This is a genomic window from Mesorhizobium sp. M0208 (assembly GCF_040322015.1).
Lineage (GTDB): Bacteria > Pseudomonadota > Alphaproteobacteria > Rhizobiales > Rhizobiaceae > Mesorhizobium.
This window is the reverse complement of the sequence record NZ_JAMYSP010000018.1, coordinates 57,672-113,373: the sequence shown is the minus strand read 5'-3', so window position 1 is coordinate 113,373 and position 55,702 is coordinate 57,672. Positions and strand designations below refer to the sequence as shown.

Here is a 55,702-nt window from a genome sequence, read left to right as displayed (position 1 = left end):
AAGCCCGCCAGACGAGAAGTTAAAGCGGAAAGGTCCCGCACTAATCGATTTTCGAACGTAGAATCCCATCCCCATAATTCCCACCAAAGGCCCTGTGAGCGACCCCAAGGGCAGTCAACGTCACAATTTCGGGACCGGAGCCGGCCCAATATCTTTCTCTCGAGATCGCTGCCTCACCCTGATCTCAATTCGCCTCCTCGCCTTGACGTCGCCAGCTTGTGCACCGTCGGTTAGCCGGTCGCCAGGCAATATCAACTGGCCGCCGGACATGGGCAGGATGGTGAAGCCTTTCAGTTCAGGCATGTCGCGCAGTATGCTTGTGACGGAGATCGCTCGCGCCAATCCAAGACCGGCGTTGTCGGCGGGATGGAGTGTGCCAATGTCCATCTTGCGCGCCAGTACGGGCTGAAGGCCTCTGTCCATATTCGATGAGTCGCCGGCCATCGCCTGCTCGTCCGTGTGGCCAATGACCTCAATGACATCCACGCCGTAGGAAGTGGCAATGCCCGCAATGGTTTTCGACATCTGCCGCAGTTTCGTTTTGAAGCCATCGGAAAGCTCAGCGCTTCCAGTATCGAAGTTATATCCATCGAGTTCGCTAAGGCTGATGATCGGCGGCCAATCGTGCGGCTTGTCCTCTGGGGCTGGTTCCTCTGCTTTCTTCAGTGCGTCAGCGAGATCCTTGGACGTTTTGGCAGTGCCAACGTAGCCGAGCTCGCGCAGGACCTTCATCTTTTCGATCATGGCCTTGGCCTGATCAACGTCGACGTTGTTTTCGGCGAGGATTTTGGAGGCCGGCGTGTTTTTCACCACTTCCTCAAGCGTTAGCCCAGCTTTTTTGATTGCCTCTGCGGCCTCTTTGGCCAAGACCAATTCACGCCATTCCTGGTCTGGTACGCTGCGTCCGGATGCAGGCTTGACCATGGCGTTCAACTGAGCCAGCAACCGCTTGTTTTCCTCGTCAAGCTTGCGAGCTTCGTCATTGAGGGACTGCGCAATTTTCTGCGCCGCCGCAGTCTCTTTCTTTGTCTTGGCGATGATTGCGCCTGCGGCGAGCAAAAGACAGAAGACGAGAAGCAGCATCGTCTCAGCCATCGTCAGGCCTAGTATCAGGCCGCGGCCATAGCCCTTGCGTTCAAACGTGATGGCTGTTCCGCCGACCTCACTCACCTGCCCCACCAACTCGCTCTCTTCGGCGGTTCACCCTTCTCCACCTCAGCCGGGCTGCTCAATGACTGGAAGGTGTCGCCTTCCGTCTCATCCGATACCTTGATTGATGTCGTCTCATCGGCAACAACGATTGAAGGTGCCGCCATGCGCTCGACATCGTTTGCTATTGTGCTGCTCACAGGCTGGGGCATGCGCGCAGCGGAGGGGCTGCGCGTAAGAGTTGCGACGAGATCGCGCGTTTCATTGCTGTGTTTTTGCATCACAGCCACGAACGCCTCAGTCGAACGCTGTTGCGCTTGGACCGTTTCTGCAGTCTTTTCTGCTGCGGCTGCCGCTCTCTCCACTCCAGCTGCCACCTTGATCACTGCGTCGGCGAGACTGGCCATCCGCGTTTGTTGCTCTTGCGAGGCTGTCTCGGTTTTTATGGCATATTGTGCGACAGCATTGCTTAGGAGCTTGACCATCGGAGCTAGATCGTTCTTCAGCACCTCGTCAGGGACAACTACCTTCTCCAACTTGGCAGCCACATTGTCGGCTTCATAACCGAGCTTTCCGACAGAGGTGGACATTGAGCTGTTGGCTTTATCCAGCAATTCCGCGGCAACTCCAACGCGGTTCGCTATCGAAGCAAACTGGGTTTCGACTTGCCCGAAATTGCTCTGCAACGCGTCGCTGAACTTGGCTGACGCCTCTTGGACAGGCTTGATAGATTCCATGGCGATCTTGTCCAGGGCGGATCTTATGTGCTCCCCATTGCGCGACGCCTGCTCGGCAATCTCGGCAAAGCCTTCTTCGAGCATTTGGTGACTGACACGACGAAAGTCGGCGAACTCCCGGGTTACGCTTTCCATCTCGGCCCTCACGCGTCGTGTCATGTCGGCAAGTTCGTGCCTGGCCGTTCGCTCGATATCCGCGGGATCGCGCCGCATCTGATTGTAGAAAACCCTCAGCGCAATACCGGTGATCGTCGACGTGATCGCGATACCAAAATTTTGGACGATAGTGTCGGTTGAGCCTTCCGTTCCAAACTGAAACAGCGAGACCCCAAGGCTCGTCAGGGTGAACAGGAAGCCCATATAGTAAAGGTTATCGCCGGTCTGCTCGTCGTGCAGTTGTAGCTTTCCAGCAAAGATCGAAACCCCGAGATAGAAAAACATCAGGCAGGCCGGTGCTGCCGCCGCGACGATCGGATTTACGCCTGAGAGTTTTGCAATGGCGATGAATACACACCCGCCGAGTGTCAATGCCGCGAAAACCACGACCGGCAGGCGTGGATGATCCAGCAAAGGTTTGTCGCGCGTTCTCGCCATCAGTTTAACCCATCCAAGCCAACCAGCTTTTCGAACTCGCCGTGATGGTTCTGGACCCATTGTGTCCAAAACTCCGCGTGATCCAGGGTCTGAAATGGCTTCTTTGCCCGATCGATATAAAGAATTATGATGCCCACCCCGTCCAGCGACGTTCCATATGTGCGGTCGGCGGCACTGTTGAGGTATTTTTGGTAATCCAGCCCCGATCGGTACTGGGAGTAAATCGTCGTATGCTCGATCATGTCAGAGGCGACCACCAATCGCTTGGGACTGCCCTGTTTGGCCAAGCTGCTATCGAAGAGCGACAGTTTGATCTTCTGGATCCCAGCCATGATCGGAGACTGGCTCGCTGACGCCGCATTCGGGATTTCATCAGGAAGCTTATTCAAAGGATCGCCGAATGCGTTTTCCCACTTCTTTTGACGCCGCGCAGGATTGTTGGTCCAACTGTCGACGGTCGACCCGTCACCGGGATTGCATCCATCAAACATCATCGTCAGCTCGCCAGGCGCCGGACTCAGTGTGTAAATCCTCACATACCCGCCCGGCTCGACCCGCCCAATGGTCTTGCGAAACTCGTTCTTGAGATCGGCCATCGTCGTTGCCGAAATTGGATCGGTGGCGTCGATGATGACTGCCGTCAGGCTGGAGGGTCCATCCAAGGGGCAATTCGTGTTGGCGTCGATCTGGCCATTGCCAGACCTTGTCCACATCCAGCCGAAGCCGGCCAACATTGCAACGGATAGCACGCCAAGGCCAATGGCCGCGGCAATCGTACCCGCATTGCCTTTCTTGCGCCTGCGGGTTCGCCTAGACATTCACGCTGTCCGGGTGAAGCTTATCAAGATCTCGGTACTGCTCAATTCCCCGCTCGCATTCTTGACCAATCAGACGAACCTGCTCGTTGAGTTCCTCCTGCGCCTGGCGGATTGATGCGCCAACATCTCCCTCATCCCACTCCCGCTCGCCGGTGACGTATGGTTTGATGTGATCGAGTTTGTAAGGCGTCCCGAAATGCTTGGGTGCCGGCTCGGTCCTCGCCTGGATGTTGGCTTCCCTATACATCGACAAAAGCTGATTGCAGGCTCGCTCCAATTGGTCCTGATGCTGCGCAAAAAGAGCTAGAAGCCTCGATCGATGATCGATAATCGCGCGGTGCTCGCGCCGGCGACTACCAAGCTGCTTGACGATTTCCTCCACTTTTTCGTTGTGGTCGTCGCGCACATCCTGCAGCTCTTCGATCAGTTCCTTCTTTCGATCGATGTAGTCATCGCGCCGTCGAACGAGCCGGTTTTCAACGCCAGTGTAGCCCGGGTAAGGGTCGAGCACGAACCAGCCGTCGATAAAAGCGAAAAGCGAAAACATCAGGCCGATCGCAAACAGCAACCACGACTTGATGTCCGTTAGACCCGCTGGATTGGCGAGCATATTTCGGATGACCTCAGCGCCGGCACCGTCAGCGAGCGAGCCGCTCACCTCACGGTAGTGCGCTAGCGCCAAGTTTGTCGTAATCGCCAAGCCGATATAGAAAAGGATTGAAATGATCCCAACGAGTTTTACGAAAAACGACCGATGGGTGACGAGACGAGCGCAGAAAACCGCCAGGAGCAAAGCCGCTCCGATGTTGATGAAAGAGAATGCCGCAGCCTCAAGGATGCCACCAAAAAATCCCTGCTCATTGCCCTTGGCCAGGAAGTTGCCGTTCATCGCTGTCTCGATCAGAAACAGAAATAGCAGAAGCGATAGCCGGAAAATGTGAGCGGCACCGTGCTGCACACGCGCGGCACGAACGAGACCGTGCTTCTCCTTAAACCATGCATGCTCTTTTTCGGCGTCGTTCAAGGCCCTTCTCAGGCCGTGAAGTTCATCGAGACCCACGGCGACCGAGGCTTTGAAGTCCGAAACGCTGGCGGCATTCGTCTGACGAATTAGACCGAATTGTTCCTCGAAATCGAGGCCGGCAAGACGACCTCCAAGGAGTTGCAGGTTGTCCTCAAGAGTGTGGTGCGCAGCCTTCTTCTCATCCTCAACGCGTTCCACGATGGCATGTTCGACATCGTCGAGATTCTTTGCCGTTTTCGGGGGTTGGTTCACCTCGCCGCGCTGCTTTCCGCGGTTAATGACATCCAGGTCGCCGTCGATCTTGGCAGGGTTCAGGCTGTTGAATAGCTGAGTGCTCGCCCGAAAATCGTGGTTGGATTCTCGCAGTGAGTCACGCAACTTATTTAGTTTTTCGAATTTAGAGCCCACGCACTCACAACCCCAACTTTATGCCCCCCCGGCAGAGTGGTTTCTATGGATAGTAGAGCTAAAGGGCAACCGCACATTCACTTCTATCCACTTGCTAGTGCGGATCAGGCTCAATTGAGTTCCAACAAATGATCAACTGGTTGATCGGCCGCGACTACGAGCTTAATCGCGCACCTTTGACATGGCGATCCAGGCCGATCGCAGCTGACCTGCCACTGAACTGTCATCCATTGGCGATTAGAGCCGCGACCATTCTGTTACGTCGTTTGGTGGGGGTAAAGCAACCGGCGGAGGCGCGGAGCCTTCGATCGGCGCAGCGTCGGAGCCGGTTGCGGTGATGACCTCGGCATAGGCTGCCGGGGTTTGGTAGCCGAGCGAGGAATGTGGCCTGGCGGTGTTGAAGTCCTCCCGCCACTCGGCGATGGCGCCGCGAGCGTGGTCGAGGCCGAAGAACAGGCTCTCGTTCAACAGCTCGTCGCGCATCCGGCCATTGAAACTCTCGACGTAACCGTTCTGCATCGGTGCAAACGCGACCAACGGCTCGACGCTGCCGATCTCCGCTTTCGGGCAAGACCGAGATGGCTTCGAATGACCGGCATGAGGCGCTTTGTTGCCATCGCAATGAAGATTGCCAATGGGTCATAGAGCAGCCCGCGGCCGTTCTCGTTTTCAGCTTTCACGCATCCCCTCTTGGCGGCTATTCAAGCTCGATCCAGGCCGGCGCATGGTCGCTTGGCTTCTCCCATCCGCGCACATCGACATCCACCCCGGCACCGCGGAGCCGGGGTGACAGCGAAGGACTAACGAGCAGATGGTCCATTCGCAGGCCCGAGCTCTTGTCGTAGCCGCCCCGGTGGGAGAAATTCCAATAAGTGTAGATGCCCTTCTCCGGATGGGTGCGCCGAACGGCATCGATCCACCCACCTTCGAGCATTTCGGCATAAGCCTGCCGGCTCTCTGGGAAATAGACCGCATCGCCTAGCCATCGTCGCGGCACCACGGCGTCAATCGCGGTTGGAACGACATTGTAGTCTCCGCACAGCACGGTCGGCGCTCCCTCTTCGAGAAGGACTTGGCCATAGCTGATCAAACGGTCGAACCACCGCAGCTTGTAGTCGAACTTTGGGCCGGGCGCCGGATTTCCATTCGGGAGGTAGAGGCAGCCGACGACGAGCCCGTCCACGTCGGCCTCGATGTAGCGGCTATGGGTATCGTCGGGATCGCCCGGCAGGCCGCGCCGGCGTTCGACCGGACTCGCGCCTCGAGATAGAATGGCCACACCGTTGTAGGATTTCTGGCCGTGCCAGATCGCGCTGTACCCCGCCGCGCGGATCGCCTGGGCCGGAAACTTCTCGTCGGACGTTTTCAGTTCCTGAAGGCAGACGATGTCGTACTTGGTGGCCGTGAGCCACTCGAGGAGCACCGGCAGCCGACCATTGACGCCGTTTACGTTGAAGGTGGCGATGCGAACCATGTGCCCCTGCGACCGAGGCTCACTTTTTGCCCAACTTGTCCTCGACTTTCTTGCGGCTGTTGCCGACAGACTTCACGGCCGACTTGACCTCGGCCTTCCCGGCCCCGGTCTTGCCCGCCTCATACTTCACTTCATGATCCTGCCCACCGGCGACCTTTGCGCGGTCCTGGTTGCGCCCACGAGTTGTTTGCGTAGGAGCCATTTCTTCCTCCAAGGATTGCGTTCCAGTTCCCAATAACGCGGCTGCACTCTTCCGGTTCAATCCGTTGCGCCCGAGTGTGGAACTGATTCCCGGGTAGAGAATTGAATCGGGCCATGTATTCGAGTTTCGCGTGTCGGCCATAGAGACCGCCCTCAGCAAAAAGCGCCCACGGCGCCGGGACTCGGAATCTACCCCTACATATCCCCTGCCCAGGTTTCGTCCCTTCCAACTCTGCACGCTCACCGACGACATTCCGGTGGGGGGCAACTGGCTCTTCGAGATGAAGTTCGATGGGTATCGGGCCCAGGTCGCCATATCCGGCTCGAAGGTTGTGGTCTACACTCGCAACGGCCACGACTGGACCCGCCAGTTCAAGGTGGTCCTGCCGCCGCTTCAGGCCCTCACTAGCGGCTCGGCGCTGATAGACGGCGAGATCGTGGCCATCGACAGCCAGGGCCGCACCAATTTTTCCATGCTGAAAACCGGTATTGCCGCGGGCATGCCGCTCAAGTTCTACGCCTTCGACCTGTTGGAACTAAACGGGGACGATCTGTCCAGCCAACCCCTGCTCGAGCGCAAGGAACGGCTTGCGACCGTCTTAGGCGAGCGGGATTCAGACGACATTCTACAGTTTTCCAGCCACATCGCCGACAATGGCAAGAAGGTCTTTGACACCATGTGCGCCGGCGGCCACGAGGGCATTATCGCCAAGCGCGCCGACAGTCGCTATGTCGGCGACCGCACAACCAGTTGGCTCAAGATCAAGTGCACGAAACGACAGGAATTCGTGGTCGGCGGCTACCGCCCAAGTGATACTGGCCGCGGTATGGCATCGCTGATCCTTGGTACCTATGAGAACGGAAAGCTGATCTACCGCGGCCGCGTAGGCACCGGGTTCACCGAGGCGATGCGCAAATCCATTCTCGCACAATTGGAGAAGCGGCCTCTGGACAAACCTGCCTTTGTCTCCGTGCCGCGCGACATTGCGCGCCGCGCCCGCTGGGTAAAGCCCGAACTCGTTGCCGAGGTCACCTATTCCGAGGTGACACCGGACGGCAGCCTGCGGCATCCAAGTTTTCAAGGTATGCGCGAAGACAAGCGAGCCGACCAGGTGGTGATGGAACTGCCGAATACGCCAGCGACGCCTGGCTCTACCGATCTCGATCCCGCGATCGGCAAGGAGATCTCGGCTGCGATCGGCGTCAAGCTGACCCATCCAGACAAGGTCATGTATCCCGGCACTAAGGTGACAAAGGCAACGCTAGCCGCCTATTACGCCGTGGTCGGCGAGAGGATGTTGCCGCACATCCAGGATCGGCCCCTTTCGCTGGTGCGCGACACCAACGGCGACCTGCAACACACCTTTTTTCAGAAACACAAGCTGCCAGGCATGCCCAAGGCCATCCACGACGGCCAGTTGGAGAAGATGTCTGGCAAGGAAAGCCGCATCCTCTGGCTCGATGACCTGGCGGGGCTGATCGCCGGCGTCCAAATGAACGTGCTCGAATTCCACGTCTGGGGAAGCCTGCGCCAGCAGCCGAGCCTGCCGCACCGGATAATCTTCGACATCGACCCCGACGAGGGCCTGGGCTTTGGCGACGTCAAGCAGGCCGTCCTCGACATCCGCGGCGTTCTGCAGGCACTCGGCCTCCAATCATGGCCTCTGCTATCCGGAGGCAAGGGCGTTCACGTCGTCGTCCCGCTCGTCCCCAAAGCCAACTGGGAAGAGGTCAAAGGCTTCTGTCAGAACTTCGCTGAGTTGCTCGCCCGCACTGATCCGTCGCGCTTCGTCGCCAATATGAGCAAGGCGAAGCGCAAGGGTCGGATGTTCCTCGACTATCTCCGCAACGGCCAGGGCGCCACCGCAATATGCCCCTGGTCGACCCGGGCGCGTTCCGGTGCGTCGTGCGCCGTGCCGGTTACTTGGGATGAGTTGCCGACCGTCAAAAGTGCCAGCGCCTTTGACGTTTTCGCGGCTGCTGCGCGGGCTCAGCAGCCCGACGCCTGGGAAGGCTATTTCGACGTCGAGCAAATCCTCACAGCCCGCATCCGAAAAGCAGTCCGATAGCGACCTGGCAGTCCTAGATGGTTAGTGACAGCTGCCGATCTGCCTCGGATCGCGTTCCACTCAAATTCGAGAGTGTCACCCCGAGCAGCCGTATCCCCTTGCTGACAGGAAATACCTGATCGAGGAGCGTGCCGCTGACCGTCGCCAAATCTTCCTCGGCCTCGATGGCGCCGGCGATCGTGCGGCTGCGCGTGATCTGCTGGAAGTCGGCAAACTTCACCTTCAATGTCACCGTGCGACCCTGGATCGATCTTTCCTCGCAATAGCGCCACACCTTACCGACCAATGGCGCCAGCTCCTTGCGAGCACTTTTGAGGTCAAACAAATCGCTCGCAAAGGTGTCTTCGGCCCCCACGGACTTGCGCTCGCGGTCGGCCCGCACGGGGCGTTCGTCGATACCGCGAGCGATCCAGTAATAGTACGGACCCGCCTTCCCGAACTTCTCCTCGAGAACCGCCAGGCTCTGTGCCCGCAGGTCGGCGCCGGTCTCGATGCCGAGCCGAGCCATTTTGTCGGCAGTCGCAGGGCCGACACCATGAAATTTCCGCACGGGCAAGGCCTCGACAAAGGCCGGACCAAGCTTCGGGGTGATGACGAACAGCCCATCTGGCTTGTTCTGGCCGGAGGCGAGCTTGGCCAGGAATTTGTTGTAGCTGACGCCGGCCGAAGCCGTCAGTCCGGTCTCAGACATGATCTTCGCGCGGATCATTTCCGCGATCGTGGTGGCGACCGGAATGCCCTGCAGATTATCGGTGACGTCGAGATAGGCCTCGTCGAGCGCGAGCGGTTCGATGAGTGGCGTATGCTCGGCGAAGATTGCATGGATCTGCTGGGAGACGGCCCGGTAGGCGTCAAAGCGCGGCGGCACGAAGATCAACTCGGGGCATTTGCGTTTTGCGGTGATCGAGGGCATGGCTGACCGCACCCCGACCTTTCTGGCCTCGTAGCTCGCAGCGGCCACCACACCGCGCGCCGCCGAGCCGCCGACTGCCACCGGCTTGCCGCGCAGGTCCGGGTTGTCGCGCTGTTCGACCGAGGCGAAGAAGGCATCCATGTCGACATGGATGATCTTCCGAAGGATGGCCGTCCCTTCCCCCGGCGCATCAGCTTCCTGGCCCCTGTCGCTTCGCTCGCCCACTTCGCCTCCTGCATCACCTGCGGCATATCAAGATAAACCGCGCCTCAATCAAGGGCAGTCTGGGATCAACTCTCGCCGCGGCGCAACGAGTCCGATTGACTCTCGGGCACCAAGAGAACAAATAAGGAACATATTGGCCCCTTAATCCATTGGGAAGACAGTTTGAGAGTGTTTTGTTCATGGGTCAGCCGGCCGCCAGACCTGCTATCGCCGCGCTTCGCGAGCGAATCGCGCGCCTCGAAGGCGGGCCGGTGCGCAACCGTGCGACACTTCCCTTCGGCGTTCCCGCTATCGACAGGGTCTTGCCGGGAGGCGGGCTCGCGCTCGGGGCGCTGCACGAGGTTGCCGGTGGCCGCAACGGGGCGATTGATGGCGCCGCGGCAGCGCTCTTCGCCGCCGGGATTACTGCGCGCGCCAAGGGCAAGGTGCTCTGGTGCGTCACCCGGCAGGATCTCTTCGCCCCTGCCCTCGCCCAGGCCGGCCTGCTGCCCGGCCGCGTCGTCTATGTCGAGGCGGGCGACGAAGCTTCCGTGCTCGCCTGCTTCGAAGAAGGGCTTCGCCATGGCGGGCTAGGCGCCGTCGTTGCCGAACTCGCCCGTCTCTCCATGACCGCCTCCCGTCGATTGCAACTGGCCGCCGAAGCCTCCGGCGCCATCGGCATCGCCATCCGCCGCTGGCGCCGGCAAACGGAAGCGACCGATTTTGGACAACCGACCGCCGCGGTCACCCGCTGGCGCGTCACCGCGCTCCCCTCCCGCCCCCTCCCGGTTCCCGGTATCGGCCGCGCTCGCTGGCGGCTCGAACTGATCCGCGCACGGGCAGGAGAATGCGCTGACTTTGAAGTGGAAGCTTGCGATGACAAGGGTCGTCTCGCTCTATTTTCCGACCTGGCCGACCGATCGCCTGCGGCGCGCGATGGGACCGTCCGCGCCATCGGCTGAAACCCCGATCGTCATGCTCGGCCGGCAGGGAAACCGGCGGCTTGTGCTGGCCGCCGATGCGGCGGCACGCGCGGCCGGGCTGCGCGTGGGCGTACCGGCGAGCAAGGCTCAGGTACTGGTGCCCAACCTGCAGAGCTTCGACCTGGATGCAGCCGCCGATGCCGAGGCCCTCGATAGAATGGCGCTCTGGTCGCTCCGCTATGCCCCGATCGTCGCGGCCGATCCGCCCGACGGGCTCATCATCGACACCACGGGCACCGACCATCTGCATGGCGGGGAGGAGACGATGCTCACGGGGCTGGTGTCGCGCATGGCAGCCTCTGGCATCGAGGCACGTGCCGCCGTCGCGGACACCTGGGGGACCGCTCATGCCTGCGCGCGCATCCTCGCCGGGCCGACCTTCGTCGCTCCAGTGGGGCAAGCCCCGGCGATTATGCGCGCCCTTCCGATCGGTGCCCTGCGACTTCCCCACGATATCGTAGAAGGCATGCTCACGCTCGGCTTCGAGCGGGTGGGCGAAGTCGAGGCGGCGCCGCGCGCCTCTCTCACCCTGCGCTTCGGGCCCGAACTCGGCCGTCGCCTGGACCAGGCCATGGGGCGGCGCAGCGAACCCTTCGAGCCCGCCCGCTCTCCCGAACTCATCGAGGTTCGCCGGGCCTTCGGCGAGCCGATCGGCGCCGCCGAGACCATAGCCCGCTATACCGGCAAGCTCGTCGTAACCCTCTGCGAGGCGCTTGAGGTCAAGGGGCTCGGCGCACGCCGGCTCGACCTGCTGTTTCATCGCGTCGACAACCGCATTGAGGCCATTCGCGTCGGTACCGCCGTGCCAGTGCGCGATGTCAAACGGCTGACCCGTCTCCTGACCGACCGCATCGAAACTGTCGATCCCGGTTTCGGCATCGAGGTGATGACCCTGGCCGCGACGCTCGCCGAGCCCTTCGGAGCCAAGCAGATCATCTCCTCACTCGTCGAGGAGCCCGAGCCCGACATCACCGATCTGATCGACACGCTCGCCAACCGTATTGGCGAGCAGCGGCTTTACCGCTTCGCCCCGGTGGAGAGTGACGTGCCCGAACGCTCAGTCCGCCGCATCGCGCCGAATGCGCCGGACGACGGGACGAGTTGGCCCGGGGATTGGCCACGCCCGCCGCGTCTGCTGACCCACCCCGAACCTATCGAGACGATGGCCCTGCTGCCCGACCATCCGCCCGTCTGGTTTAGTTGGCGCGGCATCCGGCATCGCGTCGCGCGGGCAGACGGTCCCGAACGCGTTTTTGGCGAATGGTGGCAGCGCGATGCCGAACTGATCGCGGTGCGCGACTATTTCCAGGTGGAGGACGAGTCCGGCGAGCGCTTCTGGATCTACCGCGCCGGCGACGGCGAGGATCCCGGGACCGGCTCGCACAAATGGTTCCTGCATGGGGTCTTCGCATGACCACCCCGCGGTATGCCGAATTGCAGGTGACCAGCTATTTCTCGTTCCTGCGCGGCGCCAGTTCTTGCGACGACCTGTTCGCGCAGGCGGCGGCGCTCGGCATTGAGGCCCTGGCTGTAGTCGACCGTAATTCTCTAGCCGGCATTGTGCGGGCCCATCAGGCCGCCAAGGACACCGGCGTCAGGCTCATCGTCGGCTGTCGCCTCGATCTCGTCGACGGCATGTCCCTGCTCGTCTATCCCACCGATCGGGCCGCCTATTCCCGGCTGTGCCGGCTGCTGACCCTGGGCAAGAAACGCGGCGGCAAGGCGCAATGCTATCTCGAGTGGAGCGAGCTGGCCGACTATGCCGAGGGCCTGATCGCCGTTCTTGTCCCTGACCGAGCCGATGACACCTGTGCCCTGCAACTGCGTCGTCTGCGGGAAACCTTCAGCGATCGCGCCTATCTGGCGCTGACCCTGCGACGGCGGCCCAACGACCAGGTCCGGCTGCACGAACTTTCAAACCTCGCCACTCAAATGCGCGTGCCGGCGGTAGTGACGAACGACGTCCTGTTTCACGAACCCGGCCGGCGCATCCTCCAGGACGTGGTGACTGCCATTCGCCACAACATCACGATCGACGACTTGGGATTCCGGCGCGAGCGGCATGCTGACCGCTATCTCAAGCCGCCGGAGGAGATGGCGCGGCTGTTTTCGCGCTATCCGGAGGCTCTTGCACGCACGGTCGAGATCGCTCGGCAGTGCCGGTTCTCGCTCGACGAACTCGCCTACCAATATCCCGAAGAGAAGATGCTGCCCGGGCTTACGGCGCAGCAGGCGCTCGAACAACTCACCTGGGAAGGCGCGGAGCGGCGTTATCCGGAGGGCGTGCCTGAAAAGGTCGTGGCGATCATCAAGCACGAACTGCGCTTGATCGAGATCCTGAAATACGCGCCCTACTTCCTGACCGTAAACGCCATTGTGCAGTTCGCGCGCAGCAAAGAAATCCTGTGCCAGGGCAGAGGCTCGGCCGCCAACTCCGCTGTTTGCTTCGTGCTGGGCATTACCAGCATTGATCCCGAGCGCAATAATCTCCTCTTCGAGCGCTTTGTCTCACAGGAACGCAACGAGCCCCCGGATATCGATGTCGACTTTGAGCATGAACGGCGCGAGATCGTCATGCAGTGGGTTTACGAGACCTATGGCCGCGACCACAGCGCGCTTTGCTCGACCATAGTGCGCTATCACACCAAGGGCGCCGTCCGGGATATCGGCAAGGCTCTCGGACTGCCCGAGGACATGACCAAGCTGCTCTCGTCCCAGGTCTGGGGCCATGGCGAGGGCATCGACGAGACCCGGGCCCGTGAGCTCAATCTCAATGTTGCCGATCGGCGGCTTCGACTGACCCTCGAACTCGCGCAGCAACTCGAGGGCACGCCCCGGCATCTGTCGCAGCATCCGGGCGGCTTCGTTCTCACCAATGACCGGCTCGATGACCTCGTCCCGATCGAGCCGGCCCGCATGGTCGATCGCCAGGTCATCGAATGGGACAAGGACGACATCGATATCCTCAAATTCATGAAGGTCGACGTTCTTGCGCTTGGGATGCTCACCTGCATGAAACGCAGCTTCGACCTGCTGGCCGAGCACAAAGGCATGACCCTCGATCTGGCCACTATCCCGGCGGAAGACCCGGCGACCTATGCCATGATCCGCAAGGCGGACACCATCGGCGTCTTCCAGATCGAAAGTCGCGCCCAGATGTCGATGCTGCCGCGGATCAAGCCGCGCACCTTCTATGATCTCGTCGTCGAGGTCGCCATCGTGCGTCCCGGCCCGATCCAGGGCGACATGGTCCACCCCTATCTTCGTCGCCGGGAAGGCAAGGAGCCGGTCGAGTTCCCTACCCCCGAGCTCGAGCGCGTGCTCGGCAAAACCCTGGGCGTCCCTCTGTTCCAGGAGCAGGCGATGCAAGTCGCCATGGTCTGCGCCGGCTTCAGTGCCGGCGAGGCCGACCAGTTGCGCCGCGCCATGGCGACCTTCAAGCACACCGGCGGCGTCAGCAAGTTCCGCGACAAGCTGATCGGCGGCATGATCTCCAATGGCTATACGCCCGAATTTGCCGCCACCACCTTCAAGCAGCTCGAAGGCTTCGGCAGCTACGGCTTTCCCGAGAGCCATGCGGCGAGCTTCGCGCTCATCGCCTATGCCTCGAGTTGGATGAAATGCCACCATCCGGATGTCTTCTGCTGCGCGCTGCTCAATTCCCAGCCAATGGGCTTCTACCTGCCGGCCCAGATCGTGCGGGATGCCCAGGCCCACGGTGTCGAGATCCGACCCGTCTGCATCAACGCCAGTCGCTGGGACTGCACGCTGGAGCCGATTGGCGAGGATGGACGCTTCGCGGTCCGCCTGGGACTGCGCCTGGTCAAAGGGCTAGCCAATGCCGACGCGGCGGCGATCGTGGCGGCCCGGGCAGACGAAGCCTTCGTTTCCATCGACGATCTCTGGCAATGCGCCGGCGTGCCGGCGGCATCGCTAGTCCAACTCGCCGAGGCCGACGCCTTCCGCTCCGATCTGGGCCTGGCGCGCCGCGAGGCGCTATGGTCGCTTAAGGGGTTGCGCAACGAGCCCCTGCCCCTCTTTGCCGCTGCCTCGGCCCGCGAACAGAAGACCGTGTCGGAAATCCATGAACCGATTTTGACACTGCGGCCGATGACGGCCGGACGGGAAGTGGTCGAGGATTACGGGCATGTCGGACTCACGCTGCGCAATCATCCGCTGTCGTTCCTGCGCGCCGATCTCGCCCGCCGCCGCATCGTCACCTGCAGGGAAGCGATGCAGGCCCGCGATGGCCGCCGGCTGGAGGCGGCGGGCCTTGTCCTCGTCCGCCAGCGGCCGGGCTCGGCCAAAGGCGTGATGTTTCTGACCATGGAAGACGAGACTGGAGCCGCCAATGTCGTGGTCTGGGTCAAGGTCTTCGAGAAGTTCCGCCGCGTCCTGCTCTCCTCCTCGATGCTCGCTGTCCGGGGCAAAATTCAGCGCGAGGGCGAAGTGGTCCACCTCGTCGCCCACCAACTGACCGACCTCTCGGGGGAACTCGCCAGTGTCGGCAACCGCGAGATGCCGTTTCCGCTTCCCCACGGGCGGGGCGACGAAGCCCATCATGGTAGCCCCGGAATCGATCCGCGGAGCTTGCCGAAGGGGCTGCGGCCACGGGACCTCGTCGATCCAACACTGCAGGTTGAGCCTATCAAGGTGAAGACACGCGACTTTCGATAGTGCTCGCATCGTCCGTGCCCAGCCGTAACGCAAAGGGCCGTCTGAGATGTGGTGGAAAGCTGACAGGTAGGTTTCAGGATGGCCACGCTACGGAAGCTGCCCTCTGTTCGTGCTCTCGCGACACGCCTCCATATTTTGTCGAGACAACTCAATGCCCCCGAAATAGCGTCAAGTCGCTGATGAGGCTGGCTATCGGTGAGATCTCGTTCCTCCTTCTTCGATCCGTCAGCATTTTCGACTTCCTCAATTTCACTTCGATGGCTTGTTTCGAGACCTCAAAGTAGTTCGATAGGCGCGACAGCAGTTCATTGTAGGCCAGAAAATTGCAGGGTTGGTCGTCGACGAATACGTATCCGTGTCCTCTATCTCTGATCTCTAGGTCTCGCCGGAACTGCGCTGTTTTTTGCAGGAAAACTGTATCCGGTAGGATCAGTTCAGCCGAGAATGCGTTTGCCTGATACTCCAATCTTTCATAATTGAAGCTGCTGGACTTCTCGTCGGTAATGAAAAGGTCTCGCTCGACAATGGTCTCAGAGCGTAGATATCGTTCGTGATCCAAAACGAAATGGCCAATCTCGTGTGCGATCGTAAAGCGCTCCCGCGTCTCGATCGAGTGAGAGTTTATCTCGATCGTTTTTCGCCTAAAGTTTGCCGACCCCAAGATCGGAGTCCCGTCAACGTCGATCACATCACGATCAGAAAACTGCAAATCGATGGACAGGATTCGGCAAATCTTGAATAGATCTACGGAACCAGACGTGTAATCGGTCGATTCAAGCACTTTCGCAGCGGCCAATTTTATTCGCTCTATCGACAGAAAAGGTACCGATCGACTGCTGGCTTCGAGATCATTATCGAGTGAGAGGGCCGTTGCCTCAGAATCCAGATTTGTTAGCAACTCGTCTATGGTTGCAAAATATTTGCCGTCATGGAAACCGGAAAACTTTAGCGACTTAGTGAGATCTTCGCTTCGAAAGATTTGGGCGCGCACGAAGCCGTGTTCCAAATAAGAACCTCTGCGATCCGCGACGATTTCCAAACCATGCTCATCGAATTTCACAATGCCCATCCCGCCATTTCTGGCGACTGTCTCTGCTCCAGACTGCAGCCTCGAAGTTACTACTATGACCCCTTTCGACGCATGCGGAAATATCCGGCCAATCTTCGATGAAAAATCGTTGACGTATATTTCGGAGACGCTGGCATCATGATTCTTGCACTCGAATATAACGTAAAGGTGTGGAATATCGCTGCCAGTTCTGTACAGTTCCAAAACGACATCGAATTCAACGTATGCCTCGCGTTCGCGACAGTAATACGCTTTCTTTTTGTGAATCTTGCAGTTTTGCGGTGGATAAGCGCCAAAAACCAGCTCTCCGCGATCTTTTTGATCAATAAGGTAGCGATGAAATGCGTCTTCCAGCTTGTCGCCCTTACTTGTCGAATTCACCATTTGCCTCGACGCTAAAAGTTCTGAAAAGCCGCTTATATTCTACGTGGCGAGCAGCTTTTGCAAAGCAAATTGATTCATCGGGGGATGGTGTGAACAGGATGCTTAGTGACAGCAATCAACCTCATCGCCTAGAAGGAGTACACCCCTAGCGAGGACAGACCAAAACTGGGCCGGCTCTGCCGTTGATGGGAACTGAACGAACGATAGGTTTTTCGGGTGAGAAGTGAAGCACTCCGAACGGCGATACAGAGGTCGGAACCGGCCGGTTGGAATGAGCTCCATTCCGGCCTTTGGCCGACGCGCGCCGCCCTAGTCCGATCCCTGTCGAACGGTTTCAACCGCGAGCGAGCCCTTCGGCAAGGGCCGCAGCAGTTCGGCTTCCGTCTTGGTCATGTAGATCCAGTGCGCCCAGTCGGTGGGACGCAGGACCACGACTTGGCGGTCATGATAAGCAACAATATCGGGACCAGGTTCGGTGGTCAGCATGGCGAAGGCCGGGCTGGAGCCATCTGTGCCTTCCCGCCATATGCCGGCGATTGCCATGAATGGCGCATCGTTCAGCGTGAACCGATGTTTTGCTTTCTGGTATTTCTTGCCAGTGAACTCGAAGAAGGCCGATGCGGGAATGAGGCATCGGTTGCTCTTGTCGAAATGCCTTCCGTCAGAGCGGTAGTTGAAGACTGGGCCACCCTTGGGATTGGATGGTGGGAAGCTGAAATTCATGGGCACCAATTCAATGCCATTGCCGGCAGCGCGCATCACCGGCGCCATGTCATTGATCCGGATATCGTCGCTTTCCGGCAGATCGAGTTCGGTCTGTTGCGTCGGTATGCCAAGCTCGAGCGCCTGCATCATCTGGACGTATTCGACCCATTTCACATGCTGTTCGTAGGCATTGCACATGCCGCGCACTCTATCGCGAAACGCAAATGAGTCGAGATGGGCGTCCCTTCGGGCCGGGCTCTCGGCTGGCGCTGAAGCCCCGCTCTGCGGGTCTTCAACCTTGGGGCTTCCATCGATGACGCGGCACGGCGCCGACGACGCGTAGCCACCTCCTCTCCGTGTCGGTTTTGCGCATCGCGAGAGTGAGAGGGCGGTCTGCAGGGCCATGACGGTGGATGGCTGGGAGAGAGGCTTCCGGCGCCCCGTTATGGAGAAGTCTCATGAACAATTCAGTGACTATCGATGCCGGTCGTGACGCACCCGGCGGCTACAGAGTGGATGCGAGCCGCGGCGAGCGCATCGGGCGTGTTTCCTCGGAGTGGTTCAACCGTCCGGCCGATGAGCGCTACCTGTCCCTGTCCGAGTTGATGGCGTCGGTCCAGGGGCGGTCCGAACGCAGCCGGACCCGCACCGTCGAGAGCGCCGCGATCCGCGTCGAAGCCAGCCGCGACGATGCCGAGCGGCTTGCCCTGGTGTTTCCGGGTGCGGATAGACCGGTCGCGCCGACGCATTGGAGCTTTGGCCAACTCGCCGGCATCGTGGGCGCGCCGGCAACATACCTCCGACAACTTCCGGCACCGCTCGCCGGCATCAACCTGCAATATGGCCTCACCGCGCATCGCGCCGAGCAGGTCAAGACGCTCGAGGTCGAGAACGGGCGCGTCGAACTCCGCGCCGTCACCGGCCCGGACTATGGTCGCATCTATGATCACGAACTGGTTGCGGCCGTCCAGAAGATCGCCGGCAATGGCACTGGCGACACGCGCTGGAAGATCCCAGGCGTGCTCGACTGGTCGACCGGTATCTACAATCCCCGTGTCGACATCACCTCGGATACCACCACGCTCTATGCTTCGGACCGCGACGTGTTCCGTTTCCTGGTCGATGACCTCAACCCAATCGAAGCAGGCAGGCTGCCGGATGGCTCGCCCGATCTCTACTTCCGGGGTTTCTATTGCTGGAATTCCGAGGTCGGCGCGAAAACGCTCGGCATCGCCAGCTTCTACCTTCGCGCCGTGTGCCAGAACCGCAATCTCTGGGGCGTCGAGGATTTCGAGGAAATCACCATCCGCCACTCCAAATATGCCGCCTCACGTTTCGCAAACGAGGCTGCGCCGGCGCTGACCCGTTTCGCCAACTCCTCGCCCATGCCCTTCGTCAACGGCATCCGGGCGGCGCGCGAAAAGATCGTCGCCCGAAGCGACGAGGATCGCACGGAGTTTCTTCGCAAGCGCGGATTCTCCAAAGCGGACACAGCGAAGATCATCGAGACCGTGCTCGCGGAAGAAGGTCGGAAGCCCGCGAGCGTCTTCGACTTCGTGCAGGGCATCACCGCCGTCGCGCGCGACAAGCCGCACCAGGATGCCCGGCTCGACCTGGAGGGCAAGGCCAAGAAGCTGCTCGACCGGGCCGCCTGAATTCAGCAAAGCCGGCGATGCGGATTTCCGTGTCTCCGGTTGCGTGCCTTTCCGGGAACCCGGAGTTGCGGCGCCGTCCCTCAGAGTGAGAGGGCGGCGCTGATCTTCGTGACGGGTTGGAGGTCGAGAGAGGTTCCCGGCCGCCCGTCGCGGAGTACATCCCATGGCTACTGCCAGGAAGAAGCCCACCATCACCCTGTCGCCCTCGCGCGACATCCCCTTCAACCAGCTCGTCCTGAGCCAGTCCAATGTCCGGCGCATCAAGGCAGGCGTCTCGGTCGAGGAACTCGCCGAAGACATCGCTCGGCGTGGCATCCTTCAGGGCCTCACCGTCCGCCCTGTCGTTGATGAAAACGGCGTGGAGACCGGCATGTTCGAGGTGCCGGCCGGCGGCAGGCGCTTCCGGGCGCTGGAACTGCTCGTCGAGCAGGGGCGCCTGGCCAAGACCGCCCCAGTGCCCTGTGTCGTCCGCGAGGGCGGTATTGCCGAGGAGGACTCGCTCGCCGAAAACGTCCAGCGAGCGCCGCTGCATCCGCTCGACCAGTTCCGCGCATTCCTCACCCTGCGCGAAAAGGGTCAGTCCGAGGAGGAGGTCGCCGCGGCGTTCTTCGTCTCGGTCAACGTGGTCAAGCAGCGCCTCAAGCTCGCATCGGTCTCTCCGGTGCTGCTGGACGTCTATGCCGAAGACGGCATGACGCTCGCCCAGCTCGAAGCGTTCACCGTGTCGGGCGACCATGCACGCCAGGAACAGGTCTTCGAACGCCTGAAAACCTCCTACGACAAGTCGTCCTACGCCATTCGGCGCATGCTGACCGAAGGCGCCGTCCGTGCCACCGACAAGCGGGCACTGTTCATCGGCACTGAAGCGTATGTCGGGGCGGGCGGCACGGTGCTGCGCGACCTGTTCGAGGGCGACGATGGTGGCTGGCTGCAGGATGTCGCCTTGGTCGACCAGATGCTGGCCGATAAACTCAAAGCCGAGTCCGAGGCGATTGCCGGCGAGGGCTGGAAGTGGACCGAGGTCGCGCCTGATTTTGCCTACGGTCACACCTATGGTCTGAGGCGCCTCCACGGTGAACCAGTGCCGCTCACGGCCGAGGAGGAAGCCAGGCGCGACGCGCTCAAGGCCGAGTTCGATCGCCTCGTTACCGAGCATGAAGGTGCCGACGAACTGCCCGACGAGGTCGACGAGCGGCTGGGCGAACTCGAGACCGCACTCGAGGCGTTCGACGAACGGCCGCTGTCCTTCGATGCCGAAGAAATCGCCCGTGCCGGCGCCTTCATCAGCATCGCTGGCGATGGCCGCCTGCGTGTCGATCGGGGCTATGTTCGCCCCGAGGATGAGGCTTCGGTCGAGCCCGAGAACGCATCCGATGGCGAAGCAACGGGTGGAGGAGCGTCGGCCGGCAACAATGCCGATGGCGTCGGCAGCGATGCCGCACCCGAGCCTGACGAAGACGAGGGTCTTTCGCCCATCTCCGACCGTTTGATGACCGAATTGACGGCGCATCGGACGCTCGGTCTCCGGCACGCCCTCGGCGAGCATCCAGATGTCGCCTTCCGCGCCGCGCTGCATGTCCTGACGCTCAAGGTCTTCTACCAGTATGGCTCGGATAGCTGCCTGGAGTTGGACCTCAAGACCGTCAGCTTCGGCGTCCAGGTGCCAGGGCTGAACGACAGCGTCTCGGCCGAGGCGATCCGTGCCCGGCATGAGAGCTGGACGAAGGCTCTGCCGAAGGACTCGGCCGACCTCTGGGACGCGCTTCGTGACTGGCACAGCGATAGCCGCGCCGCCTTGTTCGCCCATGTCGTCAGCCTCTCGGTTAACGCGGTCCACGAAGCCTGGAACCGACGGCCCCGTGCACTCGCCCATGCCGACCAGGTGGCGGACGCCGTCGACCTCGACATGTCGGCGCGCTGGAAGCCGACCGTCGACACCTTCCTCGGTCGCGTCACCAAGGCGCGGATCCTACAGGCCGTTGCCGAAGCGAAGGGCCAGCGCGCTGCCGACCGGATCGCCCATCTCAAGAAGGGGGACATGGCGACGGAAGCGACGACGCTGCTTAACGGCACTGGCTGGTTGCCCGAGCCGCTCCGTACGCCGGCCCGGGAGACGGTCGCCGACATGTCGCCGGTGGAACTGGCCGTCGTAGAAATGGCGGAGGTAGCGGATGAAACGGCCATGGCCGACGACGACGGTATCGCCCATGATGACGATGTCGCCGCAATGACCATCGCGGCCGAATAGCCTCCCATGACCCTCACAACTGGCCCGCCGGCAACGGCGGGCCTTTCTTTTTGAAGGAGGTAACCATGCGCGAACCGCCGCATGAGCTGGCACGCCGCCTCGCCGATCGGACCGAGGCGGTCTGCCGGCATTATCTCTCCAATGGTCGCCGCCAGGGGAACTATTGGACCGTCGGCGATGTGCGCAACACGCCTGGTCGCTCCATGTTCGTCCGACTTGCAGACTCCGCAAGAGGTTCGGCCGGACGCTGGACCGACGCCGCTACCGGCGAGCATGGCGATCTGCTCGACGTCGTGCGCGAGGCGCTTGGCCTCAGAGCTTTCGCAGATGTCGCAAAGGAAGCGCGGGCTTTTCTCGGCCTCTCGCATGAAGCAGCGCTTCAGGCATCTTCTGTCCGGAAGAATGTTCTGGCTCCAGCCGGCTCCTCTGAGGCAGCCCGTCGGCTTCTAGGCATTTCCCAGCCGATCATCGGAACCATCGTGGAAACGTATCTCCGTGAACGTGGCATTACGACATTGCACGGAACCGAATCGCTCCGATTTCATCCACGCTGCTATTATCGGCCCGACGACCATGGACCGACCGAAACCTGGCCGGCGATGATCGCCGCGGTCACCGATCTCGATGGGCGCCTGACCGGCGCACACGACCTGGCTTGCACCGGACGGTCTGGGCAAGGCACCCGTCGACACGCCGCGCCGGGCGATGGGCGACCTTCTTGGCAACGCCGTTCGCTTCGGCGCACCCGGTAGCGTGATGGCGGCCGGCGAAGGTATCGAGACAACCCTCTCGCTGAGATGTGCCCTGCCCGACATGGCGATGGCGGCAGCCCTCTCCGCCGCGCATCTGGCAGCCATCCTGTTCCCGCCGACGCTGGAACGGCTCTATGTCATCCGCGACAACGATCCGGCAGGTGACGGTGCCCGCGACGGCCTGATCGAGGGCGCCACCAACGCCGGAATCGAGGCGATCGTGCTCTCGCCAGCACTGAAGGACTTCAATGACGATCTCCGCCATTTCGGGCTCGACGCAGTGCGTGCCTTGATCGCGGACCAGCTCAGGCGCAGGGACCGCATCCGCTACCTGAACCGGGCGGCATGAGCGGTAGGGGAGCGCGCAGCGCACGGTACTGACGACCTCGCTTGGATACGCTCCGCCGGTAGAGAGCCGCGACCCGGCCTTTCGAGAGGGCGATCGGCTCACAGGCGGGCCGGCCAGGCAATGGCGGCGGCCGACTATTTTCCGGCGGCGGGCGATTGCTGGCGAAAGCCAGCGACGAGGCGCCACGCCTTTCCATCGCGAGCCAAAATAGCCGACCGCCGCCATCCTCCGCTGCCGCTCCGGCCCCCGCTTCGCTCCGGGTGCCGGGCCGTCCCGCCCGTGGGCTTTCGTCGCCATGAAGGCCGCGAGGGTCGCGGTCCAGCCGACGGGAGCATCCCATGAGCGAGCACGACGACACCGAACTGCACCATGCCGTATCCCCTACCGATCACGTCCTTACCGAACTGCAGCTCTATGGCTGGCGCCCCTTTGCGGATGAGCCCGATCCGCGGCCACTCCCCGACGGCGATCATGTGACCGGAGCCGTGGCCGACATCTTCGACGCCCTCGTTGCCACCTTGGCGGACACGCGCCTCGAACCCGACCTCGACGACCTGCTCTGGTCTGTCAGCAATGTCTTCCACCGCGCTGTGCTGCGGATTGAGCGCCAACTAGACGACAACGAGCAGGCCCAGCGTCGCCTTCAGTGCGAACAGGACGGCACCGAGATCAAGGCGGTGGAATTGGAGAACCTCACCGCCCAGGGTCAGACCATGATCGAACGGCGCGACGCCTTCGAGCTGATGCGTGACCAGGCCGCCGACCACTACGAGCAACACATTGGATCGGCCTGGCGACCACGCACCGGATCGATGGTCAACCATCGCCACCTCACCTCGGCGATGATCGACAGCCGCGACTTCCTCGCCGCCCGGCGCAAGGCTGAGACCGAGGTGATGCTTCCAAATGGCCCGAAGATCGCCCTGACCGGCGGGCTCGACTTCAACAATCACCAGCTCATCTGGGACGTGCTCGACAAGGTCCACGCCAAGCACCCCGACATGGTGCTGATCCACGGCAAGTCGCCAAAGGGCGCCGAACTGATTGCCGCCAAATGGGCCGAGAATCGCAAGGTCCCGCAGGTCGGCTTCGCCCCGAACTGGGACAAGCACGGTCGGTCAGCACCCTTCAAACGCAACGATGCGATGCTGGACATCCTGCCGATCGGCGTCATCGTGTTCCCGGGCACCGGCATCCAGGACAATCTCGCCGACAAGGCGAAGAAGCTCGGCATCAAGTCTCACGACTTCCGCAAGAAGGACGACGCGTGAGTGCCGCTGTATTTCCGTAAAGCCGTATCGCCATTTCCACTGAAAACCGGCTTTCATTCTGGATCGCCCGTCACCGCAATGCGAGCAGCGCGTGCATAATGCTCCAGTTCCACATCGCCTTCGATCATCTGATCCAGCAGCGCTTTCATGTCGCTTTGATCCGATGCTGACTGAAACGGCCCCGGCTGTCGCTCGATCGCCAGCACTGCGATGGCCAACGCCGTCTTCACCAGGTGCAGACAGCGATCCCTGAATTCTGCTGCTATGACACCCATCCTCCCGAGCGAGCGGACCAACTATACCCCGCGCCGATTGTAGAAGGGGCAGTGGGCATCCAGGCTCCTGACAACGGCTCCTGAGCAAGCGAACACCACCCCCGCTTCCAAATAGCGCTGATCCTTGGTCCGGCCCATGGCCTGACGCCATCAACCCGTAAAGGGTCCGCTACGCGAGCGTGCGGCCTTGAGGCTGCGCCCCTGCGGTGATTGCGGCCATGGGCCGGACACAATCGGGCGCCTGTCGGGCGGGGGATGGTCTCCCGCCTCCAAGACAGGAGCCGGAACAATGTCACTCAATGACGCTCACGCCTTCGCCTTCAGCCTCGCCGCAACCCTCATGGTCAACATCATCATCTTTCAGGCCGGCGACGGCAGCCTGGGCGTCATGCCGGCCAGCGAATACGACGGCGACACCGCCGCAATCGTCCACGAAATCGATCCTTTCGCTCCCTGACGGGAACGGCCTCGCCGCAGGAGCGGAAGTCCTGCCGGATTTCCGCTCCCGCGGCCGCGCATCTTCGGCTATACTTCAACTGCGCCGTGGTGGTGGTGGAGGCGCGACCGTCAGACCTTTTCTCTCGGGACCACCACCATGATCTTCCTCGGCATCCTCCTTTGCATCGCCGGCATCGGATTCCTTTGCTGGCTCCTGTTTACGCTCGCCGTCTACGCGCTTCCGTTCTTCGCAGGTGTGACAGTCGGAATGTGGGCCTACGGCACCGGGGCCGGTCCGCTCGGCGCGTTCGTTGTCGGCATCGCCGCCGCCGGTGTAACGCTCGCGGCCGGCCAGTTCATCTTTACATTCGTGCGTCCGGTCTGGGCTCGTCTTGCCATCGCGCTCCTCTTTGCCGCGCCAGCATCGGTCGCCGGCTATCACGCGACTCATGGTCTCGCGAAGCTCGCTGTGCCGTCCGTGGGCTGGCAAATCGCGTTCTCGATCGTCGGCGCGATCGCCGTCGGCATTGCCGCTTGGGTTCGATTACTGGCGATGGCACCTCCCGAGCCAGCCATGCGAGGCGTCGCTCGCGGCTAGGCGCCATCCGGAGCTGGAGGCCAGGACGGCGAGGATCATTGCCAAGCCGCTCCTCCTCGCTGCGTCAGGGTTACCGATAGAGCCTTCAAGCCCAAGGAGGTTCCACTCGCACGGCACAGATCCGAGCAGTACCCCGTCTGGCATTGACCGCTATGACGACCTCGAGCGGCCATCGATCGCGGATGCAACGGCGGTCTTCTCCCTGGGAGGCTCATTCCGGTTACATCGCGGATATGGTCGAAAGGCGGGCTGAGCGCCGTAGAGCAACGCCGGCTATTCGAAGTGAACGTTGGTCGCCATGTTCCCGCTTGAGGTCCTCTTGCAGGTCGACCGCTCCAAAACGGCCTCATCAATGGCCTGATCTGACCGAAGGTCGGCTATGCCTCGACCGCCTATGCGGCAATGGCGCCGATCGACTTTCTTCCCCTGCCGGCTGTGCCGTCATTCCTCGCGAGACAACAAAGTCGCCTGACTGCCATCCTCCGCTGACGCTGCGGTCGCAAGCGATGCCGCGTCGATCGCCTCCGGCCTGCCGATCGCCATCGAGGCCGCAATGGTGCGGGCTCGAAGCAGAGATCAAGGAGAACTATCATGGCGACCATCGGCACCTTCAAAAAGTCCGGCAACGAATTCACCGGCGAAATCGTCACCCTGAGCCTTCAGACCAAGAACGTCCGCATCGTCCCCGACAGCCGCCAGGTCGGCGAGAACGCCCCAAGCCACCGCGTCTTCGTCCGCCGCGCCGAGATCGGCGCCGCCTGGTCCAAAAAGTCCAACGAGGGCCGCGACTACCTCGGCCTCAAGCTCGATGACCCGAGCTTCAACGCTCCGATCTATGCCAACCTCTTCGACGACGAGGAAGGCGAAGGCTTCAGCCTCATTTGGTCCCGCCCCAGTCGCCGTAACGGCGAGTAGGCGGCCTGAACAACGCCCCGCCCGGACACACCGGGCGGGGCCAGCCCTTTTCGGGCGACCGAATCGGGTCACGCGTGGCTACGCACGCACCTTTCGGGAGGTAGGCGATTCAGGCTTCATCGTCGGGCTGTACGAGATCAACATGACTCACGCCTATGGCCTGAGCCAATTCGAACAGCGTGATCACAGTCGGGTTGCGTCGTCCGCGTTCGAGACTACTGAGGTATTGCTGGCTAAAGCCAGAGCGCTCCTCGACTTGCTCTTGGGTGAGCCCTTTCACCCGACGCAGCCGGGCGAAGTTCCGGCCAACAAGTTTGCGCATGTCCATGCGCACACGGATCGCAGTTTACATACTTTGGGTTTATGAACTATAATATGTATTCTCCCCTCGGGAGTAATACCGCACCGTGTAGGTAGTAGGCTTGGTAGGTTAGCAATGCGTCGCGCGCATCACCTGATGCCTTGGTGCATTCGCGCATTCACCTGCCAGCCGATGCTGCTACAATGATGCAGACGCTGCGATGACTGGCTGCGGGAGATTGGCGTGACACAAGAAGCGTTTCTGGACCAGCCACCAGAGAGCCAAGAGCTCACCAGGTACGATCGCGAGCACATGAAGCTGTATATTCGCCTGCTTGACGCGGCGGCGGACGGTGCCGACTGGCACGAGGCGGTCTCGATCCTCTTTGGTTTAGATGCTGACCTCGAACCCGAACGAGCCCGCCGCGTCTACGACACCCATCTTGCTCGAGCCCGCTGGATGACAGAGCACGGCTACCGCAAGCTTGTTCGCGAGGGCCGTCACTAACCCAACCGCGATGCGACGCCCGCATCGCGCGTTGTCCACGCGAGGGCTTCCCGAGCTCTTTCCATCCGGCAATCGTGTCGCTCCCAGCATGTACGACACATGCACGCTTGGAGGACACTGATGCGGCCTGACACATCACAGTGGCGATCCTCGTCGACGTACGACTATCTCGACGACCTTGTCGCCGCGGATCTCGCCTGGGAATGGTTGCGCCGCAACGCCAACTACCAGCGCGACTACGCTGAAGTCGAAGACGCCGACGCGGATCGTTATCGCCTGGCGAACCTTCTGCAAACGCGCTGGGGGCTTCGATTTCCCTGTCCACCCAACTTTCAGCGCCATCGAGACGGCGATATTCTGGACGCCGGAAGCCGATCCGGGCACCGTCATGCTTACGGCGATCCCGGCAATTGTGGGCTTGGAAGGCGTTGCGCCACCTGAACTCAATCCGCGCAACGCGCAGTTCGGCCCAGAGGGGCTGAGCATTGTGCATGGCGAGGGTGCTGCCGCCTTCCGTCTACTGGTGCTCGGCGATGCTCGGCCCGATCAGCCGCTGGCGGCCCTTGTTCCGCTTGACGCCGACGGCCTCGATCGCATCGACGCCATCACACGGCTCTGGCGGGCGCTGCATAACCGTCACGTTTTCCCCGATACCCGCCTGACGGCCCAGCAACGCCGAAGGCTGCGCCACATGCTGCAGGCCGTCGACGGCAGCATGAACGGCGCGAGCTACCGCGAGATCGCAAACGTCATCTACGGCGCGCCGCGCGTCGCAGCCGAGTCCTGGAAGACGTCGGCACTGCGAGACAGCACCATCGACCTCGTCAAGGACGGCCACGCCATGATCGCCGGCGGCTATCGCAAGCTTCTGCGCCATCGCCGCAAGACCTGACACGCTTCGTACCGACGGGGGTGCGAATTTAGCTCACCCTTCTTCGCCATCCCCCCTCGCGGCCCCTCTCCGCCATCGTGGCCTTCGTCCGCCGCTGATCGCCAGCGGTCTCAACGAACCCCTCGGAGGTCCGATCATGTCCGCCAATCTCTCCGGCCTGCCGCCGCGCTTTCTGCGCACCCCCGAAGCGGCCCGATTCCTGGGTCTTTCCGGTCGAACACTGGAGAAACACCGGACCTATGGGACCGGCCCATCCTATCGCAAGCTCGGAGGTCGCGTCGTCTACGCGATCGACGACCTTCAGGCCTGGGCCGACAGGGGCGCCGTCACCTCGACCTCCGATCCTCGCGGTGCTGTCCTCCCCGCAAAGCGCCATGGGGCCGTAACGCCGGTCGCTGCCGGCCGTCACGCCCGCTGACCGTCGCGCCGGTTTCCTCAATGCCGGTGCGCCGTCGCCCTCCGTCGGAACGCGGACAGCTCGAACTGTTTCGTACGCGCGGCGGCGATCTCGCACCCCGAGACACTCAGGATCTGATGGCCTATCCGTTCTTCAGCCTCTCCAAATCCCATCGAACAAAGCCGATCGATTTCACCGCCTCGGACGTCGTCATTCGCGTCGAAGCGGTGCCCGAACATGGTATGGCGACCATCTGGGACGCGGATATCCTGATCTGGGCTGCAAGCCAGATCGTCGAGGCGCGCGACGCCGGTTTGCGCACGTCGCGCCTCATGGCGGCCACGCCCTACGAAATTCTCACCTTCATCGGACGCGGCGTCGGCGTTCGTGACTACCAGCGCCTCAAAGCGGCGCTCGATCGACTGCAATCGACAACGGTAGCGACGACAATCCGCCAGCCCGCGCAGGGCCGTCGGCACCGCTTCTCCTGGATCAACGAATGGGTCGAGCGCACCGATCATCACGGTCGTCCTGCCGGCATTGAGCTGATCGTTCCCGACTGGTTCTACCAGGCGGTCCTCCACGATGCCCTCGTTCTCACCATCGACCGCTATTACTTTTCGCTGACGGGCGGGCTCGACCGCTGGCTCTATCGGCTCGTGCGCAAGCATGGCGGCCGACAGCGCGCCGGCTGGCGCTTCGACTTCCGCCATCTCTACCTGAAGTCCGGTAGCCTCTCACCCTTCAAGCGGTTTGCCTTCGAGCTGCGCGACATCGTCAGACGCCAGCCGCTGCCCGGGTACACCCTGTTCATCGAGGTCGAAATCAGCGGTCGGGTGCTGCTCTCCTTCGAGCCGTCTTCTCAAGGGAGACCTGTGGACGGCCTCGTGCTATCGGGAACCCGCACTATCGTGCCATCGGGAACCCCAGGCTCGTGCTATCGGGAACCCAAACCGGGGTTAACCGACTGCACGGCAAGCGAAAATCGCGCTCCTAACTTAGAGTCTAACTCAGAATCTAACTCTTATGGCGCGCGCGGCATCGTCGAAAGCTCTGCCGACGGCGGCAATCGCGACGAAACACAGACGCTTCAGCCCCCGATCTTCCCGCATACGTCTTTCAGTAATTCCGGTGTTCCGACACCTGAACTTCCCCTCGAACCTAAGCCGCGAGGGGCAAAATGATCGTAGCGCTCCTCAATCAGAAAGGCGGCGTCGGCAAGACCACGCTGGCGCTGCATCTCGCCGGGCAATGGGCCAGGACGGGAAAGCGCATCACGCTGATCGATGCCGACCCGCAGGGCTCGGCTCTCGATTGGTCGCAGCAGCGCGCCCGGGAAGGTCTGCCACGGCTGTTCGGGGTTGTCGGCTTGGCGCGCGATACACTGCATCGCGAGGCGCCCGAACTGGCCCGGGGTGCCGATCATATCGTCATTGATGGGCCGCCCCGTGTCGCCGCGCTGATGCGCTCGGCGCTGCTCGCAGCCGATCTTGCGCTTGTGCCGGTTCAGCCGTCTCCCTTCGATGGTTGGGCGTCGGCCGAGATGCTGGCGTTGATCCGCGAGGCGCGGATCTACCGTCCGGGGCTTGCCGCTCGCTTCGTGCTCAATCGCTGCGCCGCGCGCACTGTCATCGCTCGCGAAACAGCAGAGACGTTGGCCGATCACGATCCGCCCGTGCTCGCCGCGACCATTGGCCAGCGCGTCGCCTTTGCCGATTCCGCGCAATCGGGTCGCCTCGTCTTTGAGACAGATGAGGATAGCCCGTCTTCACGCGAGATTGCGGCCTTCGCTGCCGAAGTTGGAAGGATCGCGCCATGAATGGGCGATCCCCGAAGCGCGGCTTCATCGCACGTCCCGGCACCGCCGAGGACTGGATCAAGGAATCCGGGATAGCGCCGCCGGGTCGAAGCAGTGACGGCTCCGCTTTGACCGCCCGGCTGACGATCGACGTCACACCCGAGCTGCGCGGTCGCATCAAGATCGTCGCCTTCCAGCGCGGCCAGACCGTCGCCGACATGCTGCGCGACCTGCTCGCCCGCGAATTTCCCGAGAGCCAAGGAGACACACCGTGACCCGAAACCAGACGCCTCGCATGCGCGGCGGCCGACAGTCCGACGTTGCCACACCATCCACAACCCTCGTTGAGCTGACGTGGATCGAGAAGCGGATCGAGCACTGGATCAGGTTCGGTCGCAAGGTTGACGAGCAGGTTCTCGACCAGCGCCACCGCGTCGTCGGGTTTGCGCCCAACACCACCTTCGCCTTCGTCCGCTGGGCGGCGAACGACTTCGGCACGATCATCTCGCGCATCGACATCCTGCGCGCGGTTCGTGACGGCGAACCGTTCCAGACGCTGCCATTCGTCAGACCAGGCGGCGACATCCTGCTGAAAGTCGACCGCTGGCCGAAGGTCGAGCGCGTGCTGCAGGCCATCGACGCCATTGAGGCGCTCGGCATCGATCCCGTCGATGTCACGCCCGACCATTGGCGTCATGTCCACAACCGTCTAAAGGCCGACCAGGAGCCCCGCCCCTACACCCGCGAGCGTCATCACGCCTGGCTCCAGCGCCGCAGGGCCGAACCATGAGGCGGGTGGGCTACGTCATGACCACGTACTTCGCCGTGCTGGCGATCGGCGGATTGTCCTTCATTCATGTTGCGCCGAAGCTGATCTGGAACGCGTCAGCCAGCGCGCCGATCGGTCTCTACAGCATGCAGCCAGCCGGACGGATCGAGGTGACCGATCTGGTCGCCATCGACGCAGCGGAGCCGCTGGCGAGCTTCCTCGCCGACGGCGGTTATCTGCCACGCGGTGTGCCACTGATGAAGCGGGTCGTGGGCCTTCCCGGACAGGAAGTCTGTCGCGACGGCGTGAGTATCATCGTCGATGGCATCGCGATGGGTAAGGCGCTCGAACGCGACCGGCTTGGCCGACCGCTGCCGGTCTGGCAGGGCTGCCGCCGCATCGCCAGCAACGAACTCTTCCTCATGAACTGGGACGTTCGCGACAGCCTCGACGGCCGCTACTTCGGGCCGATTGAGACCAGTTCGATCATCGGCCGCGCGGTGCCGCTGTGGACCGATGAGGACGGGACCGGACGCTACGAATGGCGCGCCCAGACCCACTGAGCACGCCTGAACTTTCAACGCCCAGTGCAGAAAGGGGCGCCACATGCCACAGATCGGAGAGTTCACCCGCACGAAGTCCGGATACTCCGGCCACCTCCGCACGCTCAGCCTTGACGTGCAGGTCGCCCTGGTTCCAGCCGAGCCGTCGGAGGCCGAGAACGCGCCGGATTATCGCGTTCATCTCGGGGACGGCGACGGTCTGGAGGTTGGTGCCGGCTGGAAGCATACCGGAGAGAAGGCCGGCGAATACGTCTCGCTGCTGTCGACGATCCCGTCTTCATGCAGCCGATCCGGGCCAACCTTTTCCGATCCGATGCCGACGATGCGTCGTGGTCGCTGCACTGGAACCGTCCACCCAAGCGTGGCGAGCGGGAGTGACGCCATGCCGCTCACTCGCCGTCGCTCCTCCGCCGGCCTTCCCAAGGTCGCTCGCCGTAGCGCATTCCTTCTCCTTTCCGGGTTTCTTTCGGTCGCCGCCTTGCCGCCCGCTACAGTCGCGCAAAATGCGCCGATCGAACGGAGGGCGGCAGGCGACCCCTACGCTGCTATCATCGCCGAGGCGTCGCGGCGTTTCGACATTCCAAAGACCTGGATACGCGCCGTCATGCGTGCCGAAAGCCATGGCGACGTCCGGGCGATCTCGCCCGCGGGCGCCATGGGGCTGATGCAGATCATGCCCGACACGTGGACGGAACTTCGCCTTCGCCATCACCTCGGCAGCGATCCCTACAGCACGCGCGACAACATACTGGCGGGCGCGGCATATCTGCGCGAAATGCACGACCGCTATGGATCACCGGGCTTCCTCGCCGCCTACAATGCTGGTCCCGGCCGCTACGAGGAATATCTCGCTGGCCGCCGTGCGCTACCAGCCGAAACCCGCGCCTACGTCGCTGCGCTCGCGCCTCTTGTCGGAGGCGGAAAAATCGATCGCCCTTTCGTCGTAGCCGGGGCCGTCGAGCGCAATAACTGGACGCGCGCACCGCTGTTCGCCGCCCAGTCCGAGCACACGCCGGCTGTTGATCCTGCACCGCGCGACCGTCAGCCCGACGACGCCCCGGAGGCAACTTCCGTGCACGATCTCTCCGCCATCTCGCCCGTTTCCGACGGCCTGTTCATCGCCCGTCCCAGCACTGCGGGCCCACGATGACGAGTTTCGCGGGATCACGCTGCCCGGCGTGGAGTGGCGAAGGAAGGACGGCATTGCGGGAGTGGCAGGGAAACACGACCTTAGGACGGCAAGATAAAAGGGGCTCGCCGGTCGTCAGCCAAGCCATTGATATGGCTTGGCTTCCGGCGTGCCTATCGGTCGGGGCGCGTGCCGCGCTTGAGGATTTTATCAACGATTTCAATGTGATTTCCGGCACTGTGCGGCTATCGCCCCTGTTGGCAGGCCGGCCATGAGCGAGGGCGACAGCGACTTTCGCGTCCGGCCAGGGCGTATCCGCAGCACCCGCGCGCCGAAGGCGAAGAGCTTCGTCAATCAGGTACTACGGGCCGCCAAACGCGCTGGTCACACCGATAGCGGGCCCAGTTCGGGGCCAAGGAGCGGCCGCTCGCCGATTCTAGGCCGCTCCAGTTTCGGGCGCGGCCGGATCAACTTCAGCCGGAACCGGCTCTTCTCTTCCAGCCGACGTGTCGTAGTCGCCGCCCGGATTACCCGGCATTCGGGCAAGGCATTTCGCTCCGCCCCTTTGTCCGCACATCTGTCCTATCTGAAGCGCGACGGCGTCACCCGTGACGGCGAGAAGGCGGTGATGTTCGACGCCGATGGCGACCGCGCCGACGACACGGCCTTCGCCGAGCGCTCGAAGAACGACCGCCACCACTTTCGCTTCATCGTCTCGCCCGAGGACGCCGGCGAGATGACGGACCTTCGAGCCTTCACGCGCGAACTTGCGAGGCAGATGGAAGCCGATCTTGGTTCTCGCCTCGACTGGGTCGCCGTCGACCACTGGAACACCGACAACCCGCACGTTCATTTGCTGGTGCGTGGCGTCGACGACACCGGCGCGGACCTCGTGATCTCGCGCGATTACATCAGCCGAGGCCTGCGCTCGCGTGCCGAGGAGCTGGTGTCGATCGAACTCGGGCCACGACCCGAGCAGGAACTCCGCAATTCCCTGAAAAAGGAGATCACGGCGGAGCGCTGGACGCGGCTCGACGTGGAGATCCGCATCGCCGCCGATGAGACCGGGTATATTGACCTGCGCCCCGAAGCAACCGGCGGCGCCGATCCCGAAACACGCCGCTTGATGATCGGCCGGCTCCAGCATCTTGAAAAGGTGGGCCTCGCCACCCCGGTCGGTCCCGGCGAATGGATGGTCGGTCTTGAAAACGAGCGTTCGCTCCGCGACCTCGGCATGCGCGGCGACATCATCAAGACGATGCACCGCGCCTTTACCGAGCGCGGGCAGGATCGCGGCATCGCCGACTATGTGATCGACATGGGCGCGACAGGCGCGCCCATCATCGGCCGGCTGGTGCACAGGGGCCTTCAGAACGAATTGACCGGCGAAGCCTACGCAGTGATCGACGGTACAGACGGCCGCGCGCACCACGTCCGCTTCCGCGGCATCGAGGCGTTCGAGCACTCACCGCCGATCGGCGGCATCGTCGAGGTTCGCCGCTTCGGCGAACCGGGAGACGAGCAGCCGACGCTCGTGCTTGCCAATCGCTCGGACTTCGATTTGAACCGTCAGATCACCGCGCCGGGCGCGACCTGGCTGGATCATCGGCTAGTCGAACGCGAACCGATGCCGCTTGCGATGGGCGGTTTCGGTCGCGAGGTCCGCGATGCCATGTCGGCCCGTCGAGATTATCTCGCCGAGGAAGGGTTTGCTCGCCGACAGGGCCAGCGCGTCATCCTGCAGCGCGATCTCCTCAACGCTCTGAGCCGCCGCGAGTTGGACGCCGCCGCGGCGCGGCTTTCGGCCGAGACCGGCCTGCCGCACATGAAGGCGGCCGCCGGCGAGCATGTCGCCGGGGTCTACCGTCAGCGCCTCACGCTCACGTCGGGCCGCTTCGCGATGATCGACAGCGGCCTCGGCTTCCAGCTCGTGCCATGGTCGCCGCCACTCGAGAAGAAACTCGGTCAGAGCATCGCCGGCATTGCCAAGGATGGAGGCGGCATCGAATGGAGCTTCGGCCGGAAACGGGGGCTTGGATTGTAGTTTGCAACGCTGTGAAGGCATGGAACCCCGCCATTCACTGTCACCAGCGGAACGGACCCCTTCAAGGGTGCTGGATGGCAGGCGTTGGCCCGATCACGGTCTGTCTATCGCCGACACGCAGCGCATGTGCGCAAGCATCCACGCAACGGCTGGGCCAGTGAGCCCGGCGACCGGATTACGTCGCGGCCCTTTTTCACGCTGCGACGTCCTATTACCGCACGACCGATTGGGTGCCCTTCCCCCATCGTTCTGAATGAGTATTTTGCCGGAACTCTCGCAAATTGCCACGCGCGTGACACAGCACATGCTCAAGCCGCGCGTCCACCCAAAGATTGATGGTTGAGATATGATGATCACAGCGCACCTTCTCGACATGGACGGGGTTCTAGTCCGCGGCGGCCAACCGATTGAAGGCTCGATCGACTATATCGCGGCGCTGGTTGCCACTGGCAAGCCGTTTCAAATCTTCACTAACAACTCTCGCTTTACGCCGGAAGATCATGCCGAGCGTCTCCGAGTGGTTGGCTTCCCCGTAACCCCTGAACACATCTACACTTCGGCACTGGCTACCGCGCGGTTCGTCGAGTTGCAAAAGCCCGGATCATCCGCCTATGTTATCGGCGACCACGGGCTAGTCGAGGCCCTGCGGAGCGCAGGCTGCCGGATCACTGAATTTGCCCCCGATTTCGTAGTCCTCGGCGATACGACTTCGTATCACTACGAGCAGATCGCTACTGGCACCGCGCTTGTTGCAAAGGGCGCGTGGTTTCTTGCCACCAATCCGGATGCGACCGGCCCGACAGAGCGCGGATTCCATCCGGCCTGCGGCGCGGTTGCAGCATTGATCGAGAAGGCTACCGGCCGCCAGCCCTACTTCGTTGGGAAGCCGAACCCATTCATGATGCGAAGCGCGCTCGACCGGCTAGGAGTTAGTGCGGCCGATACGATTCTGGTCGGCGACAGAATGGATACGGACGTGGTCGCCGGATTGGAATCGGGCCTGAAAACAGCGCTTGTACTTACTGGTGTGAGCACACGGGCTGACATGGAGCGGTTTCCATTCAGACCGGATCACGTGATCGAGCGCCTCGCCGATCTGGGCGAGGTCATCATGATGGAATGACACTCCCAAGGGAGAGCGCGGGATGGCTGCCGCCACCAACGTTGCGAACGAATACATCCACGGAACGTCCGACAATAGGAGATAGGCGCGCTCAAGACTTCTCGTCGACGCGGAAGGTTGCCCTGCCGATTTTCGTGCCGAAACGAGCCGTCTGATCGACTATCGAACAGGACGCTTCATAATTGCGAGCGTTCCACTGCCTTCGCCGGCGGATGACGGAACCAGGGCGGCCCGCCGCCGTCGCCCGCCTGCTCTTCCTCCTGTATATGTTCTCTAGCGTCGCCGGGACTGCGACCTGCGAAGATGACGCCTTGCAATCCTCTGCACGGACCACCGACCTTGATGACATTTGCTGTCGAGGAACCTGCTATTGTCCGCCACGAAAATCCTCTGGGGCCAGATCACTGTCGTCTTCCTGATCGTGCTCGCCACGACCTGGGGCGCGACGCAGTGGACAGCATGGAGGCTCGGCTTCCAGCCGCAACTCGGCGCGCCATGGTTCGAACTGGCGGGCGTTCCGTTCTATTATCCGCCAGCCTTCTTCTGGTGGTGGTATTTCTACGAAGCCTATGCGCCGCCGATCTTCGTCGAGGGCGCGTTCATCGCGGCCTCCGGCGGCTTCATCTCAATCGTGGTGGCGATTGGCATGTCGGTCTGGCGGGCGCGCGAGGCAAAGAATGTCGAGACATACGGCTCGGCGCGGTGGGCAAACCGGAACGAGGTCAAGTCCGCTGGGCTGCTCGGTCCAGACGGCGTCGTTCTCGGCAAGCTCGATCGTGATTATCTTCGGCACGACGGGCCGGAGCATGTGCTGTGCTTCGCGCCTACGCGGAGCGGTAAAGGCGTCGGCCTCGTCGTGCCATCGCTTCTTACCTGGCCAGGCTCTGCCATCGTCCACGATATCAAAGGTGAAAACTGGCAGCTCACGGCAGGCTTTCGCGCCAGGCATGGGCGCGTGCTGCTGTTCGATCCCACGAACACGAAATCCTCTGCCTATAATCCGCTTCTCGAGGTGCGCCGGGGCGAGTGGGAAGTCCGCGACGTCCAGAATGTCGCTGACGTGCTGGTCGATCCCGAAGGGTCGCTCGAAAAGCGCAACCACTGGGAGAAGACCAGCCACTCCCTGCTCGTCGGCGCGATCCTGCATGTTCTATACGCCGAGCCCGACAAAACCTTGGCCGGCGTCGCTGGATTCCTGTCCGATCCCAAGCGGCCGATTGAGACCACGCTCGCGGCGATGATGACGACGCCGCATCTCGGAGCGGCCGGCCCGCATCCTGTCGTAGCCTCGACGGCGCGCGAGCTCTTGAACAAATCCGACAACGAGCGATCCGGGGTCCTCTCCACCGCAATGTCGTTTCTTGGTCTCTATCGTGATCCCGTGGTCGCCGAGGTGACAAGCCGCTGCGACTGGCGCATCGCTGACATCGTCGCCGAGCCAAGGCCGGCGACCCTCTACCTTGTCGTGCCTCCCTCCGACATCTCGCGCACGAAGCCGCTCATTCGGCTGGTGCTCAATCAGATCGGTCGGCGCCTGACCGAAGATCTCCACGCGAAGGACCGCCGCCATCGCGTCCTGATGATGCTCGACGAGTTTCCGGCGCTCGGCCGGCTCGATTTCTTCGAGAGCGCGTTGGCGTTCATGGCCGGCTACGGCCTGAAAGCTTTCCTCATCGCGCAATCGCTCAACCAGATCGAGAAGGCCAACGGCGCCAACAACTCGATCCTCGACAACTGCCATGTCCGGGTGAGCTTCGCGACAAATGACGAGAGGACGGCGAAGCGCGTTTCGGACGCGCTTGGCACCGCCACCGAAATGAAGGCGATGAAGAACTACGCCGGGCATCGTCTGTCGCCCTGGCTCGGCCATCTGATGGTCTCACGCTCCGAGACGGCGCGGCCCTTGCTCACCCCGGGCGAGGTGATGCAACTCCCGCCGAGTGACGAGATCGTCATGGTGGCCGGTACCCCGCCGATCCGTGCAAAAAAGGCGCGCTACTACGAGGATGACCGATTCAAGGACCGCGTCCTGCCGCCCCCGGATCCGGCAACAACCGTCCGATCAGCACGCGCGGACAGCTGGTCCGAGCTTTCTCCGCAAACGCCTTCAGCCATGCTTGGAGCCGCAGTGGAAAAGGCTGAACAGGACATGGCCAATAGCGGCCTGCGGCGCGAGCCCGAGCTGCCGGATCACGTCGCCATCGCGAGGGAGACTAGCAGACTGAGGTCGCAGGAAGAGTTCGCCATCATCGATGACGACGAGCCGGAAGACACTGCGCGGCAGGGCCGCATCCTGCGCCAGCAGATGCGCGGCGTCGCCCGCCAGGTCGCGCTCGATCCCAACGACGGCATCGAGATGTGAGACTGGATCATGCGCGACCGGATGAACGTCTATTTTCCGCCCGCGATGCTGAAGCAAATCGCCGAGCTTGCCGATCGCAAAAAGCTGTCCCGCTCGGCGATCGTCGAGGCGGCGGTCGCCTCCTTCCTGTCACCGGACGGCGCCGACCGGCGAGAGGCGGCGTTCACCCGTCGCCTCGACCGGCTCTCGCGACAGGTACAGCGCATGGAGCGCGATCTCGGTGTTACCGCAGAGACGCTGGCGCTGTTCGTCCGCTTCTGGCTGACGATTACGCCGCCCTTGCCGAACGACGCCCAGGCCGCGGCGCAAATCAAAGGCCGCGAGCGGTTCGAGGGGTTCATCGAAGCGCTGGGCCGGCGGCTGCAGAAAGGACAGAGCTTTCTGAGGGAAATTCCCGACGACATCGGCGGTGTCAGTTCGGCAAGCGACACCGGCGAGTCGGGCGATGAGCGCTGATTAGTCCTTGCAAACCGAGCCCAGGCATCCGGCCCCTCGTCGTTTGCCTGTATTCATACGCTAGACCACGACGCTGCATAGTAGTTGTTGCAAAGCCTCGATTCCTGTCTCTTCTAATCATCCCCGAGCCAGAACCGCCGCAGCGGTCCTTTGGCAAAAGGGGACGACATGGCGATTTCCTACCAGCAGTCTGAGGCGTTCAGCCGTGGCGCTCGCATGCTGCGCACGGCCCTTGGATCAGCCATAGCCGGATTTCTGGAAGACGCCGAAATAGTCGAGGTGATGCTCAACCCCGACGGGCGGCTCTGGGTCGACCGTCTTTCCCACGGGCTCGCTGATACGGGCGAGCGGCTGTCGCCCTCCGACGGCGAGCGCATCGTCCGCCTCGTCGCCCACCACGTCGGCGCGGAGGTCCATTCCGGTAGCCCGCGCGTCTCGGCCGAGCTGCCCGAAACGGGGGAGCGGTTTGAGGGCCTTCTGCCGCCGGTCGTCGCGGCCCCGGCCTTCGCGATCCGCAAGCCGGCCGTCGCCGTCTTCACGCTCGACGACTATGTAGCCGCTGGCATTATGACGGCCGACCAGGCCGAGGTACTTCGTGCGGGCGTCGCTTCCCGAAAGAACATCCTCGTCGCCGGCGGCACCTCGACCGGCAAGACGACACTCACCAACGCGCTGCTGGCCGAGGTCGCCAAGACCTCTGATCGCGTCGTGCTGATCGAGGATACGCGCGAGCTGCAGTGCGCAGCTCCCAACCTCGTCGCGCTGCGCACGAAGGACGGCGTCGCCTCCCTTTCCGACCTCGTGCGCTCATCGCTTCGCTTGCGGCCCGATCGCATTCCAATCGGCGAGGTCCGCGGCGCCGAGGCGCTGGATCTTTTGAAGGCGTGGGGTACCGGACATCCCGGCGGCATCGGCACCATTCATGCCGGGACGGCTCTCGGCGCGATGCGGCGGATGGATCAGCTCATCCAGGAAGCCGTCGTCACCGTGCCGCGCGCATTGATCGCCGAGACCATCGACCTGGTGGCCGTGCTTTCCGGTCGCGGCACGCACCGCCGTCTCGCCGAACTCGCCCGCGTCGCGGGCCTCGGCCAGACCGGCGACTACGTCATCACTCCAGCAACGCTCGAGCCCCAAGGAGACCGTCCATGATCCGTCACGCCTCCAATTTCCACCGTCACATCGCGACCGCGGCCTTCGTCACCTACGCCACTTTTCTACTGCCGCCATCTGCCCATGCGGCCGGCTCCTCGATGCCTTGGGAAGCCCCCTTGCAATCGATCCTCGAATCCATCGAGGGGCCGGTCGCCAAGATCGTCGCGGTGATCATCATCATCGTCACCGGCCTGACGCTGGCCTTCGGCGACACCTCGGGCGGCTTCCGCAGGCTGATCCAGATCGTGTTCGGACTGAGTATCGCGTTCGCGGCCAGTTCCTTCTTCCTGTCGTTCTTCTCGTTTGGCGGCGGGGCGCTGATCTGATGAGTGGCGCCCTCGACCACAGTGGCGAAGTTCCGGGCTTCACCGCCCCGGTCCACCGTGCGCTGACCGACCACATCCTTCTCGGCGGCGCGCCGCGTTCGGTTGCCATCCTGAACGGGACGCTTGCCGCGGCTCTCGGTCTCGGCCTGCGGCTCTGGCTGGTCGGCCTGGTCCTTTGGGTTATTGGCCATTTCGCGGCCGTGTGGGCAGCCAAGCGCGATCCGATGTTCGTCGACGTGGTGCGCCGGCATCTGCGCATCCCCGGCCATCTGAACGTCTGAGGAGAAAGATCAGGGGACCCGCCATGATGAACCTTGCCGAGTATCGCCGCACGACTTCCCATCTGGCCGACTACCTGCCTTGGGCGGCGCTGGTGGGCGAAGGCGTCGTCCTGAACAAGGACGGTTCCTTCCAGAGGACCGCGCGCTTTCGCGGGCCGGATCTCGAATCGTCGGTGCCCGCCGAACTGGTCGCGGTCGCCGGACGCCTCAACAATGCCTTCCGCCGGCTCGGGTCCGGCTGGGCTATCTTCGTCGAAGCCGCCCGGCTGCCGGCGCAGCGCTATCCCGAGAGCCGGTTTCCCGACGCGGCATCCGCCCTCGTGGACGCCGAACGCAAAGCCGACTTCGAAGAAGAAGGCGCGCATTATGAGTCCAGCTACTACCTGACCTTCCTTTATCTGCCGCCGGCCGAGGACGCCGCGCGCGCCGAGAGCTGGCTCTATGAGGGTAAGGCGCGAGGCGGCGTCGACGCCCGCGCGATCCTGCGCGGCTTCGTCGATCGCACCGACCGGGTGCTCCAGCTCGTCGAGGGCTTCATGCCCGAATGCGCATGGCTCGACGATGCCGACACGCTGACATTCCTCCACTCGACGGTCTCGACGAAGCGCCATCGCGTGCGCGTGCCCGAGATCCCGATGTATCTCGACGCGCTGCTGGCGGACCAGCCGCTAACCGGCGGCCTCGAGCCACGGCTCGGCAAGTCGCATCTGCGCATCCTCACTGTCGTCGGTTTCCCGACCTCGACGACACCTGGCGTCCTCGACGAACTGAACCGGCTCGCGTTCCCCTATCGCTGGTCGACACGCGCAATCATGCTCGACAAGACCGATGCGACGAAGCTGCTCACCAGGGTTCGCCGGCAATGGTTCGCCAAGCGCAAGTCGATCGCCGCGATCCTCAAGGAGGTGATGACCAACGAGGCGTCGACGCTTGTCGACAGCGATGCGGCGAACAAGGCGGCCGACGCCGATCTTGCGCTCCAAGAACTGGGCTCCGACCTGATCGGGCAAGCCTATGTCACAGCGACCGTCACCGTCTGGGACGACGATCCACGCATTGCCGACGAGAAGCTGCGCCTTGTCGAAAAGGTCATCCAGGGTCGCGACTTCACCGCGATGGCCGAGACGATCAACGCGGTCGACGCCTGGCTCGGCAGTTTGCCCGGCCATGTCTACGCCAACGTTCGGCAACCGCCGATCTCCACCCTCAATCTCGCCCACATGATCCCGCTCTCGGCGGTGTGGGCGGGGCCGGAACGGGACGAGCATTTTGCAGCGCCCCCCCTGCTCTTCGGCAGGACCGAAGGCTCGACTCCATTCCGGTTTTCCCTGCACGTCGGCGATGTCGGTCACACTCTCGTCGTCGGTCCGACCGGCGCCGGCAAATCGGTGTTGCTGGCGCTGATGGCCTTGCAGTTCCGGCGCTACAGCCAAGCCCAAGTCTTCGCCTTCGACTTCGGCGGCTCGATCCGCGCTGCGGCGCTCGCCATGGGCGGCGACTGGCATGACCTCGGCGGCAACCTGACCGAGGGGGCCGCGGCGTCTGTCTCGCTCCAGCCACTCGCGCGTATCCATGACGCGCGCGAGCGCGCCTGGGCCGCGGACTGGATTGTGGCGATCCTTATGCGCGAGAGCGTCGCCATTACGCCGGAAGTGAAAGAGCATCTCTGGTCGGCGCTGACCTCGCTCGCGTCGGCCCCGATGGCGGAACGCACGCTGACGGGCTTCTCCGTCCTGTTGCAATCATCGTCCCTGAAGCAGGCCCTTCGACCCTATTGTGTCGGCGGTCCATACGGCCGGCTGCTCGACGCCGAGACGGAGCGGCTCGGCGAGGCGTCCGTCCAGGCTTTTGAGACTGAAGGGCTGATCGGCACAGGCGCGGCAGCGGCCGTGCTCTCCTATCTGTTCCATCGCATCGAGGACCGCCTCGACGGTCGGCCGACGCTGCTGATCGTCGATGAAGGTTGGCTCGCGTTGGACGACGAGGGATTTGCTGGCCAGCTCCGCGAATGGCTGAAGACGCTGCGCAAGAAGAACGCCAGCGTTGTTTTCGCCACGCAGTCGCTCTCCGACATCGACCGCAGCGCGATCGCGCCTGCGATCATCGAGAGCTGCCAGACACGACTGCTGTTGCCGAATGAGCGGGCGATTGAGCCGCAAATCACGGCGATCTATCGGCGCTTCGGCCTCAACGATCGGCAGATCGAGATCCTCGCGCGGGCAACCCCGAAGCGCGACTACTACTGCCAGAGCCGCCGTGGCAACCGCCTGTTCGAGCTGGGTCTCGGCGAAGTGGCCCTCGCTCTCACCGCCACCTCGTCCAAGACGGATCAGGCCGCGATCGAGCGCGTCCTCGCTGAACACGGCCGCGACGGTTTCGTGCCCGCATGGCTCCGGGCCCGCGGCGTCGCGTGGGCGGCCGACCTCATCCCCGAGCTCGCGAACCTCAGTCCCCAAACCCAGCCGGAGGCCCAATCATGACTATCCGATCCCGCTCGCGCGTCGCCCGCTTCGCGGCCGCACTCCTCGCCGCGCCTATCGCGCTGTCGCCGATGATCACGACATCGGCACACGCCCTCATCGTATTCGATCCAACGAACTATGGGCAAAACGTCCTTCAGGCCGCCCGCGCACTGGAGCAGATCACCAACCAGATCACCTCGCTCCAGAACGAGGCGCAGATGCTGATCAACCAGGCCCGCAACCTCGCGAGCCTGCCTTTTTCCTCGCTCCAGCAGTTGCAGCAGTCCGTCGAAAAGACGCAGCAACTCCTCTCTGAGGCGCAGAACATCGCTTTCGACGTACAGAAGATCGACCAGGCGTTCGAGACGACCTACGGCGATGCCTCGCTCTCGGCCTCGGACCAGGAGTTGATCGCTGGGGCTCGCGAGCGTTGGCAGAACACCGTCGGCGGCCTTCAGGACGCCATGCGTGTCCAAGCCGGCGTCGTCGGCAACATCGACACCAATCGAACCCAGATGTCTGCCCTCATCGGGCAGAGCCAGGGTGCCACCGGCGCGCTGCAGGCCGCGCAGGCCGGCAATCAGCTCCTCGGTCTCCAGGCACAGCAGCTCGCCGACCTGACCGCCGTCGTCGCCGCGAACGGCCGGGCGCAAGCGCTTCAATCGGCCGAGCAGGCCGCGGCGGCCGAACAGGGCCGCGAACAGCGCCGCAGATTCCTCACGCCGGGCGCCGGCTACCAACCGGGCAACGCCCGCATGTTCCAGAACGGCAACTGAGGGCAGCGTCATGGACGGAAAGATGCTCGCACGGCTCGGCGCCGTTGTCTTTGTCGCACTAGCAATCACGGCTACGGCGATCGAGGTAACCCGGAAAGGGGATCGGCCATCGGCCTCATCGGCAGGCCGAACGGAGGTTGCCAACGCCGATCCGCTGCGCGGCGAGTTGATCCGGTGTCAGGCACTTGGCGAGGCAGGCGCGCGCGATTCAGCATGCCTGCGCGCGTGGGCCGAGAGCCGCCATCGCTTCCTCGCGCCGGCGCCGCCGGCGATCAATCGGCCGGAGGCCCAATAGCACCATGGGCGGCACCGGCGTCATCGATCATTTTCTCGAGGTCTTCACCCGCTACATCGATTCCGGCTTTGGCCTGCTCGGTGGCGAGGTCGCCTTCATCGCCACCACGCTGATCGTGATCGACGTGACACTGGCGGCGCTGTTCTGGTCGTGGGGGGCCGATGACGACATCATTGCGCGCCTGGTCAAGAAGACGCTCTTCATCGGGGTGTTCGCCTACATCATCGGCAACTGGAACAATCTCGCCCGCATCGTCTTCGAGAGCTTCGCCGGCCTCGGCCTCAAGGCCTCCGGCACGGGTTTCACGACTGCCGAGCTTCTGCGGCCCGGCAAAGTAGCCCAGACAGGGCTGGACGCTGGACGCCCGCTGCTCGACTCCATCTCCGGCTTGATGGGCTATTGGTCGTTCTTCGAGAATTTCATCCAGATCGCCTGCATGTTTCTGGCCTGGGCCTTGGTGCTGTTCGCCTTCTTCATTCTGGCGGTCCAGCTCTTCGTCACCCTCATCGAGTTCAAGCTGACCACGCTTGCCGGCTTCGTCCTGATCCCCTTCGGCCTCTTCGGCAAGTCCGCCTTCATGGCCGAGCGCGTTCTCGGCAATGTCATTTCCTCCGGTATCAAGGTGCTGGTGCTCGCCGTCATCATCGGCATCGGCTCGACACTGTTTTCCGAATTCACCGCTGGCTTCGGAGGTGCTGCGCCCACCATCGACGACGCTATGGCGATCGTGCTTGCTGCGCTCTCGCTGCTCGGCCTTGGCATTTTTGGGCCCGGCATTGCCAACGGCCTCGTCTCAGGTGGGCCCCAACTCGGCGCCGGTGCCGCTGTCGGCACGGGTCTCGCTGCTGGCGGCGTTGTGATGGCGGGCGGTGCCGCCCTTGGCGCGGGCGCGGCCGGCGTCGGCGCTGTCGCAGGGGGTGCCTCAGCTGCGGCGCGCGGTAGCGCCGCGTTCGCCGGCGGTACAGCGACCTCCTACAGCCTCGCGTCTGCCGGCCAGAGTGGCGCGGCCGGCGTTGCCTCCGGCCTGAGCGGCGTCGCGCGTGCCGGCGCCAGCGCTGCCACATCGCCACTCAGGCGCACAGCGTCCCGCACTGCTGAGGCCATGAAACAGAGCTTCTCCAGCGGCGCGAAATCCGCCTTCGCGGCCACTGGCGGCACGTCGACCGAAGGCTCGATCGCTGGCGCGGCCGAGGCCGAGGGCGATCCTTCCTATTCCGCCGGTTCCTCGACGCCACCCGCCTGGGCCAGGCGCATGAAGCGCTCTCAGACGGTCAGCCATGGGGTCTCGACCATTAGCCACGCCGTCCGATCGGGCGACGCCCATGGCGGCGGCACATCCATCAATCTCTCAGAAGGGGACCGCTAATGTTCAAACGACCGTCCACCCACTACGGCAAGACACCCCAACCCGAGACACCTTACCAAAAGGCCGCCCAGGTCTGGGATGAGCGGATCGGCTCGGCGCGCGTCCAGGCGAAGAACTGGCGCTTGATGGCTTTTGGCTCATTGCTGCTCGCCGGCGGCTTCGCGGCGGCGCTGGTCTGGCAATCGGGGCGCGGGATGATCGTTCCCTGGGTGGTGCAGGTTGATCGGCTCGGCCAGGCACAGGCGGTCGAGCCGGCCGTCGCCGACTATCGCCCGACCGATCCACAGATTGCCTGGCACCTGGCCCGCTTCATCGAACAGGTCCGCTCGATTCCAGCCGATGCGATTATCGTTCGCCAGAACTGGCTCACGGCCTACGACTTCACGACCGATCGCGGCGCGCTCGCTCTCAACGACTACGCCCGCGCCAACGATCCTTTTTCCAAGGTCGGCAAGCAGCAGATCGCCGTGGAAGTGTCGAGCGTCATCCGCGCCTCCCCGGATAGCTTCCGCGTCGCCTGGATGGAGCGCCGCTATCAGGACGGTTCGCTGGCATCCACCGAGCGCTGGACAGCCATCGTCACCGTCGTCATCCAACCGCCACGCGACGCTGAGCGGCTGCGCAAGAATCCCCTCGGCGTCTTCATCAACGCCATCAACTGGTCGAAGGAGTTGGGCCAATGATTCTTTATTCCCATAGAGCCGTTCGACCGGATCCCCGGAAAGCCGGATTTCCTCACTTCCGTAAATCCGTGTTTCCACTTGTGCTGCTCTCAGCATCAGCGCTTGGCGGCTGCGCCACCAAAAAGCCGCCGCAGATTTCCTACGACGATCCGCAGCCCGCTGTGTTCGCGCCCGCTCCGCCGGCACCGGTCCAGGTCGTTGAACTTCCCCGACCTCTGCCTTTGCCGGGCCAGTTGAAACCAATCAAAGAAACCCGCCAGGCTCCCGAGCCCGCGGAGCCCACCGCCCGGGTCAACCAGGCCAACGCCGCCGCGCGCATGCAGCCAGCTCGTGACGGCTTCATCAACGCGATGCAGGTCTACCCGTTCACAGAGGGCGCGCTCTATCAGGTCTATGCCGCAGTTGGACAAATCACCGACGTCGCCCTCCAGCCCGGCGAGCAACTTGTTGGCTCCGGCCCCGTTGCCGCCGGCGACACGGTGCGCTGGGTCATCGGCGATACCGAAAGCGGCTCCGGCGCAACGCGCCAGATCCACATCCTCGTCAAGCCGGCCCGTGCGGACCTGACGACGAACCTTGTCATCAACACCGACCGCCGCACCTATCACATGGAGCTGCGTTCGACCGAGAAAACCTACATGGCATCGGTCTCCTGGCAGTACCCGCAGGACCAGCTTATCGCGCTGCGTCGGCAGAACGCGCGAGCCGTGGCCGCCCAACCCGTCGCCACCGGCGTCGACCTCGCCTCAATCAACTTCCGCTATTCGATCGAGGGTGACCGCGCACCGTGGCGGCCGCTGCGCGCCTTTGACGACGGAAAGCAGGTATTCATCGAGTTTCCGCGCGGCATCGGCCAGGGCGAAATGCCGCCTTTGTTCATCGTCGGCCCCGAGGGCGATACTTCCGAACTCGTGAACTACCGCGTCCGAGGCAATCACATGATCGTCGACCGGATGTTCGCTGCCGCCGAGCTGCGCTTCGGCAGCGGCCGTAAGCAGCTGCGCGTCCGGATCGTCCGTACCGACGGGGTGAGGAGCGGTCCATTCTCATGGATGCGAAGCTCCAGTGGAGCTTCGCAAGTGACGAACGCCCGGAGCGACAGCGGAGGGCAAGCGTCGTGAGCGAGGACCGGGAAGAGGAAGTGCGGCCAGCGACCGGGCGCGGGGCGCCCGGCCCTGCACCCATGCGCCTGCGTGGGGAGACGCCGCGCGTCACCCGGCTGTCCCGGCGAGTGCTGGCCGGCCTCGGCCTGGTCGCCAGTCTCGGCATCGGCGGGGCGCTGATTTACGCGCTGCAGACACGTCACGGCGGCCCCGGTAACGAGGAACTCTTCTCAACCGACAACCGCACCACGGCCGACGGTCTCGCCGGGCTGCCGCGCGACTATTCCGGCGTGGCAAAGCCCGACGTTCCACAATTGGGGCCGCCGCTTCCAGGCGATCTCGGGCGTCCGATACTCAACGCCCAGAACCGTGGTCAGCCCGTCCAAGGCGTCAGCGCCGAGGAACAGCGCCGGCTCCAGGAAATCGAAGCCGCGCGCACCAGCCGTCTGTTCGCCAGCACCGAAACGCGGTCCGCACCGGCCACGCTGGCGCCCGCGCCGGGCGAAACGTGGGCGATGGAGTCGCCGACACTCGCTGGCCTGGGGTTCGTGCCACAGCCTTCGACTCCCACCGCGCAGGAACGACAGGCCGCTTTCCTCAACGCCGCCGCCGACCGCCGCACGGTCAGCCCCGATCGCGTCGCAGCGCCGGCTTCGCCCTACATCTTGCAGGCAGGCTCGATCATCTCGGCCGCCCTCATCACCGGCATCCGCTCCGATTTGCCCGGCCAGATCACCGCGCAGGTGACCGAAAACGTCTATGACAGCCCGACGGGACGCATCCTGATCATTCCGCAGGGCGCACGGCTGATCGGTCAGTACGACAACGGCGTCGGCTTCGGTCAGCGTCGCGTGCTGCTGGTCTGGAACCGCGTCATCATGCCGAACGGCAGGTCCATCGTGCTGGAACGGCAACCCGGCGCCGACGCCGAGGGCTATGCCGGCCTCGAGGATGGCGTAGACTATCACTGGTGGGACCTAGCCAAGGCTGCGGGCCTGTCGACGCTGCTCGGCGTCGGCGCCGAGCTGGCGATCGCCGACGATCAGCGGCTGCTCCGTGCTATCCGCGACGGAGCTCAGGACACGATCAACGACGCCGGCCAGCAGATCGTACGCCGGCAGCTCTCGGTCCAGCCGACGCTCACCATCCGGCCAGGCTTCCCTGTCCGCGTCATCGTCACCCGTGACCTTGTCCTTGAGCCCTACGGAGGGTGATCCATGGCGAAGCTGAAACTTGGGGCCATCGCCGACGACAAGCCGGTCAAGATCTCGATCGAACTGCCGGCCGCCCTGCATCGCGACCTCATCGCCTATGCCGAGGTTCTCGGCCGGGAGACTGGCCAGCCCGTTGGCGAACCGGCCAGGCTAATCGCGCCAATGATCGAGCGCTTCATGGCGACGGATCGGGCGTTCGCGAAGGCGCGGCGGATTCGGCTACCCTAGTCGGCAGCGACGGATAGCGCTCTTCCAACAGCCTGAGGAACTGCACCAGTGCCGGGTTGTCGTTGTCACTCTGCCAGTAGGCGGCGTAGCTGATCCGGCTCGGGCCGTTGCCGTCCTGCACATCGCGGTAGACGACGCCGGCGTAGCTGGCGCCGATGCCAGCCTCGCATATCAGGCTGACCCCAAAGCCCGCGCCCACCAGGCTCTTTATACTCTCGCGGCTGACGTCCTTGCTGACAACTTGAGGCTGGACACCGGGCGAAGCGAGTTTCGCCTGCAAGATATCCTGGAGTTCCGGTCCAGGATCGCGCTGGCTCAGCAGGAGGGTCTCGCCTCTGAGGTCGGTCCAATAGACAATATCGTTCGCTGCCAATGGATGGCTCTCCGGGAGCGCGACCATGATACGTTCGCTCCACAAGGCCATTGCTCCCCCATCGCGCAAAGACGGCTCGCCGGTGACGATGGCAATGTCGAGCCTGCCATGCTCCAGGCCCACAAAAAGGCTGGCCCGCCCACCCTCGACCGTACGGATTTCCACTTGGGGAAATCGTCGCGCATGTTCCATCAAGCTCGCGCGCAAATTCCCCGCCGACAGCGAAGTGTAGAAGCCGATCGCCAGCCGCCCAGCCTCCCCTCGCCCTGCGGCCTTGGCCGACGCCACCATGTAGTCCAGCCCATCCACCAGATGCCGCGAGGTGCGCAGGATTTCGGTGCCGGCGGCTGTCAGCCGCACGCCGCCGCTCGATCGCTCGAACACCGCGACTCCCAGGCGATCCTCCATCTGGCGAATACGGCGGCTGAGCGACGACTGCTTGACGCCAAGCGCCTCCGCCGCGCGACGGAAGCTGCCATAGTGCGCGGCGGCGACAGCGTAGCGAAGATGGCGCAGTTCGATGGCCATTGTTGACGAGCAGCAGCCGCGCTTATGCCGCCAGTTGGGCAGAGCGGGTCGCCAGCACAGGCCCTTGGATCTGCCCAATCTCACGTACACTCGTCAGCGCGGATTCAGTGATCGGCAGGTGTCCGGCCAGCGCCTTTGTGTCGTCAATCTGCATGGGCGGAGCAAAGCGCTCCAACGGCCATCCAGCCCGTCGCAAAATGCGCTCAAATCGAACGTCCGTTACCGTGACCACAGTCTCTTGGCCGTTCGCAAGCCCCCATTCGAGAATCCCCGCAAGTAGGCTGAATGTCACGTCGCGAAGGCCGGATGCGCTCACGCTGTCAGCAGAGTTGGTATCTACACAGAAGCGCGAGCTTTCGAAACTTTTGTCGCTTCGTGGGGAGGGATTCGATCCAAGTAGCGCTGGAAAGGTATTCGCAAGCATCGTTGGTCCTGTTGTAGGCAGCAGCCTCGCACAGCCGACCACGGAGCCGCTGTCGTCGACAGCAATGATATATGTCGGCTTGAGCGCGTCGTAGGCGTCGATCTCCATATCGCCCGAAACAGAAACATCCCAGTTGAGACGATCCCGAAAAACGCGATAGCGCAAGCGGTGCATGCCCGCGATCAGATCGGGAAATTCAGAGTAGTCCGAATGAGTAACTACAATTGCGCGCATGGCAGCAGGCTCCTTTGTTTGCAAGAAACAAAGAGCACGGCGAGCCAAGCGGCGTAGCTGTGGGGTTTTACAGGGCGGTAGCGCGAACGAGGCTCTAGCGTAAAATTGGCGAACGGTGGCCACTACTACAGTTGTAGTGGATGCTGCATCGATAGGAGATGTCGGTCAGATCGAGCAGATTGGGGCGTCACAACGCCTGCGGCGGCCTGATGGGAAGCAGAGTCGAGCGCTTTGTCAGGACAAGATGAGGCCGCGGTGCGCGGCCTCGGCTACGGCCTGCGCCACCGTGGACGCGCTCAGCTTCGACCGCGCGTTCTCGATATGGAAGACCACCGTGCGTGTGGTGATTCCGAGAATTTTCGCTGTTTCTGGCATCTTCTTGCCGCGTGCTGCCCAGTAAAGGCATTGCCGCTCTCGTTGAGTAAGTGGCGCGTCGTCAATACGGGTTAGACCCAATTGTAGCTTCGCATAGACGTGCGCATGGTAGTAGAGCGCTGCAAGCTGCAGGGTATCGATCATCTCTACGGGACGAACCTCGACACGTGCGTCCCTGCCGCCGGCAAGTGTGAACGCGGCAAAGCGGCCGAAGCCTCCGCGTATTGGAACGGTCGCACCACTATGAATCCCGAATCTGGCAGCCTCAGCGAAAAAGCGCTGTTGAGATGCTGATGGCAGTCGCATGGTTCGGCGATCCCATTGGAACGGCCGTTGAGATGTTCGAGCCAGCCCGACGACAGGGTCAATATCCTCATAACGTTGCTCAACGTATTGCTGTGCCCACGAACTTGGATATGAAGAAAGCACCTTCAATGCTGGTTCCGAAAACCCGAGATAAGCAAACCATCGGTAGCCCAGCCGTCCAGCAAAACGATCAGCCGCAGCTTTGAAGCCAACCTCATCATGGGCGGTTTCGAGGGCGTCAACGAAGTCTCTGAAAGCGAGGTTGAGAAGCGTCATCAACGATTCCACTCGCTAGATAGCCGGAGTCTTAAAGCCAAGTGCTTTCCGTTGTTCCAACCGCGCCTACTCAATACTCCGACGTTTCGGCCAGCAGGGGCGTCGATGATCATTCGAATTGCGCCAACGCAGCGATCCCGAGCAGGCCGCTGCTGTCTCCAAGGCCCGCCAGTACAACCGGAACAGATTTGAAGGGACCCATCGCATTCCTGTTGATGACTGCTCGGATCCTCTCGCTCATGAGTTCAAAACCCTGCGAGACGCCGCCTCCCATGACGACAAGATCCGGACTGAATAGGTGAATCAGCCCCGTAAATCCTATTCCGAGGTATTCGGCCTCTTCATCGATCAGCGCCCGACACACCTCGTCACCTGAGCGCGCGCCTTCGACAACGTGTCGAGCGCGAACATCCCCTGTAACACGCCCAAGATAACCCAATGGATGCTCTTGCGCTTTGGCCTGGGCCCTGTTTCCCAACGCGGTGCCAGATGCGAAAGCCTCGAAGCATCCGATTGCGCCGCACGAACAGCGCGGTCCGTCCTCGGCCATCCGGAAATGCCCGACATGGCCACCCATGCCGCGCCTCCCGTGCATGAGGCGTCCATCGACGACGACGCCGCCGCCAAGGCCTGTACTGACAGTTGCGTAAACCATGTGATCGTGGCCTCGGCCGGAGCCGAATCGCCACTCTCCGTAAGCCGCCGCTATGCCGTCGTTCTCGACCACGACGGGTAGATCGAATTTGTCCCGTACGGCGTCACGCAGTCGAAATCCTTCCCAGCGCGGCAACGTCGGGATCTCGATGATCTCCCCGGTGGTACTATCGAGCGGACCTGGCGCGCATATGCCAATTCCCGCGATAGCGGCCTTGCGATGACCTGAGCAAACCTCATCCATCAGCATCCAGAATTGCTTCAGAACGCCTTCCGGCCCATCGTTGGCGTTGGTAGGCTTGGACTCCCGTGCAAGAATTCTTCCATTGTCTACGAGTGCAGCCCTTACCTGGGTTCCCCCAAGATCGATGCCCACTGTGAGTTTGCTGCTCATCGACCCTCTCCCTCGGAGAGAGACTTCAGCCATGCCATACGCGCGGCCAGATCGTCCGCCTCGAAAGCCAGCGACCCCATCACGACCGTCTCGGCACCCGCCCATCGCAACTCGGGAACCGTGCTGGATCGAATGCCGCCATCCGCGGCAAGGATAATGCGTCTGGCACCATTCGCGGCGACCAGTCGCTTCGCATCCGCGATCCTTGAGCAGGCCCTTGGATCAAGCGCCTGCCCTTTGACGCCGATCGCAGTACCAAGCAGCGTGACCATCGCCAGGCGGTCAAGAAATGGAGCTACCGCCTCGACCGGCGTGTCGATCTTGAGGACAAGACCGGCAGCGACATCTCGTTTGGCCAGCATGTCCAGCGCTGGCTCTATGGCCTCGCCGTTTTCAGCATGGATGCTGATCAGGTCGGCTCCAGCTTCAGCAAACTGCGAGACCTGATCAAGCAGGATCTCGTTCGTCGCCATGAGATGGACATGCAGCGCGACGTCGGTTGCCTGCCTGATCCGCGCCACAAGGTCGGGGAAGAAGAGCAAGGAAGGTGCGAAATGTCCGTCAGCGACGTCCAGATGATAGAGGTCCGCGTGATCCCGCGTCGCGTTCAAAGCCTCGCCTAGCCGAAGGAGATCGGCCGACCAGAGCGAGAATTCCGCAAGCAGGCGGCCCGCCGGCAGCCGTCCAATACGCGTTGCGCTTCCAGCGCGACGATCCGTGATCATTGCAGGGCTCCTTCTGGTACTGATCTCAGATGGCGGCTCAGGAAGCTCACGACCCCGGCGCTGACTTCCCGGATGTGGGAAGCCCGGTCGTCAGACTTCGGTGTCACCTCCAGCAGTTCAGAACGTCTGATCAGGCCAGCGAGTTCGCGCGCATGCGACAAGGGGTGCGCGATATCTCTCTGATGTCCCACCACAAGGGTCGGCGCATTGATGCCCGCGACCTGAGCCTTGCTCAAGCCTGGACCATCGAGCGCCACAGATGCGAGAAGAGAAGCTGTCCAGCTGGGACGGTGGGGCGCGAAGAAGCTCAGCAGTGACGCGACATTGTCGGGAGAGCCGTCAACCAGAAATCTCGCCGAAGGCGAACGCTCGAAGGCGCGCCGCCCTGCCTCGCGACCCAGGTCTTGCAGCATCTGGGCAGCCTCGACATAGAAGCGCAGATTTGGCGGAGCAGGATCCCAGAGCCATGCAGGACGGGCCAGAACCAGCGCGCGAACGCGGCGCGGCGCGACCACGGCGATGCGCAGCGCAATTGCCGCTCCCATAGAAATGCCGCCGACGGCGAACTGCTCGATGCCGCGGGAATCGGCGAACGCCAGGACATCCTGAGCGAACACGGCAATGGCAAAACCATCGGAGGGTCCCGGCTCCGAGCGCCCATGCCCGCGGCACTCGAGCGTCAGCCGCCGATAGCCGGGAAGGAGTGGAAAAACCTCCGCTACCTGCAGGTCGCTGGCGCCAAGGCCATGCTGGAAAATGACGGCCGGCCCGGACCCTTCGTCCACGCCGCTCAACACGGCATTGTCTCGTACGATCAGGTGCCGGCTCATGACTCCGCCCCCTCGCCAGCCTGGAGGATGCCAGAGAGGTACATGGACACTTCGGCGGCCTCGGCAGTTGCGAGGCCGTGCGTCACAAGCGGGCCATCAAATCCGACGTGCTTCAGCCGGGCGATGAAGTCACGAAAATCGACAACGCCCTTGCCCACGGTTGCGAACGATCCATCCGGGCCGCGATCCTTGGCGTGGGCCATGGCGATCCGGTCTCCGAGCATATCAACCGCCGAGGCGATGATAGACCTGAGGCCTTGTCGGCTGGCGCGTTCAAACAGGTTTGCAGGATCGAGGACGACAACAAGCCTGGGCGAGGCAAGGGCATCGATCAGTTGGCGAGCGCGCTCTGGCGTCGAGACGACATTCGCCAGCTCAGGCTCGATCGCGAGATCCACCCCATGCGCCTCGGCAAGGGCAAGGGCCTCCTTCATCGAAAGGATGAGGTCGCGCCAGGCAGACGAATCCGCATTTTCAGGATGATGACGCCATTGGTCATCGGGATCCCGGGTTCCGGTGCACAACGTCACCAGGCGCGTGCCCATGCGAGGCGCGGCGGCGATTATCGCGCCGAGACGCTGCAGGCCATCCTGGCGCACCGAGGCGTCGGGATGGATCATGTTGTAGGTGCCGGATAATGCTGCGATCTTGACGCCGGTCCGGGAGCTTGCGCTCACGATCCTGTCGATTGTTGCGTCGTCGATCTGGCGGGGCAGCGAAGGAAGGCCGGCGCATGCCATATTGAATTGAACACAGGCATAACCCGCGTCGCTCGCCTGGGCGAGCACCGAGAGCGGATCGCCGCCCGGAAATGTTTTCGCAAAAATTCCAATCTGCATCACACTGGCCCTGAAACATCGGCGAGGCCCACCGGTCGCCCTGTTGCGACAGATCTTGCTATCGCGGCCATTGCCCTGACGGATGCGACACCGTCGTCGATGCTCGCCCCAGCCATCTGCTCGCCATGGAGTACGACGTCGGAAAATGCCTCGACCTGGCGGCGATAGAAATGACCGTCGGCGCCCAGAGGACGATAGCTGGTCGCGTCGCTTTCACGGAAAATCTCGACATCGCTGGTCTTGAAGTACCAGGGGTTGTAGGTCTTGCCGACAATGCTTCCGTGCTCGCCATAGATTTGGAAACCTTCGTGCCAGTCCATGCGCACGGCCACGGTCAAATCGAGATGGCCAATGACACCGCTGGCAAAGGCCACATCGACGAACCAGCAATGGGCACCAAATCGTTCGTTGAGACGTGCTTCCACCTCAACGATATCCCCGGCGAAAAATCGCGCGGTGTCGACCAGATGACTGCCATGCGCAAGCATGAAGTAGCGCCTCAGATCGGCCTTGGGATTTTCTGTCGGTTTTCTGGCGAGAGCGCTCTTCACCAGGAGCGGCTGCACTGCATCGGTCGTCGCATAGCGGTGGGTCGAGTCGCAGTACCAGGCCTTGAGCGCGAGAAGCTCGCCCATTTCGGTGTCGATGAAGGACTTAGCCACCTGCAGGCCGGCGTCGAAACGCTTCATATGGCCGACCTGGAAGATTCTGTTTGCACGCTGGACCACGCAGCGGAGTGCCTCGACCTCCTCCACCGAAATCCCCAGCGGTTTTTCGCACAGCACATGCTTGCCGGCTTCGAGTGCCCGTTGCGCGGCTTGCACATGAAATGCGTCGGAGGTAGCGATGATGACCGCATCAAGATCGGGATCGGCGAGCATGGCGTCGTAGTCGCAGAAGGTACGCTGCGGCTTGTGTGTCCACGCCATCCGCTCGACGAGATCAGGGGCTACGTCGCAGATCGCATAAAGGTCGGCATTGCGCGCCTTTGTGCAGCTCTCGAAATGTGCAGCCTGGGCGATCGGTCCGCAACCGAGCACTCCGATCCGAAGGAGACGCGCTTCTTTTTCCGTCATTCGCATGGTCCTGACAATTGATTGATGACAAACGGGGTGTTCCGGCTAGTCCGCTGATGCCGCCTCCAGCGCGATGGAGACACCCTCTGCGGCAATCATGTCGGTGAACTTCAGATAGCGGCGTACAAAGCCACGGTTGCCCGCCAGGTCGAGACTGGCGAAGGCGTCGATCCGAAGCGTGTCGAGCGGGTCACCACTGCCGGCGACGACCTGCTCGGCAGGACTGATATGTGGCTCGTCGACGGCGTAGACCGTTCCGGCCTCGTCGCGGCCGCGAAGGTAGCGGCGAAAGCAGGCCAGGACAAAGGCGAAGCGATCAATGTCCCTGCCCTGGTCGAGGCATTTGGCGAGCGTCTTGAACAGGAATGTGGGAAGCTTGACAGCGCCGTTTGCGCAGATACGCAACAGCTGGTCTCGAATGGCGGGGTTGGCAAAGCGGTCAAGCACCATCGATTTGTAGTCGTGCAGGCTTACGCCGGACGGCGCCACGAGCAGAGGCATGACGTCGCGTTCCATGAAGCGATCGAG

Annotated in this window: 56 protein-coding genes and 3 pseudogenes (2 of these 59 only partly in view); 37 read left to right on the top strand and 22 right to left on the bottom strand. The window is 62.8% G+C overall.

The window, feature by feature from the left end:
- The 8 genes and pseudogenes from NKJ17_RS19240 to NKJ17_RS19205 form a co-directional block, all read right to left on the bottom strand.
- Positions 1–69: the 5' portion of a DUF4236 domain-containing protein gene (locus tag NKJ17_RS19240; RefSeq protein ID WP_352689723.1), read on the bottom strand. It extends 1,074 nt beyond the left edge of the window; only the first 69 of its 1,143 coding nucleotides appear in the window; the start codon lies at positions 67–69; the stop codon falls past the left edge of the window.
- Between the two features lie 51 nt (positions 70–120).
- Entirely contained in the window at positions 121–1,170 is a 1,050-nt protein-coding gene (locus tag NKJ17_RS19235) for an OmpA family protein (RefSeq protein ID WP_352689722.1), read from the bottom strand.
- Positions 1,167–2,480, bottom strand: a complete 1,314-nt coding sequence (locus NKJ17_RS19230) for a hypothetical protein (RefSeq protein ID WP_352689721.1) — start codon at positions 2,478–2,480, stop codon at positions 1,167–1,169. Before NKJ17_RS19230 ends, NKJ17_RS19235 begins: the two co-directional genes overlap by 4 nt.
- Positions 2,480–3,298, bottom strand: coding sequence for a hypothetical protein (locus tag NKJ17_RS19225; protein ID WP_352689720.1), 819 nt, complete (start codon positions 3,296–3,298; stop codon positions 2,480–2,482). The genes NKJ17_RS19230 and NKJ17_RS19225 overlap by 1 nt, the downstream gene beginning before the upstream one ends.
- Entirely contained in the window at positions 3,291–4,730 is a 1,440-nt protein-coding gene (locus tag NKJ17_RS19220) for a coiled-coil domain-containing protein (protein WP_352689719.1), read from the bottom strand. Before NKJ17_RS19220 ends, NKJ17_RS19225 begins: the two co-directional genes overlap by 8 nt.
- A gap of 223 nt (positions 4,731–4,953) precedes the next feature.
- Positions 4,954–5,252 (bottom strand): annotated as a pseudogene (locus tag NKJ17_RS19215) (integrase core domain-containing protein); the annotation flags it as partial.
- A 175-nt stretch (positions 5,253–5,427) separates the two neighbouring features.
- Complete coding sequence (gene xth / locus NKJ17_RS19210; RefSeq protein WP_352689718.1) at positions 5,428–6,204, bottom strand: exodeoxyribonuclease III; 777 nt, start codon at positions 6,202–6,204, stop codon at positions 5,428–5,430.
- Between the two features lie 19 nt (positions 6,205–6,223).
- A complete protein-coding gene (locus tag NKJ17_RS19205; RefSeq protein ID WP_352689737.1) occupies positions 6,224–6,406 on the bottom strand; it encodes a DUF3606 domain-containing protein in 183 nt (60 codons plus the stop codon).
- Positions 6,407–6,536: 130 nt separating this feature from the next.
- On the opposite strand from NKJ17_RS19205, the gene ligD reads away from it, so the two are divergent.
- The gene (ligD, locus tag NKJ17_RS19200) at positions 6,537–8,474 is read left to right on the top strand and encodes a DNA ligase D (RefSeq protein ID WP_352689717.1); all 1,938 of its coding nucleotides are present in this window, start codon (positions 6,537–6,539) and stop codon (positions 8,472–8,474) included.
- A 13-nt stretch (positions 8,475–8,487) separates the two neighbouring features.
- Here ligD and dinB read toward each other — a convergent pair whose 3' ends face one another.
- Positions 8,488–9,612, bottom strand: coding sequence for a DNA polymerase IV (gene dinB, locus NKJ17_RS19195; protein ID WP_502906559.1), 1,125 nt, complete (start codon positions 9,610–9,612; stop codon positions 8,488–8,490).
- A 179-nt stretch (positions 9,613–9,791) separates the two neighbouring features.
- On the opposite strand from dinB, the gene NKJ17_RS19190 reads away from it, so the two are divergent.
- Genes NKJ17_RS19190 through NKJ17_RS19180 form a run of 3 tightly spaced genes read left to right on the top strand, consistent with a single transcriptional unit; the run spans position 9,792 to position 15,251 of the window.
- Positions 9,792–10,553: an ImuA family protein gene (locus NKJ17_RS19190; RefSeq protein WP_352689716.1), complete on the top strand. Its 762-nt coding sequence runs from the start codon at positions 9,792–9,794 to the stop codon at positions 10,551–10,553.
- A complete protein-coding gene (locus tag NKJ17_RS19185) occupies positions 10,468–11,988 on the top strand; it encodes a Y-family DNA polymerase (RefSeq protein ID WP_352491277.1) in 1,521 nt (506 codons plus the stop codon). The genes NKJ17_RS19190 and NKJ17_RS19185 overlap by 86 nt, the downstream gene beginning before the upstream one ends.
- Positions 11,985–15,251 (top strand): error-prone DNA polymerase, encoded by a 3,267-nt coding sequence (locus tag NKJ17_RS19180; RefSeq protein ID WP_352689715.1) that lies wholly within the window; start codon positions 11,985–11,987, stop codon positions 15,249–15,251. The genes NKJ17_RS19185 and NKJ17_RS19180 overlap by 4 nt, the downstream gene beginning before the upstream one ends.
- 148 nt (positions 15,252–15,399) lie before the next feature.
- Here NKJ17_RS19180 and NKJ17_RS19175 read toward each other — a convergent pair whose 3' ends face one another.
- Together NKJ17_RS19175 and NKJ17_RS19170 are read right to left on the bottom strand one after the other, a co-directional pair.
- Positions 15,400–16,701: an ImmA/IrrE family metallo-endopeptidase gene (locus NKJ17_RS19175; RefSeq protein ID WP_352689735.1), complete on the bottom strand. Its 1,302-nt coding sequence runs from the start codon at positions 16,699–16,701 to the stop codon at positions 15,400–15,402.
- Between the two features lie 312 nt (positions 16,702–17,013).
- Positions 17,014–17,607 carry an SOS response-associated peptidase family protein gene (locus NKJ17_RS19170; RefSeq protein WP_352689714.1) on the bottom strand — a complete coding sequence of 198 codons (594 nt, stop codon included), beginning with the start codon at positions 17,605–17,607 and terminating at the stop codon, positions 17,014–17,016.
- Positions 17,608–17,867: 260 nt separating this feature from the next.
- Here NKJ17_RS19170 and NKJ17_RS19165 point away from each other — a divergent pair, with 260 nt between their 5' ends.
- The 4 genes and pseudogenes from NKJ17_RS19165 (at position 17,868) to NKJ17_RS19150 (ending at position 23,684) form a co-directional block, all read left to right on the top strand.
- Positions 17,868–19,064 (top strand): DUF932 domain-containing protein, encoded by a 1,197-nt coding sequence (locus NKJ17_RS19165; RefSeq protein WP_352689713.1) that lies wholly within the window; start codon positions 17,868–17,870, stop codon positions 19,062–19,064.
- Positions 19,065–19,227: 163 nt separating this feature from the next.
- The gene (locus NKJ17_RS19160; protein ID WP_352689712.1) at positions 19,228–21,312 is read left to right on the top strand and encodes a ParB/RepB/Spo0J family partition protein; all 2,085 of its coding nucleotides are present in this window, start codon (positions 19,228–19,230) and stop codon (positions 21,310–21,312) included.
- Between the two features lie 65 nt (positions 21,313–21,377).
- Positions 21,378–22,413: pseudogene (locus NKJ17_RS19155) on the top strand (DUF7146 domain-containing protein).
- Between the two features lie 338 nt (positions 22,414–22,751).
- Positions 22,752–23,684, top strand: coding sequence for a DUF2493 domain-containing protein (locus NKJ17_RS19150; protein ID WP_352689711.1), 933 nt, complete (start codon positions 22,752–22,754; stop codon positions 23,682–23,684).
- Between the two features lie 53 nt (positions 23,685–23,737).
- On the opposite strand, the gene NKJ17_RS19145 is transcribed toward NKJ17_RS19150, so the two are convergent.
- Positions 23,738–23,959 (bottom strand): hypothetical protein, encoded by a 222-nt coding sequence (locus NKJ17_RS19145; protein ID WP_352689710.1) that lies wholly within the window; start codon positions 23,957–23,959, stop codon positions 23,738–23,740.
- Positions 23,960–24,248: 289 nt separating this feature from the next.
- Between NKJ17_RS19145 and NKJ17_RS19140 the strand changes: the two genes are divergently transcribed.
- From NKJ17_RS19140 to NKJ17_RS19130, 3 genes are all read left to right on the top strand, one after another.
- Positions 24,249–24,416, top strand: a complete 168-nt coding sequence (locus NKJ17_RS19140) for a hypothetical protein (RefSeq protein ID WP_167458608.1) — start codon at positions 24,249–24,251, stop codon at positions 24,414–24,416.
- A 138-nt stretch (positions 24,417–24,554) separates the two neighbouring features.
- Complete coding sequence (locus tag NKJ17_RS19135) at positions 24,555–24,995, top strand: hypothetical protein (RefSeq protein WP_352689709.1); 441 nt, start codon at positions 24,555–24,557, stop codon at positions 24,993–24,995.
- 591 nt (positions 24,996–25,586) lie between these two features.
- Positions 25,587–25,910, top strand: a complete 324-nt coding sequence (locus tag NKJ17_RS19130) for a DUF736 domain-containing protein (RefSeq protein ID WP_352689708.1) — start codon at positions 25,587–25,589, stop codon at positions 25,908–25,910.
- 109 nt (positions 25,911–26,019) lie between these two features.
- Here NKJ17_RS19130 and NKJ17_RS19125 read toward each other — a convergent pair whose 3' ends face one another.
- Positions 26,020–26,238, bottom strand: coding sequence for a helix-turn-helix domain-containing protein (locus NKJ17_RS19125; RefSeq protein WP_352689707.1), 219 nt, complete (start codon positions 26,236–26,238; stop codon positions 26,020–26,022).
- A 216-nt stretch (positions 26,239–26,454) separates the two neighbouring features.
- Here NKJ17_RS19125 and NKJ17_RS19120 point away from each other — a divergent pair, with 216 nt between their 5' ends.
- The 26 genes and pseudogenes from NKJ17_RS19120 (at position 26,455) to NKJ17_RS18995 (ending at position 48,140) form a co-directional block, all read left to right on the top strand.
- A complete protein-coding gene (locus tag NKJ17_RS19120; RefSeq protein ID WP_352689706.1) occupies positions 26,455–26,718 on the top strand; it encodes a DNA -binding domain-containing protein in 264 nt (87 codons plus the stop codon).
- A 99-nt stretch (positions 26,719–26,817) separates the two neighbouring features.
- Complete coding sequence (locus NKJ17_RS19115) at positions 26,818–27,159, top strand: transcriptional regulator domain-containing protein (RefSeq protein ID WP_352689705.1); 342 nt, start codon at positions 26,818–26,820, stop codon at positions 27,157–27,159.
- Positions 27,107–27,610 (top strand): DUF2285 domain-containing protein, encoded by a 504-nt coding sequence (locus NKJ17_RS19110; protein WP_352689704.1) that lies wholly within the window; start codon positions 27,107–27,109, stop codon positions 27,608–27,610. The genes NKJ17_RS19115 and NKJ17_RS19110 overlap by 53 nt, the downstream gene beginning before the upstream one ends.
- A 136-nt stretch (positions 27,611–27,746) precedes the next feature.
- Positions 27,747–28,028 carry a helix-turn-helix transcriptional regulator gene (locus NKJ17_RS19105; RefSeq protein WP_352689703.1) on the top strand — a complete coding sequence of 94 codons (282 nt, stop codon included), beginning with the start codon at positions 27,747–27,749 and terminating at the stop codon, positions 28,026–28,028.
- 20 nt (positions 28,029–28,048) lie between these two features.
- Positions 28,049–29,191, top strand: a complete 1,143-nt coding sequence (locus NKJ17_RS19100; protein WP_352689702.1) for a replication initiator protein A — start codon at positions 28,049–28,051, stop codon at positions 29,189–29,191.
- The gene (gene parA / locus NKJ17_RS19095) at positions 29,188–29,826 is read left to right on the top strand and encodes a ParA family partition ATPase (protein ID WP_352689701.1); all 639 of its coding nucleotides are present in this window, start codon (positions 29,188–29,190) and stop codon (positions 29,824–29,826) included. The genes NKJ17_RS19100 and parA overlap by 4 nt, the downstream gene beginning before the upstream one ends.
- A complete protein-coding gene (locus NKJ17_RS19090; protein WP_352689700.1) occupies positions 29,823–30,080 on the top strand; it encodes a hypothetical protein in 258 nt (85 codons plus the stop codon). The genes parA and NKJ17_RS19090 overlap by 4 nt, the downstream gene beginning before the upstream one ends.
- Positions 30,081–30,100: 20 nt before the next feature.
- Positions 30,101–30,595 carry a DUF2840 domain-containing protein gene (locus tag NKJ17_RS19085; protein WP_352689734.1) on the top strand — a complete coding sequence of 165 codons (495 nt, stop codon included), beginning with the start codon at positions 30,101–30,103 and terminating at the stop codon, positions 30,593–30,595.
- The gene (locus NKJ17_RS19080) at positions 30,592–31,137 is read left to right on the top strand and encodes a S26 family signal peptidase (RefSeq protein WP_352689699.1); all 546 of its coding nucleotides are present in this window, start codon (positions 30,592–30,594) and stop codon (positions 31,135–31,137) included. The genes NKJ17_RS19085 and NKJ17_RS19080 overlap by 4 nt, the downstream gene beginning before the upstream one ends.
- A gap of 43 nt (positions 31,138–31,180) precedes the next feature.
- A pseudogene (locus NKJ17_RS19075) lies at positions 31,181–31,515 on the top strand (DUF736 domain-containing protein).
- Positions 31,451–32,287, top strand: coding sequence for a lytic transglycosylase domain-containing protein (locus NKJ17_RS19070; protein ID WP_502906558.1), 837 nt, complete (start codon positions 31,451–31,453; stop codon positions 32,285–32,287). Before NKJ17_RS19075 ends, NKJ17_RS19070 begins: the two are co-directional and overlap by 65 nt.
- Positions 32,288–32,537: 250 nt before the next feature.
- Positions 32,538–34,310: a relaxase/mobilization nuclease domain-containing protein gene (locus tag NKJ17_RS19065; protein ID WP_352689697.1), complete on the top strand. Its 1,773-nt coding sequence runs from the start codon at positions 32,538–32,540 to the stop codon at positions 34,308–34,310.
- A gap of 349 nt (positions 34,311–34,659) precedes the next feature.
- On the top strand, positions 34,660–35,433 hold the full coding sequence (locus NKJ17_RS19060) for an HAD-IIA family hydrolase (protein WP_352689696.1): 774 nt from the start codon (positions 34,660–34,662) through the stop codon (positions 35,431–35,433).
- A gap of 370 nt (positions 35,434–35,803) precedes the next feature.
- Complete coding sequence (locus tag NKJ17_RS19055; protein ID WP_352689695.1) at positions 35,804–37,795, top strand: conjugal transfer protein TraG; 1,992 nt, start codon at positions 35,804–35,806, stop codon at positions 37,793–37,795.
- Positions 37,796–37,804: 9 nt separating this feature from the next.
- On the top strand, positions 37,805–38,251 hold the full coding sequence (locus NKJ17_RS19050) for a ribbon-helix-helix domain-containing protein (protein WP_352689694.1): 447 nt from the start codon (positions 37,805–37,807) through the stop codon (positions 38,249–38,251).
- Between the two features lie 168 nt (positions 38,252–38,419).
- The gene (trbB, locus tag NKJ17_RS19045; protein ID WP_352689693.1) at positions 38,420–39,403 is read left to right on the top strand and encodes a P-type conjugative transfer ATPase TrbB; all 984 of its coding nucleotides are present in this window, start codon (positions 38,420–38,422) and stop codon (positions 39,401–39,403) included.
- A complete protein-coding gene (locus NKJ17_RS19040; protein ID WP_352689692.1) occupies positions 39,400–39,732 on the top strand; it encodes a TrbC/VirB2 family type IV secretion system protein in 333 nt (110 codons plus the stop codon). The genes trbB and NKJ17_RS19040 overlap by 4 nt, the downstream gene beginning before the upstream one ends.
- Positions 39,732–40,013: a VirB3 family type IV secretion system protein gene (locus NKJ17_RS19035; RefSeq protein WP_352689691.1), complete on the top strand. Its 282-nt coding sequence runs from the start codon at positions 39,732–39,734 to the stop codon at positions 40,011–40,013. Before NKJ17_RS19040 ends, NKJ17_RS19035 begins: the two co-directional genes overlap by 1 nt.
- A gap of 23 nt (positions 40,014–40,036) precedes the next feature.
- Positions 40,037–42,493 (top strand): conjugal transfer protein TrbE, encoded by a 2,457-nt coding sequence (gene trbE / locus NKJ17_RS19030; RefSeq protein WP_352689690.1) that lies wholly within the window; start codon positions 40,037–40,039, stop codon positions 42,491–42,493.
- Complete coding sequence (gene trbJ / locus NKJ17_RS19025) at positions 42,490–43,251, top strand: P-type conjugative transfer protein TrbJ (RefSeq protein WP_352689689.1); 762 nt, start codon at positions 42,490–42,492, stop codon at positions 43,249–43,251. Before trbE ends, trbJ begins: the two co-directional genes overlap by 4 nt.
- A gap of 10 nt (positions 43,252–43,261) precedes the next feature.
- Complete coding sequence (trbK-alt, locus tag NKJ17_RS19020) at positions 43,262–43,546, top strand: putative entry exclusion protein TrbK-alt (RefSeq protein ID WP_352689688.1); 285 nt, start codon at positions 43,262–43,264, stop codon at positions 43,544–43,546.
- Positions 43,547–43,550: 4 nt separating this feature from the next.
- Positions 43,551–44,912 carry a P-type conjugative transfer protein TrbL gene (trbL, locus tag NKJ17_RS19015; RefSeq protein ID WP_352689687.1) on the top strand — a complete coding sequence of 454 codons (1,362 nt, stop codon included), beginning with the start codon at positions 43,551–43,553 and terminating at the stop codon, positions 44,910–44,912.
- Positions 44,912–45,595, top strand: a complete 684-nt coding sequence (gene trbF / locus NKJ17_RS19010) for a conjugal transfer protein TrbF (RefSeq protein ID WP_352689686.1) — start codon at positions 44,912–44,914, stop codon at positions 45,593–45,595. Before trbL ends, trbF begins: the two co-directional genes overlap by 1 nt.
- Positions 45,592–46,716: a P-type conjugative transfer protein TrbG gene (gene trbG / locus NKJ17_RS19005; protein ID WP_352689685.1), complete on the top strand. Its 1,125-nt coding sequence runs from the start codon at positions 45,592–45,594 to the stop codon at positions 46,714–46,716. Before trbF ends, trbG begins: the two co-directional genes overlap by 4 nt.
- A complete protein-coding gene (locus NKJ17_RS19000) occupies positions 46,713–47,912 on the top strand; it encodes a TraB/TrbI/VirB10 family type IV secretion system protein (RefSeq protein WP_352689684.1) in 1,200 nt (399 codons plus the stop codon). The genes trbG and NKJ17_RS19000 overlap by 4 nt, the downstream gene beginning before the upstream one ends.
- 3 nt (positions 47,913–47,915) lie before the next feature.
- Positions 47,916–48,140, top strand: coding sequence for a DUF2274 domain-containing protein (locus NKJ17_RS18995; RefSeq protein WP_352689683.1), 225 nt, complete (start codon positions 47,916–47,918; stop codon positions 48,138–48,140).
- Here NKJ17_RS18995 and NKJ17_RS18990 read toward each other — a convergent pair.
- The 9 genes from NKJ17_RS18990 to NKJ17_RS18950 form a co-directional block, all read right to left on the bottom strand.
- Positions 48,088–49,041 carry a LysR family transcriptional regulator gene (locus NKJ17_RS18990; protein ID WP_352689682.1) on the bottom strand — a complete coding sequence of 318 codons (954 nt, stop codon included), beginning with the start codon at positions 49,039–49,041 and terminating at the stop codon, positions 48,088–48,090. The two genes, NKJ17_RS18995 and NKJ17_RS18990, sit on opposite strands and share 53 nt — an antisense overlap.
- Before the next feature lie 22 nt (positions 49,042–49,063).
- Complete coding sequence (locus NKJ17_RS18985) at positions 49,064–49,699, bottom strand: acyl-homoserine-lactone synthase (RefSeq protein WP_352689681.1); 636 nt, start codon at positions 49,697–49,699, stop codon at positions 49,064–49,066.
- 234 nt (positions 49,700–49,933) lie between these two features.
- Positions 49,934–50,656, bottom strand: coding sequence for a LuxR family transcriptional regulator (locus NKJ17_RS18980; protein ID WP_352689680.1), 723 nt, complete (start codon positions 50,654–50,656; stop codon positions 49,934–49,936).
- Positions 50,657–50,765: 109 nt separating this feature from the next.
- A complete protein-coding gene (locus NKJ17_RS18975; RefSeq protein WP_352689679.1) occupies positions 50,766–51,704 on the bottom strand; it encodes an ROK family protein in 939 nt (312 codons plus the stop codon).
- Complete coding sequence (locus NKJ17_RS18970; RefSeq protein WP_352689678.1) at positions 51,701–52,429, bottom strand: ribulose-phosphate 3-epimerase; 729 nt, start codon at positions 52,427–52,429, stop codon at positions 51,701–51,703. The genes NKJ17_RS18975 and NKJ17_RS18970 overlap by 4 nt, the downstream gene beginning before the upstream one ends.
- Positions 52,426–53,259, bottom strand: coding sequence for an alpha/beta fold hydrolase (locus NKJ17_RS18965; protein WP_352689677.1), 834 nt, complete (start codon positions 53,257–53,259; stop codon positions 52,426–52,428). The genes NKJ17_RS18970 and NKJ17_RS18965 overlap by 4 nt, the downstream gene beginning before the upstream one ends.
- A complete protein-coding gene (locus NKJ17_RS18960) occupies positions 53,256–54,098 on the bottom strand; it encodes a sugar phosphate isomerase/epimerase family protein (protein ID WP_352689733.1) in 843 nt (280 codons plus the stop codon). The genes NKJ17_RS18965 and NKJ17_RS18960 overlap by 4 nt, the downstream gene beginning before the upstream one ends.
- Positions 54,098–55,174 carry a Gfo/Idh/MocA family protein gene (locus NKJ17_RS18955; protein WP_352689676.1) on the bottom strand — a complete coding sequence of 359 codons (1,077 nt, stop codon included), beginning with the start codon at positions 55,172–55,174 and terminating at the stop codon, positions 54,098–54,100. Before NKJ17_RS18955 ends, NKJ17_RS18960 begins: the two co-directional genes overlap by 1 nt.
- Positions 55,175–55,219: 45 nt before the next feature.
- Positions 55,220–55,702: the 3' portion of a mannitol dehydrogenase family protein gene (locus NKJ17_RS18950; protein WP_352689675.1), read on the bottom strand. 924 nt of this gene lie beyond the right edge of the window; 483 of the gene's 1,407 nt are visible here — the last part of the coding sequence; the start codon falls outside the window, past its right edge — the gene reads right to left on this strand; the stop codon is at positions 55,220–55,222.

Excerpts from the sequence above, each read along its gene's own strand:
- NKJ17_RS19230 (WP_352689721.1), bottom strand. The coding sequence starts at position 2,480 with ATGGCGAGAACGCGCGACAAACCTTTGCTGGATCATCCACGCCTGCCG.
- NKJ17_RS19225 (WP_352689720.1), bottom strand. The coding sequence starts at position 3,298 with ATGTCTAGGCGAACCCGCAGGCGCAAGAAAGGCAATGCGGGTACGATT.
- xth (WP_352689718.1), bottom strand. The coding sequence starts at position 6,204 with ATGGTTCGCATCGCCACCTTCAACGTAAACGGCGTCAATGGTCGGCTG.
- NKJ17_RS19205 (WP_352689737.1), bottom strand. The coding sequence starts at position 6,406 with ATGGCTCCTACGCAAACAACTCGTGGGCGCAACCAGGACCGCGCAAAG.
- NKJ17_RS19190 (WP_352689716.1), top strand. The coding sequence starts at position 9,792 with ATGGGTCAGCCGGCCGCCAGACCTGCTATCGCCGCGCTTCGCGAGCGA.
- NKJ17_RS19185 (WP_352491277.1), top strand. The coding sequence starts at position 10,468 with ATGACAAGGGTCGTCTCGCTCTATTTTCCGACCTGGCCGACCGATCGC.
- NKJ17_RS19180 (WP_352689715.1), top strand. The coding sequence starts at position 11,985 with ATGACCACCCCGCGGTATGCCGAATTGCAGGTGACCAGCTATTTCTCG.
- NKJ17_RS19170 (WP_352689714.1), bottom strand. The coding sequence starts at position 17,607 with ATGTGCAATGCCTACGAACAGCATGTGAAATGGGTCGAATACGTCCAG.
- NKJ17_RS19165 (WP_352689713.1), top strand. The coding sequence starts at position 17,868 with ATGAACAATTCAGTGACTATCGATGCCGGTCGTGACGCACCCGGCGGC.
- NKJ17_RS19160 (WP_352689712.1), top strand. The coding sequence starts at position 19,228 with ATGGCTACTGCCAGGAAGAAGCCCACCATCACCCTGTCGCCCTCGCGC.
- NKJ17_RS19150 (WP_352689711.1), top strand. The coding sequence starts at position 22,752 with ATGAGCGAGCACGACGACACCGAACTGCACCATGCCGTATCCCCTACC.
- NKJ17_RS19145 (WP_352689710.1), bottom strand. The coding sequence starts at position 23,959 with ATGGGTGTCATAGCAGCAGAATTCAGGGATCGCTGTCTGCACCTGGTG.
- NKJ17_RS19140 (WP_167458608.1), top strand. The coding sequence starts at position 24,249 with ATGTCACTCAATGACGCTCACGCCTTCGCCTTCAGCCTCGCCGCAACC.
- NKJ17_RS19135 (WP_352689709.1), top strand. The coding sequence starts at position 24,555 with ATGATCTTCCTCGGCATCCTCCTTTGCATCGCCGGCATCGGATTCCTT.
- NKJ17_RS19130 (WP_352689708.1), top strand. The coding sequence starts at position 25,587 with ATGGCGACCATCGGCACCTTCAAAAAGTCCGGCAACGAATTCACCGGC.
- NKJ17_RS19125 (WP_352689707.1), bottom strand. The coding sequence starts at position 26,238 with ATGGACATGCGCAAACTTGTTGGCCGGAACTTCGCCCGGCTGCGTCGG.
- NKJ17_RS19115 (WP_352689705.1), top strand. The coding sequence starts at position 26,818 with ATGCACGCTTGGAGGACACTGATGCGGCCTGACACATCACAGTGGCGA.
- NKJ17_RS19110 (WP_352689704.1), top strand. The coding sequence starts at position 27,107 with ATGCTTACGGCGATCCCGGCAATTGTGGGCTTGGAAGGCGTTGCGCCA.
- NKJ17_RS19105 (WP_352689703.1), top strand. The coding sequence starts at position 27,747 with ATGTCCGCCAATCTCTCCGGCCTGCCGCCGCGCTTTCTGCGCACCCCC.
- NKJ17_RS19100 (WP_352689702.1), top strand. The coding sequence starts at position 28,049 with ATGCCGGTGCGCCGTCGCCCTCCGTCGGAACGCGGACAGCTCGAACTG.
- parA (WP_352689701.1), top strand. The coding sequence starts at position 29,188 with ATGATCGTAGCGCTCCTCAATCAGAAAGGCGGCGTCGGCAAGACCACG.
- NKJ17_RS19090 (WP_352689700.1), top strand. The coding sequence starts at position 29,823 with ATGAATGGGCGATCCCCGAAGCGCGGCTTCATCGCACGTCCCGGCACC.
- NKJ17_RS19085 (WP_352689734.1), top strand. The coding sequence starts at position 30,101 with ATGCGCGGCGGCCGACAGTCCGACGTTGCCACACCATCCACAACCCTC.
- NKJ17_RS19080 (WP_352689699.1), top strand. The coding sequence starts at position 30,592 with ATGAGGCGGGTGGGCTACGTCATGACCACGTACTTCGCCGTGCTGGCG.
- NKJ17_RS19070 (WP_502906558.1), top strand. The coding sequence starts at position 31,451 with ATGCCGACGATGCGTCGTGGTCGCTGCACTGGAACCGTCCACCCAAGC.
- NKJ17_RS19065 (WP_352689697.1), top strand. The coding sequence starts at position 32,538 with ATGAGCGAGGGCGACAGCGACTTTCGCGTCCGGCCAGGGCGTATCCGC.
- NKJ17_RS19060 (WP_352689696.1), top strand. The coding sequence starts at position 34,660 with ATGATCACAGCGCACCTTCTCGACATGGACGGGGTTCTAGTCCGCGGC.
- NKJ17_RS19050 (WP_352689694.1), top strand. The coding sequence starts at position 37,805 with ATGCGCGACCGGATGAACGTCTATTTTCCGCCCGCGATGCTGAAGCAA.
- trbB (WP_352689693.1), top strand. The coding sequence starts at position 38,420 with ATGGCGATTTCCTACCAGCAGTCTGAGGCGTTCAGCCGTGGCGCTCGC.
- NKJ17_RS19040 (WP_352689692.1), top strand. The coding sequence starts at position 39,400 with ATGATCCGTCACGCCTCCAATTTCCACCGTCACATCGCGACCGCGGCC.
- NKJ17_RS19035 (WP_352689691.1), top strand. The coding sequence starts at position 39,732 with ATGAGTGGCGCCCTCGACCACAGTGGCGAAGTTCCGGGCTTCACCGCC.
- trbE (WP_352689690.1), top strand. The coding sequence starts at position 40,037 with ATGATGAACCTTGCCGAGTATCGCCGCACGACTTCCCATCTGGCCGAC.
- trbJ (WP_352689689.1), top strand. The coding sequence starts at position 42,490 with ATGACTATCCGATCCCGCTCGCGCGTCGCCCGCTTCGCGGCCGCACTC.
- trbK-alt (WP_352689688.1), top strand. The coding sequence starts at position 43,262 with ATGGACGGAAAGATGCTCGCACGGCTCGGCGCCGTTGTCTTTGTCGCA.
- trbL (WP_352689687.1), top strand. The coding sequence starts at position 43,551 with ATGGGCGGCACCGGCGTCATCGATCATTTTCTCGAGGTCTTCACCCGC.
- trbF (WP_352689686.1), top strand. The coding sequence starts at position 44,912 with ATGTTCAAACGACCGTCCACCCACTACGGCAAGACACCCCAACCCGAG.
- trbG (WP_352689685.1), top strand. The coding sequence starts at position 45,592 with ATGATTCTTTATTCCCATAGAGCCGTTCGACCGGATCCCCGGAAAGCC.
- NKJ17_RS18995 (WP_352689683.1), top strand. The coding sequence starts at position 47,916 with ATGGCGAAGCTGAAACTTGGGGCCATCGCCGACGACAAGCCGGTCAAG.
- NKJ17_RS18990 (WP_352689682.1), bottom strand. The coding sequence starts at position 49,041 with ATGGCCATCGAACTGCGCCATCTTCGCTACGCTGTCGCCGCCGCGCAC.
- NKJ17_RS18985 (WP_352689681.1), bottom strand. The coding sequence starts at position 49,699 with ATGCGCGCAATTGTAGTTACTCATTCGGACTACTCTGAATTTCCCGAT.
- NKJ17_RS18980 (WP_352689680.1), bottom strand. The coding sequence starts at position 50,656 with ATGACGCTTCTCAACCTCGCTTTCAGAGACTTCGTTGACGCCCTCGAA.
- NKJ17_RS18975 (WP_352689679.1), bottom strand. The coding sequence starts at position 51,704 with ATGAGCAGCAAACTCACAGTGGGCATCGATCTTGGGGGAACCCAGGTA.
- NKJ17_RS18970 (WP_352689678.1), bottom strand. The coding sequence starts at position 52,429 with ATGATCACGGATCGTCGCGCTGGAAGCGCAACGCGTATTGGACGGCTG.
- NKJ17_RS18965 (WP_352689677.1), bottom strand. The coding sequence starts at position 53,259 with ATGAGCCGGCACCTGATCGTACGAGACAATGCCGTGTTGAGCGGCGTG.
- NKJ17_RS18960 (WP_352689733.1), bottom strand. The coding sequence starts at position 54,098 with ATGCAGATTGGAATTTTTGCGAAAACATTTCCGGGCGGCGATCCGCTC.
- NKJ17_RS18955 (WP_352689676.1), bottom strand. The coding sequence starts at position 55,174 with ATGACGGAAAAAGAAGCGCGTCTCCTTCGGATCGGAGTGCTCGGTTGC.